The 45874-nt window shown below is 63.2% G+C and carries 62 protein-coding genes; 26 read left to right on the top strand and 36 right to left on the bottom strand.

What is annotated here, in order from left to right; all coding sequences use genetic code 11:
- Nucleotides 1–79: 79 nt before the first annotated feature.
- From QM615_RS14720 to QM615_RS14705, 4 genes are read right to left on the bottom strand one after another with little or no spacing between them, the layout of a single operon-like run.
- The gene (locus tag QM615_RS14720) at nucleotides 80–562 is read right to left on the bottom strand and encodes a Sec-independent protein translocase subunit TatA/TatB (protein ID WP_269596860.1); all 483 of its coding nucleotides are present in this window, start codon (nucleotides 560–562) and stop codon (nucleotides 80–82) included.
- A complete protein-coding gene (tatC, locus tag QM615_RS14715; RefSeq protein WP_269596861.1) occupies nucleotides 550–1326 on the bottom strand; it encodes a twin-arginine translocase subunit TatC in 777 nt (258 codons plus the stop codon). Before tatC ends, QM615_RS14720 begins: the two co-directional genes overlap by 13 nt.
- On the bottom strand, nucleotides 1323–1550 hold the full coding sequence (locus QM615_RS14710) for a twin-arginine translocase TatA/TatE family subunit (protein ID WP_094640695.1): 228 nt from the start codon (nucleotides 1548–1550) through the stop codon (nucleotides 1323–1325). Before QM615_RS14710 ends, tatC begins: the two co-directional genes overlap by 4 nt.
- A 33-nt stretch (nucleotides 1551–1583) precedes the next feature.
- Nucleotides 1584–2582 (bottom strand): intradiol ring-cleavage dioxygenase, encoded by a 999-nt coding sequence (locus QM615_RS14705; RefSeq protein ID WP_269596862.1) that lies wholly within the window; start codon nucleotides 2580–2582, stop codon nucleotides 1584–1586.
- Between the two features lie 181 nt (nucleotides 2583–2763).
- Here QM615_RS14705 and QM615_RS14700 point away from each other — a divergent pair, with 181 nt between their 5' ends.
- Nucleotides 2764–3795, top strand: a complete 1032-nt coding sequence (locus tag QM615_RS14700; protein ID WP_283347494.1) for an ABC transporter substrate-binding protein — start codon at nucleotides 2764–2766, stop codon at nucleotides 3793–3795.
- Here QM615_RS14700 and QM615_RS14695 read toward each other — a convergent pair.
- Nucleotides 3773–4393: a class I SAM-dependent methyltransferase gene (locus tag QM615_RS14695; protein ID WP_269596864.1), complete on the bottom strand. Its 621-nt coding sequence runs from the start codon at nucleotides 4391–4393 to the stop codon at nucleotides 3773–3775. The genes QM615_RS14700 and QM615_RS14695 overlap by 23 nt on opposite strands.
- Nucleotides 4394–4500: 107 nt before the next feature.
- A complete protein-coding gene (locus QM615_RS14690) occupies nucleotides 4501–5601 on the bottom strand; it encodes a GGDEF domain-containing protein (protein WP_269596865.1) in 1101 nt (366 codons plus the stop codon).
- Here QM615_RS14690 and QM615_RS14685 point away from each other — a divergent pair.
- From QM615_RS14685 to QM615_RS14675, 3 genes are all read left to right on the top strand, one after another.
- On the top strand, nucleotides 5570–6004 hold the full coding sequence (locus tag QM615_RS14685; RefSeq protein ID WP_269596866.1) for a hypothetical protein: 435 nt from the start codon (nucleotides 5570–5572) through the stop codon (nucleotides 6002–6004). The genes QM615_RS14690 and QM615_RS14685 overlap by 32 nt on opposite strands.
- A 201-nt stretch (nucleotides 6005–6205) precedes the next feature.
- A complete protein-coding gene (locus QM615_RS14680; RefSeq protein WP_269596486.1) occupies nucleotides 6206–6532 on the top strand; it encodes a hypothetical protein in 327 nt (108 codons plus the stop codon).
- 229 nt (nucleotides 6533–6761) lie between these two features.
- A complete protein-coding gene (locus QM615_RS14675; RefSeq protein WP_269596485.1) occupies nucleotides 6762–7730 on the top strand; it encodes an AurF N-oxygenase family protein in 969 nt (322 codons plus the stop codon).
- Here QM615_RS14675 and QM615_RS14670 read toward each other — a convergent pair.
- The 5 genes from QM615_RS14670 to QM615_RS14650 form a co-directional block, all read right to left on the bottom strand.
- Entirely contained in the window at nucleotides 7703–8923 is a 1221-nt protein-coding gene (locus tag QM615_RS14670; protein WP_269596484.1) for a Fic family protein, read from the bottom strand. The two genes, QM615_RS14675 and QM615_RS14670, sit on opposite strands and share 28 nt — an antisense overlap.
- Nucleotides 8924–9013: 90 nt before the next feature.
- Complete coding sequence (locus tag QM615_RS14665) at nucleotides 9014–9745, bottom strand: TetR/AcrR family transcriptional regulator (RefSeq protein ID WP_283347493.1); 732 nt, start codon at nucleotides 9743–9745, stop codon at nucleotides 9014–9016.
- 35 nt (nucleotides 9746–9780) lie between these two features.
- Nucleotides 9781–10320, bottom strand: coding sequence for a copper resistance CopC family protein (locus QM615_RS14660; protein WP_269596482.1), 540 nt, complete (start codon nucleotides 10318–10320; stop codon nucleotides 9781–9783).
- 20 nt (nucleotides 10321–10340) lie between these two features.
- Nucleotides 10341–10697, bottom strand: coding sequence for an ArsR/SmtB family transcription factor (locus tag QM615_RS14655; protein ID WP_032396178.1), 357 nt, complete (start codon nucleotides 10695–10697; stop codon nucleotides 10341–10343).
- 14 nt (nucleotides 10698–10711) lie between these two features.
- Nucleotides 10712–11917: an MFS transporter gene (locus QM615_RS14650; RefSeq protein ID WP_269596481.1), complete on the bottom strand. Its 1206-nt coding sequence runs from the start codon at nucleotides 11915–11917 to the stop codon at nucleotides 10712–10714.
- 127 nt (nucleotides 11918–12044) lie between these two features.
- Between QM615_RS14650 and QM615_RS14645 the strand changes: the two genes are divergently transcribed.
- Nucleotides 12045–13271 carry a PAS domain S-box protein gene (locus QM615_RS14645; RefSeq protein ID WP_283347492.1) on the top strand — a complete coding sequence of 409 codons (1227 nt, stop codon included), beginning with the start codon at nucleotides 12045–12047 and terminating at the stop codon, nucleotides 13269–13271.
- Between the two features lie 83 nt (nucleotides 13272–13354).
- Here the strand turns inward: QM615_RS14645 and QM615_RS14640 are convergent, their stop codons facing one another.
- A complete protein-coding gene (locus tag QM615_RS14640; protein ID WP_283347491.1) occupies nucleotides 13355–13693 on the bottom strand; it encodes a hypothetical protein in 339 nt (112 codons plus the stop codon).
- A 48-nt stretch (nucleotides 13694–13741) separates the two neighbouring features.
- Here QM615_RS14640 and QM615_RS14635 point away from each other — a divergent pair, with 48 nt between their 5' ends.
- The gene (locus QM615_RS14635) at nucleotides 13742–13954 is read left to right on the top strand and encodes a hypothetical protein (RefSeq protein ID WP_269596478.1); all 213 of its coding nucleotides are present in this window, start codon (nucleotides 13742–13744) and stop codon (nucleotides 13952–13954) included.
- 22 nt (nucleotides 13955–13976) lie between these two features.
- On the opposite strand, the gene QM615_RS14630 is transcribed toward QM615_RS14635, so the two are convergent.
- From QM615_RS14630 to QM615_RS14615, 4 genes are all read right to left on the bottom strand, one after another.
- A complete protein-coding gene (locus QM615_RS14630; protein WP_283347498.1) occupies nucleotides 13977–14840 on the bottom strand; it encodes a type IV toxin-antitoxin system AbiEi family antitoxin domain-containing protein in 864 nt (287 codons plus the stop codon).
- Between the two features lie 132 nt (nucleotides 14841–14972).
- On the bottom strand, nucleotides 14973–15344 hold the full coding sequence (locus QM615_RS14625) for a PLD nuclease N-terminal domain-containing protein (RefSeq protein ID WP_283347490.1): 372 nt from the start codon (nucleotides 15342–15344) through the stop codon (nucleotides 14973–14975).
- 291 nt (nucleotides 15345–15635) lie between these two features.
- Nucleotides 15636–16040 (bottom strand): hypothetical protein, encoded by a 405-nt coding sequence (locus tag QM615_RS14620; RefSeq protein WP_269596474.1) that lies wholly within the window; start codon nucleotides 16038–16040, stop codon nucleotides 15636–15638.
- On the bottom strand, nucleotides 16037–17071 hold the full coding sequence (locus tag QM615_RS14615) for a LacI family DNA-binding transcriptional regulator (protein WP_143536624.1): 1035 nt from the start codon (nucleotides 17069–17071) through the stop codon (nucleotides 16037–16039). The genes QM615_RS14620 and QM615_RS14615 overlap by 4 nt, the downstream gene beginning before the upstream one ends.
- 222 nt (nucleotides 17072–17293) lie before the next feature.
- On the opposite strand from QM615_RS14615, the gene QM615_RS14610 reads away from it, so the two are divergent.
- Nucleotides 17294–18235 carry a dihydrodipicolinate synthase family protein gene (locus tag QM615_RS14610; protein ID WP_269596473.1) on the top strand — a complete coding sequence of 314 codons (942 nt, stop codon included), beginning with the start codon at nucleotides 17294–17296 and terminating at the stop codon, nucleotides 18233–18235.
- A 24-nt stretch (nucleotides 18236–18259) separates the two neighbouring features.
- On the opposite strand, the gene QM615_RS14605 is transcribed toward QM615_RS14610, so the two are convergent.
- Nucleotides 18260–18418, bottom strand: coding sequence for a hypothetical protein (locus QM615_RS14605; protein ID WP_179276454.1), 159 nt, complete (start codon nucleotides 18416–18418; stop codon nucleotides 18260–18262).
- 106 nt (nucleotides 18419–18524) lie between these two features.
- On the opposite strand from QM615_RS14605, the gene QM615_RS14600 reads away from it, so the two are divergent.
- Nucleotides 18525–19703, top strand: a complete 1179-nt coding sequence (locus QM615_RS14600; RefSeq protein WP_394855403.1) for an Nramp family divalent metal transporter — start codon at nucleotides 18525–18527, stop codon at nucleotides 19701–19703.
- Between the two features lie 33 nt (nucleotides 19704–19736).
- Here QM615_RS14600 and QM615_RS14595 read toward each other — a convergent pair whose 3' ends face one another.
- Nucleotides 19737–20693, bottom strand: coding sequence for an EamA family transporter (locus tag QM615_RS14595; RefSeq protein WP_283347488.1), 957 nt, complete (start codon nucleotides 20691–20693; stop codon nucleotides 19737–19739).
- A 143-nt stretch (nucleotides 20694–20836) separates the two neighbouring features.
- On the opposite strand from QM615_RS14595, the gene QM615_RS14590 reads away from it, so the two are divergent.
- The 5 genes from QM615_RS14590 to QM615_RS14570 all read left to right on the top strand — a co-directional run bounded on the left by QM615_RS14590 (nucleotide 20837) and on the right by QM615_RS14570 (nucleotide 23587).
- Nucleotides 20837–21334, top strand: coding sequence for a MarR family winged helix-turn-helix transcriptional regulator (locus tag QM615_RS14590; RefSeq protein WP_283347487.1), 498 nt, complete (start codon nucleotides 20837–20839; stop codon nucleotides 21332–21334).
- Between the two features lie 139 nt (nucleotides 21335–21473).
- Nucleotides 21474–21947, top strand: coding sequence for a DIP1984 family protein (locus QM615_RS14585; RefSeq protein WP_283347486.1), 474 nt, complete (start codon nucleotides 21474–21476; stop codon nucleotides 21945–21947).
- Nucleotides 21948–22204: 257 nt separating this feature from the next.
- A complete protein-coding gene (locus tag QM615_RS14580; RefSeq protein WP_269596470.1) occupies nucleotides 22205–22777 on the top strand; it encodes a cysteine hydrolase family protein in 573 nt (190 codons plus the stop codon).
- A 24-nt stretch (nucleotides 22778–22801) separates the two neighbouring features.
- Entirely contained in the window at nucleotides 22802–23248 is a 447-nt protein-coding gene (locus tag QM615_RS14575; protein WP_269596469.1) for a hypothetical protein, read from the top strand.
- Between the two features lie 3 nt (nucleotides 23249–23251).
- A complete protein-coding gene (locus QM615_RS14570) occupies nucleotides 23252–23587 on the top strand; it encodes a hypothetical protein (protein ID WP_094670326.1) in 336 nt (111 codons plus the stop codon).
- A gap of 202 nt (nucleotides 23588–23789) precedes the next feature.
- On the opposite strand, the gene QM615_RS14565 is transcribed toward QM615_RS14570, so the two are convergent.
- The 4 genes from QM615_RS14565 to QM615_RS14550 form a co-directional block, all read right to left on the bottom strand.
- Complete coding sequence (locus tag QM615_RS14565; protein WP_269596467.1) at nucleotides 23790–24290, bottom strand: universal stress protein; 501 nt, start codon at nucleotides 24288–24290, stop codon at nucleotides 23790–23792.
- 46 nt (nucleotides 24291–24336) lie between these two features.
- Entirely contained in the window at nucleotides 24337–24705 is a 369-nt protein-coding gene (crcB, locus tag QM615_RS14560; protein ID WP_269596466.1) for a fluoride efflux transporter CrcB, read from the bottom strand.
- Nucleotides 24702–25202 carry a fluoride efflux transporter CrcB gene (gene crcB, locus QM615_RS14555; protein ID WP_094686964.1) on the bottom strand — a complete coding sequence of 167 codons (501 nt, stop codon included), beginning with the start codon at nucleotides 25200–25202 and terminating at the stop codon, nucleotides 24702–24704. The genes crcB (QM615_RS14560) and crcB (QM615_RS14555) overlap by 4 nt, the downstream gene beginning before the upstream one ends.
- 157 nt (nucleotides 25203–25359) lie before the next feature.
- The gene (locus tag QM615_RS14550; protein WP_283347485.1) at nucleotides 25360–26505 is read right to left on the bottom strand and encodes a citrate/2-methylcitrate synthase; all 1146 of its coding nucleotides are present in this window, start codon (nucleotides 26503–26505) and stop codon (nucleotides 25360–25362) included.
- Nucleotides 26506–26594: 89 nt separating this feature from the next.
- On the opposite strand from QM615_RS14550, the gene QM615_RS14545 reads away from it, so the two are divergent.
- Nucleotides 26595–27803, top strand: coding sequence for a citrate synthase (locus tag QM615_RS14545; RefSeq protein ID WP_283347484.1), 1209 nt, complete (start codon nucleotides 26595–26597; stop codon nucleotides 27801–27803).
- Here QM615_RS14545 and QM615_RS14540 read toward each other — a convergent pair.
- On the bottom strand, nucleotides 27797–28435 hold the full coding sequence (locus QM615_RS14540; protein ID WP_068055190.1) for a TetR/AcrR family transcriptional regulator: 639 nt from the start codon (nucleotides 28433–28435) through the stop codon (nucleotides 27797–27799). The genes QM615_RS14545 and QM615_RS14540 overlap by 7 nt on opposite strands.
- A 39-nt stretch (nucleotides 28436–28474) precedes the next feature.
- On the opposite strand from QM615_RS14540, the gene QM615_RS14535 reads away from it, so the two are divergent.
- The gene (locus QM615_RS14535; RefSeq protein WP_256989484.1) at nucleotides 28475–28870 is read left to right on the top strand and encodes an SDR family NAD(P)-dependent oxidoreductase; all 396 of its coding nucleotides are present in this window, start codon (nucleotides 28475–28477) and stop codon (nucleotides 28868–28870) included.
- A gap of 16 nt (nucleotides 28871–28886) precedes the next feature.
- On the opposite strand, the gene QM615_RS14530 is transcribed toward QM615_RS14535, so the two are convergent.
- Nucleotides 28887–29819: a TIGR01777 family oxidoreductase gene (locus QM615_RS14530; protein ID WP_094640720.1), complete on the bottom strand. Its 933-nt coding sequence runs from the start codon at nucleotides 29817–29819 to the stop codon at nucleotides 28887–28889.
- Nucleotides 29816–30487 (bottom strand): TetR/AcrR family transcriptional regulator, encoded by a 672-nt coding sequence (locus QM615_RS14525; protein ID WP_094686960.1) that lies wholly within the window; start codon nucleotides 30485–30487, stop codon nucleotides 29816–29818. Before QM615_RS14525 ends, QM615_RS14530 begins: the two co-directional genes overlap by 4 nt.
- A gap of 172 nt (nucleotides 30488–30659) precedes the next feature.
- On the opposite strand from QM615_RS14525, the gene QM615_RS14520 reads away from it, so the two are divergent.
- Together QM615_RS14520 and QM615_RS14515 are read left to right on the top strand one after the other, a co-directional pair.
- On the top strand, nucleotides 30660–31415 hold the full coding sequence (locus QM615_RS14520) for a helix-turn-helix domain-containing protein (protein ID WP_283347483.1): 756 nt from the start codon (nucleotides 30660–30662) through the stop codon (nucleotides 31413–31415).
- Nucleotides 31412–31822 (top strand): SRPBCC family protein, encoded by a 411-nt coding sequence (locus QM615_RS14515; protein WP_255183122.1) that lies wholly within the window; start codon nucleotides 31412–31414, stop codon nucleotides 31820–31822. The genes QM615_RS14520 and QM615_RS14515 overlap by 4 nt, the downstream gene beginning before the upstream one ends.
- A 108-nt stretch (nucleotides 31823–31930) precedes the next feature.
- Here the strand turns inward: QM615_RS14515 and QM615_RS14510 are convergent, their stop codons facing one another.
- Nucleotides 31931–32323 (bottom strand): DUF1761 domain-containing protein, encoded by a 393-nt coding sequence (locus QM615_RS14510; protein ID WP_176460187.1) that lies wholly within the window; start codon nucleotides 32321–32323, stop codon nucleotides 31931–31933.
- A gap of 111 nt (nucleotides 32324–32434) precedes the next feature.
- Here QM615_RS14510 and QM615_RS14505 point away from each other — a divergent pair, with 111 nt between their 5' ends.
- Entirely contained in the window at nucleotides 32435–33283 is an 849-nt protein-coding gene (locus tag QM615_RS14505; RefSeq protein WP_269596461.1) for a helix-turn-helix domain-containing protein, read from the top strand.
- A gap of 27 nt (nucleotides 33284–33310) precedes the next feature.
- Here the strand turns inward: QM615_RS14505 and QM615_RS14500 are convergent, their stop codons facing one another.
- The gene (locus QM615_RS14500) at nucleotides 33311–33706 is read right to left on the bottom strand and encodes a MerR family transcriptional regulator (RefSeq protein WP_269596460.1); all 396 of its coding nucleotides are present in this window, start codon (nucleotides 33704–33706) and stop codon (nucleotides 33311–33313) included.
- A gap of 54 nt (nucleotides 33707–33760) precedes the next feature.
- Between QM615_RS14500 and QM615_RS14495 the strand changes: the two genes are divergently transcribed.
- Together QM615_RS14495 and QM615_RS14490 are read left to right on the top strand one after the other, a co-directional pair.
- Nucleotides 33761–34651 (top strand): alpha/beta fold hydrolase, encoded by an 891-nt coding sequence (locus tag QM615_RS14495; RefSeq protein WP_269596459.1) that lies wholly within the window; start codon nucleotides 33761–33763, stop codon nucleotides 34649–34651.
- Between the two features lie 71 nt (nucleotides 34652–34722).
- The gene (locus QM615_RS14490; RefSeq protein WP_269596458.1) at nucleotides 34723–35391 is read left to right on the top strand and encodes a class I SAM-dependent methyltransferase; all 669 of its coding nucleotides are present in this window, start codon (nucleotides 34723–34725) and stop codon (nucleotides 35389–35391) included.
- Between the two features lie 5 nt (nucleotides 35392–35396).
- Here QM615_RS14490 and QM615_RS14485 read toward each other — a convergent pair whose 3' ends face one another.
- Nucleotides 35397–35669, bottom strand: a complete 273-nt coding sequence (locus QM615_RS14485; RefSeq protein ID WP_283347482.1) for a hypothetical protein — start codon at nucleotides 35667–35669, stop codon at nucleotides 35397–35399.
- A 64-nt stretch (nucleotides 35670–35733) separates the two neighbouring features.
- Between QM615_RS14485 and QM615_RS14480 the strand changes: the two genes are divergently transcribed.
- Complete coding sequence (locus tag QM615_RS14480; protein WP_269596456.1) at nucleotides 35734–36171, top strand: protein-tyrosine phosphatase family protein; 438 nt, start codon at nucleotides 35734–35736, stop codon at nucleotides 36169–36171.
- A gap of 44 nt (nucleotides 36172–36215) precedes the next feature.
- Nucleotides 36216–36518 (top strand): helix-turn-helix domain-containing protein, encoded by a 303-nt coding sequence (locus QM615_RS14475; protein ID WP_269596455.1) that lies wholly within the window; start codon nucleotides 36216–36218, stop codon nucleotides 36516–36518.
- On the opposite strand, the gene QM615_RS14470 is transcribed toward QM615_RS14475, so the two are convergent.
- Nucleotides 36476–37102 carry a ClpP family protease gene (locus QM615_RS14470; protein ID WP_269596454.1) on the bottom strand — a complete coding sequence of 209 codons (627 nt, stop codon included), beginning with the start codon at nucleotides 37100–37102 and terminating at the stop codon, nucleotides 36476–36478. The two genes, QM615_RS14475 and QM615_RS14470, sit on opposite strands and share 43 nt — an antisense overlap.
- Nucleotides 37099–37707 (bottom strand): ClpP family protease, encoded by a 609-nt coding sequence (locus tag QM615_RS14465; RefSeq protein WP_283347481.1) that lies wholly within the window; start codon nucleotides 37705–37707, stop codon nucleotides 37099–37101. Before QM615_RS14465 ends, QM615_RS14470 begins: the two co-directional genes overlap by 4 nt.
- A 99-nt stretch (nucleotides 37708–37806) precedes the next feature.
- Between QM615_RS14465 and QM615_RS14460 the strand changes: the two genes are divergently transcribed.
- Nucleotides 37807–38274 carry an SRPBCC family protein gene (locus tag QM615_RS14460; RefSeq protein ID WP_269596452.1) on the top strand — a complete coding sequence of 156 codons (468 nt, stop codon included), beginning with the start codon at nucleotides 37807–37809 and terminating at the stop codon, nucleotides 38272–38274.
- Between the two features lie 112 nt (nucleotides 38275–38386).
- Nucleotides 38387–38836, top strand: a complete 450-nt coding sequence (locus QM615_RS14455; RefSeq protein ID WP_269596451.1) for a YdeI/OmpD-associated family protein — start codon at nucleotides 38387–38389, stop codon at nucleotides 38834–38836.
- 126 nt (nucleotides 38837–38962) lie between these two features.
- Here the strand turns inward: QM615_RS14455 and QM615_RS14450 are convergent, their stop codons facing one another.
- A complete protein-coding gene (locus QM615_RS14450) occupies nucleotides 38963–40426 on the bottom strand; it encodes an aminotransferase-like domain-containing protein (RefSeq protein ID WP_269596450.1) in 1464 nt (487 codons plus the stop codon).
- Between the two features lie 353 nt (nucleotides 40427–40779).
- Here QM615_RS14450 and QM615_RS14445 point away from each other — a divergent pair, with 353 nt between their 5' ends.
- Together QM615_RS14445 and QM615_RS14440 are read left to right on the top strand one after the other, a co-directional pair.
- Nucleotides 40780–41184 carry a hypothetical protein gene (locus QM615_RS14445; protein ID WP_283347480.1) on the top strand — a complete coding sequence of 135 codons (405 nt, stop codon included), beginning with the start codon at nucleotides 40780–40782 and terminating at the stop codon, nucleotides 41182–41184.
- Nucleotides 41185–41231: 47 nt separating this feature from the next.
- Complete coding sequence (locus QM615_RS14440; protein WP_283347479.1) at nucleotides 41232–42197, top strand: DDE-type integrase/transposase/recombinase; 966 nt, start codon at nucleotides 41232–41234, stop codon at nucleotides 42195–42197.
- Between the two features lie 95 nt (nucleotides 42198–42292).
- On the opposite strand, the gene QM615_RS14435 is transcribed toward QM615_RS14440, so the two are convergent.
- From QM615_RS14435 to QM615_RS14415, 5 genes are read right to left on the bottom strand one after another with little or no spacing between them, the layout of a single operon-like run.
- The gene (locus tag QM615_RS14435) at nucleotides 42293–42913 is read right to left on the bottom strand and encodes a TetR/AcrR family transcriptional regulator (RefSeq protein WP_269595050.1); all 621 of its coding nucleotides are present in this window, start codon (nucleotides 42911–42913) and stop codon (nucleotides 42293–42295) included.
- 10 nt (nucleotides 42914–42923) lie between these two features.
- Nucleotides 42924–44132 (bottom strand): NAD(P)/FAD-dependent oxidoreductase, encoded by a 1209-nt coding sequence (locus QM615_RS14430; protein ID WP_269595049.1) that lies wholly within the window; start codon nucleotides 44130–44132, stop codon nucleotides 42924–42926.
- Entirely contained in the window at nucleotides 44129–44302 is a 174-nt protein-coding gene (locus QM615_RS14425) for a rubredoxin (protein WP_027495558.1), read from the bottom strand. The genes QM615_RS14430 and QM615_RS14425 overlap by 4 nt, the downstream gene beginning before the upstream one ends.
- Nucleotides 44299–44463 (bottom strand): rubredoxin, encoded by a 165-nt coding sequence (locus QM615_RS14420; protein ID WP_269595047.1) that lies wholly within the window; start codon nucleotides 44461–44463, stop codon nucleotides 44299–44301. Before QM615_RS14420 ends, QM615_RS14425 begins: the two co-directional genes overlap by 4 nt.
- The gene (locus QM615_RS14415; protein WP_269595046.1) at nucleotides 44463–45686 is read right to left on the bottom strand and encodes an alkane 1-monooxygenase; all 1224 of its coding nucleotides are present in this window, start codon (nucleotides 45684–45686) and stop codon (nucleotides 44463–44465) included. The genes QM615_RS14420 and QM615_RS14415 overlap by 1 nt, the downstream gene beginning before the upstream one ends.
- Nucleotides 45687–45874 lie beyond the last annotated feature (188 nt).

The raw sequence follows: 45874 nt of genomic DNA, 5'->3' as shown, positions 1-45874 counted from the left end.
GCTGAGCTCGGCGTGTCGAACCAAGGACCGGATCAACCGTTATTCAGACAGTCCCGGGTGCGATTATCGCCTTTCGGATTCAGCCGAGCGCGGTGTGGGTAGCACCGATCTCTGTCGCCATCGCCGAAGTAGCCGCTTTCGGTTGCAGTTGTGCCGCGATGCGACGCGGATCGTTCTGCGGGAGTGAGTCGATGAGAATGCGTCGGGGATGCGAGGAGGGCCCGGTGATGAGGTATTTCTGGCCGGGTCGTACGCGGGCTGCTTCGGCGAGGACCTGCTCCGATGGGGACTCGGTGTCACGCAGTTGGTTGGTGTCACGCAGTGCGTCGCTGACGATCCGGCGGGGGTCGTATTGCCGCAGGTTCATCGATTCCCATTCCGAGCGTCGGAGCGGAACACCTATTTCGTCTTCGGCCGCGGTGCGGGTGGTGTCGACGAAATGGCGCACGCTGCGTACGGCGCGGGTGAGTTGGTGCGCGTATCCGGGGAGGCGTTGGGGGCCCAGGACGAACCCGGCGATGATCGCGACCAGGAACAGTTTCTCGAAGGTCAAGCCGAACATGATGATAGCTCCGGTTTCGGTGGTGTCAGGGCGCGTCTGTCGTGTACCTCGGTGATCACGATTGCTGCGCCGAACAGTGTGGCCATGGGAACCGCGACCAGGAACATCGACAGGACATCGGCGGCGGGCGTGACGAGTGCACTGAACAGCGCGATGCCGACGACGCTGATTCGCCAGCTGCTGCGTAGCCTGCGTGCGGAAAGGATGCCGAGGCAGTTCAGCATCACCAGCAGTGCCGGAAGGACGAAGGCGATGCCGGTGGCCAGGACGATCTTCATGACGAAGTCGACGTAGTACGAGGCGTTGAGGATGGTGCTGTCCTGGTCGGAGGAGAACCCGGCGAGGACGCTGACCATGCGGGGGAAGATGGCGAACCCGAACACGCAGCCGGCGACGAACAGTGGAGCTGCGGCCGCGGAGAAGCCGTAGACGTACTTCTTTTCCCGACGCGTCATGCCGGGGGTGAGGTAGGCGAACAGTTCACGCAGCCACACCGGAGACGACACGATGACGCCGGTGAACAGGGCGATCTTCAGTTCGAGATCGAAAGCGCCGGTGACGGTTTCGAAGTTGAGGCTGGCCTGACGGGTGAGGGCGAGTTCTTCGACGGGTGCGCGCAGGATGTCGAGAATCTGGTCGGAGAGCGCGAATCCGATCGCGATGCCGACGAGCAGCGACACCGCCGCGCGAATCGCGCGGCGACGTGCCTCGCGTGCATGCGCGGCAAGCGGCATCACTCCCCGCGCGGCGGTGGCTGTGCTCACGAGGTGTGTCGGTACGGAACCGGCGTGGACGCAGCGTCGGCGAACACCGGAGCGGTCGTGTCGTCACGCGCTGTGGGCTTCTTCTCCTCGCGCACTTCGTCTTTCAGGATGCGCATCGACTGGCCGACGCCCTTCGCGAGTGACGGGAGCTTGGTGGAGCCGAAGACGAGCAGCAGGATGGCGAGAACGATGAGGGCATGCCAGCCGGTGAGGTTGTGCAACATGGTGATTCCTTCGGTGGTGTGAGGTAGGGGTGATCAGTTGGTGGGTGCGGTGCCTGCGGGTGGGCCACCGGCCGGGGGAGTGCCGCCGCCCATCGGGGACTGGCCGCCTCCGCCGCCGGAAGGGGCTGCGCCGGCGGTGGGTTCGGTGGTGGTGTCGATGGCGACGGCCAGCGATCCGACGTAGCCGGCGGTGGCGTCGCCCGAGAACGATCCCATCTGCAATTCGTAGCCGTCGCCGAACACGTTGTCGTTGTCGATGCTGCCGAGCTGCGCGAGGTTCTGCGCCGATGACGGGTAGGTGTCGAGCTCGTAGATCGCGTCGAGCATGTCCTGAGGGAATGCGATCTGCGAAGTGGCGATGGCGTTGTCCGCTGTGGTCGCCGAGGCGGCGTCGGGATAGACCTCGAAGTGAATGTGGGTCCAGCGGCCGCTGTAGCAACCGGGGACGATCGTGTCGAAGGTGACGGTGCCGTTGGCGTCGGCGGCCTGGATGCCGCGCAGGTACGTCTCGTCCTCGACTCCTTCCGAATACATCGAATACAGCCCTGCCGCATCGCATTGCCACAGGTACACGGCGGCGTTCTCGAAGGGGCGATTGTCGTTCGCCATGTCGGTGAGGGTGAGGTCGAGCGACAGGGGCACTCCGCCGACCGTGGTGCCGCCGTCGAGGCTGGAGGTGATGTCGCGGCGAACGATTCCCGATTCTTCGAGCACATTGACGCCGTTCGAGCCGTCGGCGGGGTAGGGGCCGTTGGTCTCGTCGGGGATCTCGCTGGTTGCGGCAGTGGCTGTGCTCGACGCGGTTGCCGTTGTGGCGGTGGCACTTCCAGAGTTCGACGTGCTCGAGCAGGCAGCCAACGCCACCGCGCCGGCCCCTGCGCCGACGATGCTCAGCACGCGGCGACGGGTGACGAGGGTGGTGATGTCGAACCTCGCGCCCTGGTCGACGACCTCCTCGGCGGGGCGATCGAGTAGCCGGCCCTCGTAGGCGGGTCCGGCAGAAGTGTTGGTGGGCTCGGGGATGCGGGTCATCGTCGTGGGTCTCCTTCGATGTGGCACTGAATGATTCGGTAGTGCCAATACTCTGGGACGTTGCGGTGAAGACCCTGAACCTCCGCTGCAAGGTTCCTGTGAGCGGTGTGGCCCGGATTTCCGATGGGAGATAGCTAAGGCTAGCCTTATCGGTAATGCCCTCTCGAGCTACAGGATTGTCATGACTCATCGCCTCACGTTCCGCTTCGCCGCAGTGTTCACCGCCGTGGCAGCCGCATCCATCGCACTGGTTGGCTGCAGCTCGTCCGATTCGACCGACAGCCCGACCGAGTCGCCGTCCACCGGCTCGTTCCCGCTGACCGTGCACCACATGTACGGCGACACCACGCTGGACGCGGTACCCGAACGGGTCGCGACATGGGGATTCGGCATCACCGACGCGGTGCTCGCACTGGGTGTCGTCCCGGTGGCGATGCCGTCGGCCGAATACGGCGGAGGTGACGATCTGATCTATCCGTGGGTATCCGACGCGATCGAGGCCTCGGGCGGCCCGGCACCGGTTCTGCTCGACAACGTCACGGACGCACTGTCCGTCGAGAAACTGCTCGCCACCGACCCCGACGTCGTGTTGGCCCCGCACTCCGGCCTCACCCGAGCCGAATACGACGCGGTGACCGCGGCCGGAGTTCCCGTCATCGCCCCGCCCGAGGAGCTGTGGTCGACGCCGTGGCGCGACGTCATCACCACCACCGGCGACGTTCTCGGAGTCCCCGAGCGCGCACGCGATCTCGTTGCCGATCTGGATCGCCAGGTGCAGGACGCAGGCGCGCAGCATCCCGAATTCGACGGCCGCACAATCGCATACGTGTCCGAGGCTGCCGACGTGTACTACCTGCTGTTGCCGACGGACCCGCGAGTGGAGCTGCTCGAGAACCTCGGCTTCGCCTCACCGGCATCGGTGACCGATCTCGCGACCGACGATGCCACCTACTCGACGACCGTCTCGGCGGAGAACATCTCGAAGATCGACGCAGACGTCGTGTTCACTCAGGTCGACACCGAGGACGCTCTGCAGCAGTTCCTCGATTCGCCTGTGTCGCGTCAGATTCCGGCCGTCGCTGCCGGTGCGGTCGCCGGATTCGTCGGCCAGGAAGCCGGAGCCGCAGTGGGCCCGACGGCACTGTCGATTCCGTACTTCCTGCCGACACTCGTCGACGGACTTGCCGATGCTATCGCGGTGCCCGTGAACTGACCCGAAACACCGCATCGCGCAACGTTTTCGAGTGCACACCCGTCCCGCCGACGGTCCTGGAACGCTCGAGTGCGGTGTCGATGCGCCACGAGGAGGCGTCGAACAGGGCGGTGATGTCTTTCGCGGTGACGGTGGTCTCGTGCGGCGGTGTGCCATCGGGTGAATGATGGTGTGCGCCATCGTTCAGATGCCCGACGATGAGCAGTGAACCGCCCGGCGCGACCCACTGCGCGATGTGTCGATAGAACTCCAACTGTGGAATCGACGGATGCGCGTAGTGGGTCATCACCAGATCCCAACGCTCGGTGGGGTTCCAGGTCGTCAGGTCGGCTTCGATCCAGGTGACGTCGACCCCCGCTGTCTGCGCCTGCTGCGCGGCGGCCTGGAGGGCGGCTGCGGAGATGTCAGCACCGGTGACCTGCCAGCCCTGCTCGGCGAGCCAGATCGCTTCCGCTCCGGTGCCACATCCTGCGTCGAGCGCGGTACCGGGCGTCGATCCGGCTGTTTCCTCCACGAGATACGGATTGGCGGCGACGGTGTGGGATGTTCTGTCATCCCAATGGTGCTCCCAGTAGTCCTTGTCGAATGCGTGCGTCATCGATCGTCCTCTCCCGGTGGTGTGCCGATATCAGAATGACAGCCCGCGCGCAGGTGCGGCAAGTATTGTTGCCGTATCAGCAAATCGGCGACGGTGCTCGCACTGTGTCAGTGAGGTGCGTCGGTGATCATTCGATTGCGGCCGGCGCGCTTCGCCTGAAACATCAGTGCGTCAGCTCTGTCGAGTGTGTTGCGAAGACCTTCGTTCGGTCGCTGGAGCGTGTATCCGGCCGAGAACGTCACCCCCGAAGGCATGGTGGCGGCTGCAAGAGCCTCGAGTGATCGAAGAGCATCGCGACGATCGCAGTTGCGGAGAATGATCACGAATTCCTCTCCGCCCCATCGTGCCAGGAGGCCATCGACGCCGATGCAGTTGCGGGCAGTCGACGCGAAGTCGCGGAGCAACGCGTCGCCGGCTGCGTGGCCGAAGTGGTCGTTGAACTGCTTGAAATGGTCCAGATCGAGAACCGCGACCACGGTGTCGACCGAATGGTCGTCGACGACGGACACCGCGTAGTCCGACCAGCCGCGACGGTTGAGTGCCCCGGTCAGTTGATCTGTTCGGGACGCAAGCAGGATGCCGTCCTCGACCTCTTTTCGTTCGGTGATATCGAGAGCGGCAGCGAGCGTCCACTCGGCATCGGCCGGACCGGTGAAAGGAACCAGAGTCAGTAGAACCCAGCGAATCTCGTCGTTCGGGCGAACGAACCTCACCTCGACTTTCACGGATTCTTCCGCGGCCGTCCCGGCGGCCATCAGGTCCTCGACGCTGCCGTGGAGCGGGAGGTCGTCCGGGTGAGTGTGCACCGTCGCGGATCGACCTATCAGTTCCGAGGAGGTCAAGCCGACGAGTTCGCAATAGGCGGCATTGACGTCGACGAAGAGCCCATCGGCGTCGGAGACAGCTTGCGCCACGGGGCTGGAGGCGAACATGCGCCTGTACCAGTGTTCCTCCACGACGCGACGACCCGCTTTCTTCCCTTTCCTGCACCGAAAGTCTAGTCGAGGTGGGGTCGAGCCCAACGGCACATGCGTCTGCCGGGAGCTCGGTTCGGCCGACTCTTGCTCAACTGTCGCTGGAAGGCAGCAAACTGGTACGAATGTACGACTTTCGGGAACCGTTCGTGCTCCCGCGCCGTCCAAGGGGTTGGGATGGCCGGCCGACGATGGGGTCTTGATGACGACGAAGTGGCGAGAAGTGACGAGCATCGAGTGCCAACAGGATTTCGACGATCTGCTCGACGTCTGCATCGACATCGCCGCCGAACGGATCACCGAGAACTGGGGCCTCCACCCGGTCGCTGTCGTCAACGATTTGTCCGGCGGGCAGCGAGTGCTCGCGCCGCTGCAGCCGGACGGAGGCGGGGCGTCGAACACTGCGATGCACGAGCAACTCGTCCACGATCTGCGAGCCGTCGCCGGGGATCTGCGGTCGTACGCCATCGTCTCCGACGTGACCGACGAGGAGGCGTCGGGCACATATCTCGAGGTTCTGCTCGAGCACCGTGAGTACGCAATGCGGATACTCGTCCCGTACCTGATGCCCGACGCCTCGACCTTCGATCTGGGTCCGACGAAAGCCTCGGTGGGGCAACGGTTTCTGTGGGGCTGACCTCTCCGCAAACGCGCGCGCCTTTGCCAGGTGCGCGCGAATTATGCCCGGATCGGGGGCAAATCCGAACGCGTCTGACAAACGCGCGCGCCTTTGCGAAACCCGGGGGTGCGCGCGCCGATCACCCTCGTCCAGGGGATTGGCACTCTCAACGGTCGAGTGCCAAAATAGAGGCACATACTCACTCGAAAGGAGTCCGCAGTGACCGTCACCTCTCCCCACTTCGATACACGTGATTCGGACGACGACATGCCACCGAAGTGGTGGAATCGGCGCATTCGTACCCGCGCTCAGGTGACCGAATATGCCGTCATGTTCGGTGCACTGTCGATCGTCTCGTTCTGGGCTGCGGGTCTCGGTATCGCGGCGGGACTGATTGCCGTTGCCTCCGCATTGTGGGCTGATCGCAGCCCCGACCTTTCTGGGCCGCCCGCCGATCGCAGCGACAGGGCGCTTGCCATCGGGACCGGCATCGTCGGAATCGTCGTCGGCATCGGATTCGTCGTGATGGTGTTGCCATACTGGTGATGGAGCGACGTCGTCGCACGTGACTGGAACTTCGTAGCCTGCTACGAGCTTCTGCTCACGACCCGGGGCGCCCGAGTATTCGAGGCCGGTCGACCGTACAGCGGTCGGCCGGTTTCGTCGTTTCGAATCGATTTCTTCAAGTATCTGCGACGGAGCGTTGCACCAACTAGATTTATATGTGACGCTGTGTAGCGTAAAGATTTGAACGGACGCGGGCGGAAGGATCACTATGACTGCAGTCGACGACGCACGAACGCTCTACCGAGACAGGCTGCACGCTCTGTCGACGGCATCGGTGCATCAGCACTTCGACGCCTTCCTCGACATCCCCTGGGATGAGCCCGAATATGCGATCGTTCCCAACGATCCACGCTGGGTGCTCCCGGACGCGGACCCGCTCGGCCACACCGACTGGTACAAGTCGCTTCCCCTGGACCGGCAGATTCACATCGGGATGTACCGCCAGGCCAGCATGGTCAAGGTCGGCCTGCAGTTCGAGCAGATCCTCATCAGCGGACTCATGCAGTACGCCCTCACGCTGCCCAACGATTCACCCGAATTTCGGTACTCGACGCACGAAGCCACCGAAGAGTGCCACCACACCCAAATGTTCCAGGAACTGGTGAACCGCATCGGCATCGACGTGCCGGGTGGGCCCGCGTGGTTCCGCAAGGTCGTACCGATGCTTACGGTGTTCGCCGCTCGATCGACACCGTTCGGATTCTTCGTCGGCGTCCTCGCGGGAGAAGAGCCGATCGACCACATGCAGAAGGGCGTCCTGCGCGCCGGTAGCGTCGGACACCCCTTGGTTCAGCGCGTGATGCAGATTCACATCGCCGAGGAAGCCCGTCACATCGGCTTCGCGCATCAGTACCTCGAGCACAAGGCCCCGCGGCTCGGACGCTTCGAGAAGGCATCGATCTCGATACTCATGCCGGTCATCATGCGACTGCTGTGCGACGTGATCATGAAACCGAGCAAGCAGATGCGACGCGACCTCGACATCCCCGACGAGGTTGTCGACGCCGTCTGGTGGGACAGTGACTCCTCACGAAAGGCATTGCGCGACACCTTCGGTGACGTCCGCATGCTCGCGGGCGAGCTCGGACTGATGAACCGCGTGTCCCGACGCGTATGGCGCGCACTCGGTATCGACGGCCGCCCCTCGCGCTACCGCAGTGAGCCGTCGTTCGGCTGAGCTGTTCGTTGGGGGACCGAGCGTCTTCCAATGGCGACGCTGAGTGCATCGAGTTCGGCCAGAACCGCCGTGGCAGCCCATATCTGGTTGCGCTTGCTGGCTGTCAGTACCTCGAGCACGCCTGCCTCGGTCAGCCGAGCGAGGGCGCGATAGGTGCTCGCATCGGTGGTGCCGGTGATCCGACTGGCCGTGTCCGCGTTCAAGATCGGGGTGTCGAGCAAGGCGTCGATGATCTTCGCGTCCGCCGAATTGGCGCGGGGGCGAGCAGTGACGCGCCAGTGTTCAGGAAGTTCGGCCAATGCCTGGGCCGATTCCTGGGCGGCGTAGCTGGACACGGTTGCCGCCTGCGCGACGTAGTTCACGAATCCATCTGCGTCACCGGCGCGGTAGTCGGTCAGCCTGTCGAAGTAGCGCCCTGTGTCCGCGAGCATCACCGATGCCAGGGGGACTGTCACCCGTCCGGTCAATCCGCGTCGACGCAGGATCGCGCTGATCAGAGCCCGGCCGATGCGGCCGTTGCCGTCGGTGAACGGGTGGATGGACTCGAACTGGGCGTGCGCGATCGCAGCCTGAGCAAGTACGGGCAGATCTGTTCGGTTGGCGAAGGTGAGCAGATCCGCCATCAGTTCGTGGACGAGCTCCGGCGGAGGCGGGACGTACAGAGCGTCGATCGGGGTGTAATCGCTGCCGCCGATCCAATTCTGCACGTCGCGAATGGTGCCCGAATCGCGCGCGGTGTAGAAATCCGGTGCCATCAACAGTCTGTGCGCGGTCGTGAGGTCGTCACCGGTGATCGGACCTCTGCCTGCGGCGTCGACCATCGCCGCCAGAGCATGCACGGCCGCGAGTTGAGATTTCGCCTCGGCGTTGGATTTACCTCCGGCGAAGGCCTTGCCGAAGGCGCGCCAGCCGGCGTCGATGTGCTCTATTTTCGACGATGCGACAGACTCGCTTCGGAGCAGAAAGTCGGACAACGGTGCCAGGTGCTCGCCGAAACCCGCCTCCAGCCGGACGACAGCAATGACCGCCTCTTCATGAGCCCGAGCAACCGAGCCGGAGAGATCGCACTGCGCTTCGCCGATCATGGGTGGGATGGACACTTCGATGTGTTGCAGCGTGCGATCGGCCCGCGAACCCTGACGCCGACTCGGCTTCCAGGCCCGCGACTCGACGCGGTGCGGCGACCAGATCATTGTCGCCCCCGATCGTCAGAAAACGCGACTGTTTCGAACGTAAGTATACTTTGATATCACGAAAGTAGACTATGTGCGCCAATGGACGCGCTACCGCAGTGAGCCGTCTTTCGGCTGAGTCTCGTCGACGACGCTCTCGAGTGGCACCTGCGGGATCGCGATGCCGCGGGATGCTCCGAGTCCCTTGACCTGCAGCCAGATGGTGTCGGCCAAGAATGTCGCGAAATGATCGAGCCCGGTACGTGTTTCGGTCTGCCCGCTCCAACTGCGCACCGCACCCATGCAGCCGGACACCAGGCCCGCCACCCACGGCCGCACCAGCGACCAGTCGTCGGTGGTCAGGTCAGCATGCACGAGGGACAGGAACGCCGCGACGCTCACTTCCAACTGCTCGGCCAGCATGGCGTTGGTTTCTTCGAGGGGAGTAGGCGACTCGGCACTGACGTCCTGCTCGACGAAACGCGTCCACGCGGGATGCTCCGCCACCCACCGCACGTAGGTACTCACCACTCGATGGACCACATCGCGAGGAGTGCCGGTCAACGCGAACGAGGTGACCAACGTGGCCGTCAACTCCGCGCAGATCGCCCGCTGAATAGCCGTGTCCAAGTCGGTGCGATCACGAAAATGCCGGTACAGACCGGTGCGATGTACCCCGGCCTCGGCGGAAATCTGAGCGGTGGTGAGCCGCTCACCAGGAGCGATATCGCGCGCCAGCACCGTCATGGCGGCGTCGATGATATGGCGTCGACGATCGGTGTTGTGCTGTTCCCAACGCCGCTTACGGCCATCGGACTTCGGGCGCGGGCCACCGTCACTCATGCTGCATGTTCTCACGTCCACACTGGGCAAGGCTGTCAGTTGCTGCGTTTACGAAGCGCGAACAGAACGCCGGCTGCGCCGACCGCGATTACGACCACCGCGATGATCCAGATCGGAAAGCCGCTGCTGTCCTGGGTGTCTTCGGCGGCGGTCGGGGTTGTTTCGGTAGTGGCAGGGGCTGCGGATGCTGAGGTTGCTGCCGACGTCGGGGACGCTTGGGTGAGCTGGAACGGAATGCTGCCGGTGATCGGGTGCCCGTCGGCGGAGACCACTCGGTAGCCGATGGTGTACTCACCCGCCGCACCCAGCCCGTCCAGATCCACTGTCACCGTGCTGCCGTCGACGACGGGATCCGATGCCCCCCATTGCGTTCCGTCGGATCCGACGACAGTCACGGTGGCGAAGTTCGACTGCACGGACTGATTGAACGTCAGCGTCACCTCGTCCGGCGCGGCGTCGAGCACGGAGTTCTCGGCAGGGTTGCTGGACTGCAGAGTTGCATGCGCAGCTGCCGGAGCGATCGACAGTGCCGTCGCGGTGAGAATGGCGGCTGCGATCACGGCCAGGCGTTTCATGGACTGCTTTCTTGTTGTGGCTACTCGTGTGGAGGTTCGCCGGTGACCTTGTGGTCTGCGAAGTTGAGGCCTTCACGCACGAGACGGGCGAGGTGACCGTCGGCCAGGCGGTAGATGACGTTGCGGCCGTCGCGTCGGGTCTCGACGAGTCCGGTGAATCGGAGCTTGGCCAGATGCTGGCTGACGGCGGTGCGGGAGGTTCCGGTGGCCGTGGTCAATGCGCTGACGTCGGCGGGCCCTCGGTCGAGTAGCCAGAGGATGTGCAGTCGGGTGGGGTCGGAGAGCATCCGGAAGGTGTCGCTGGCCGTGGCCAGGCGCGCGGAGTCCGGTTCGACGGCATGGTCGAGACTGATGCGCGGTTCCTTCTTCGGTGGCATCGAACGTCGTCTCCCTACGCGGAGGCGACCACCGACATTCGGGTGCGACTCCACAGGCGTGCTGCGGTCAGTGTCGCAAGTGTAGCCAAGCCCGTGAGCACCATCGCCGCGGTGAACAGTCCGAACTGAGCCCCGACCCATCCCGCAACCGGATAGGTGAGCAGAAACGCGGCATGCGAGAGCGAGAACTGCGCCGTGAAGATGGATGTACGGGTGCTCTCGTCGGATTCACGACGCAGAATCCTCGCCGACGGCGTGTTGATCATCGACGTCCCGACGCCCAGCAGCGCCCACGTCGTGGCCAGCGCGATCCAGGCTGCCGACCCACCGTTCAGGGTTGCAACTGCTGTTGCTGCTGCGGTTCCCACGACGGCCGTTGCGGCCCCGGTGAGCATGAGGGTGTGGTCGTTCGTGGATCTCAGCGCCCGCGGGATGAGCAGTGCAGCGAGCATCGAACCGCCGCCGTAGAAGCCGAGAGCGATGGCCAGCTGGCTGCTCGAGCCGCCGAACAGATCGCGAACGTAGACCACGGAATTGACCATCACGAGAGCTGTCGCCGCAGCAACCACCGTGTTCAGGGCGAGCAGCCCCTGCAGTTCGGGATTTCTGACGAACGTCGTGATGCCTGTTGTCGGCCTGTTGTGTTTGGGCGCAGTGCGTTTCGGCAGCACCGTGCCCACCACCATCATCGCGGAGACGACGAACCCCAGCGCCGTGCCGACGAACAGCGTGTGAAAGCCGATGACCGTCAACAGTGCTGCGGCGATGAGTGGACTGACCAGTGACTCGAGGTCGTAGGCGAGGCGTGAGAGCGTCAACGCGCGGGTGTACTGCTGCGAGTCGGGCACCACGGACGGAATGACCGCCTGAAAGGTGGGAGTGAACGTGGCCGACGCCGCCTGCAGAACGAAGATCAGCACGTATACCTGCCACACCTGATCGACGAAGGGCAGCGCCAGCGCGGTGAGCGCCCTGACGGCGTCGGCGGTGACGAGCACGAGCTTGCTCGGGAGCGCGTTGGTCAGTGACGAAACAATCGGAGCGACAAACACATACGCGATCATCTTGATCGCGAGAGCGGTGCCGAGGACCGCACCGGCGGCACTGCCGGCGATGTCGTAGGCGAGCAGCCCCAGTGCCACCGTCAACAGACCGGTGCCCAGCAACGCGACGACCTGCGCGGTGAACAGGCGTCGGAAGGCGATGTTTCGGCGCAGCATGGGATTCAAGGTACACATGCGTGCGCACTTGCGCACTCGTATGGTTTTGCTGATTCCGAGTTCCCGCAGGCACGACAGGGAATCTTTGGGTAGCGTTGCGCGGTCGGCGTCACAAACGAGGTGGTCCATGACCGGTACGCGAAACGCATCGAGCGAGATCATGCGTCGCGCCGTCGATCAGTTGCCCTCGATGATCGGGTACTGGGACAGCTCGCTGCGGAATGTGTACGCCAACCAGGTGTACGCGGATTACTTCGGTATCGAACCTCGGGATCTGGTCGGTAAGCACCTCAGCGAACTGCTCGGCGAGGCGCTCTTTCAGTTGAACGAGCCGTACATCACCGGCGTCCTCGCCGGCGAGCAACAGCAGTTCGACCGGACCCTCATCGACGTCAACGGTGCCGTGCGCGTCACTCAGGCAACCTATGTGCCCGATATCGTCGACGGTGCCGTCGTCGGGTTCACCGCGTTGGTCGTCGATGTCAGCGCACGCGCCGAGGTCGAACGCGAGCGCGATCGCGCGATCCGGCTGTTTCAGAACGTCATGGAGAACGCCCCGATCGGCAAAGCAGTGATGACCCGTGACGGACGATGGCTCCAGGTGAACAAGGCCCTGTGCGAACTACTCGGCTACACCGCAGAAGAATTGCGGCAGAAAACCTTTCGTGACATCACCCATCCCGACGACATTCCCCTCGCCGACGAACACCTCAAGGGACTGGCCGACGGGACTCTGACGAACGTGGCGTCGGAGAAGCGATACATCCGCAAGGACGGAGCCACCATCTGGGTGCAGCGAAACGCGACCGTGGTGCGCGACGACGAATCCGGCGACGTCATCATCGCGCAGATCCAGGACATCACCGCTCGCAAAGCTGCCGAGGCGTCGCTCGAACGCCAGGTGCTGATCGACGACCTGACGGCGTTGGGTAATCGACGACGATTGATGGCCGAGCTGGATGCGCTGAAGGAATCGGTCAGCGAACGCCCGGTCGGAATGCTCTTCGTGGACATCGATTCCTTCAAATCCATCAACGATAGGTTCGGCCACGCAGTGGGGGACCGGGTACTCCAGGCAATCGGCCGTCGCATCCTGGACAACACCCGCACTCGAGACATCGCCTGCCGCATCGGCGGTGACGAATTCGTAGCCCTGCTGCACTCCGCCAGATCTGCCGAGGGAGTCGAGCGCCTTGCCAACCGGGTTCGTGGCCTCCTCGCCGGCCCCTACGACATCGACGGCATCGTCGTCCCGGTCTCGGTGAGCGTCGGATGGAGTTGGGAACCAACCACCGACCCGGACGAATTACTACGCATCGCAGACGAGCGAATGTACTCGTCCAAGCGCGCCTGAGATCTGGATCAATGTGGGTTTCAGTCGGTTGGAGTGCAAGAGAGTCTCATTGATCCGGCGTGTCGGGCTGGGGCTGGGGAATCTCACAGCCGTGTCGGCCGTGCACCCAGCGGCGGCGCGGGGGTGGGCCCGCGGTGCTTACGTGACTCGACTCGATACGCGATGTAGAGATACAGCAAGCCCGTGATGGCCCCGCCCAGACACCCTGCCGCAGTATCGAGAGCAGTCGAACCCGAGCCGACTATCAACTGCATCAGGAGAAAGCCGATTCCGACTGCAGGGGCGAGAGCCAGAGCATTGATGTAATCGGCCCGGGTGGCGCCGCATTTCTTGCTCAGTGCCCCGGTCATGACCCACTCGCGAAATGGCTTCTGCATCTCGGCCTCCGACCTCGTGCGGTCCAGTTTGTCCGTTTCCTTCACGGTACCGGATAGTTCGCGGCGCTGACGGTGTCGTGGGAGGGTGCAGGTATGCGTGCTCTGGTGTTCCTCGCGGTTCTCGCGATCGTGTACAAATGGCCGCTGTTCGGAGGCAGCCCCGGCCAGTGGTCTGCCCTGTTCCAGGGCGTCATGATCGGCGCGATAGTCAGCACCGCGGTGACTCCCGCGGGATGGAAGGCGATCCGACGCATCAGAAGTCGACTCGATGGGTCGTACAGTCCGCCCAGGTCCTCGCGGCGATGAAATCGGGTGCAACTGACCGCGCTCAGCGCGGCTGGCTGCACCGGATTCGATCGAGAGTGGCGACTATTTCGGCGATCACGTGATCCATGCGTTCGGTCAGGTCGACCCAGGTGTAGCGAAGGATCGTCCAGCTCTGAATGATGTCGTTCTGCCTGATCCGATCCTGATGGAAGGCGTCGTGATCGGAGTGAAATGCCCAGCCGTCGATTTCGATCACCACCATCTCGGCGAGGAACGCGAAGTCGAGTTCGTATCCGCCCCATCGATAGTTGACCACCCAGCCGCCGATCTTGCGGGCCCGGAACTCTCGAATCAAGAGACGCTCGCCCTCGGAGCGTGCACCGTTCGCTGCGACCTTCAGCAGCCGCTTCGCTTCGGGAGCGCCGGTGCGACCTGGGTTTCGTGCATCTGCCCGCTGCAATCGCTCGAGGTCGGTGTGTCGCTGAAGTGCCCGATCCATGATGTGCGCCTTACCTATCGACGCTTCCAGAACGGTGAGTTCGAGAGACGTGACGCGAAGCCCGCGCCGCTCGACGATGTCCTTGTTGTGAATGTCGCGGCGGCGTAGTCGGCAGCCCTCGGCGCGGCTTCGCCCCCTGCGTGGGGTGGTGACCTCGATGATGCTCGGCGCTACGGAGATCACCCCGTGCCAGAAGGCCGCGGCTTCCCCGCTGAGCGCAGCGTTCGATCCCGCACCCCACACGGCGCATCGAATGCGTGCATCCGCAGTGAATGGGCGGTCGACGACGAAGTACACCCCGCGATGAATTGTTCGCCACGCACCCGCGCGAACCGAGCGATCCACAGCGTCGCCACTCAGACCGCAGAGTGCCGCCTGCGCGCGAGTGATCACGCCGTCGTGCTGTGCCAGCCATTCATCAAGCATGTCCACTTGGACGTTCACGGTGCCGAAGCGGTTCCCTAGCGAATCGAGTGCATGGAACCGCGCTCAGCGCGGCTGGATGCACCGAATTCAATCGAGGTGGAGCTGTGTGTTTGAGAGTTTTGCCCGCCCAGATCAGAACCCGAGATCTCTCTTGCGACGCTCGCGCTCGAGTCGGCGTTGTTCCTCTGCACGTTCTCGACAACGCCGGAGAAATTCTGCATCGGCATCGGGGTTCTGGGCAGCCTGACGGCCGGGGCGTGTTTCGTATTCAGGAAACGCAGAGTTGCTCGCGCGCCGGTTGCCGCCACCGGGACCTCCCCAGATTCCGCCTCCTACAGGACGTCCCGCGAACAACCATGCCAGTGAGCCGGCGAGCGGGAGAAACACCACCAACAGCAACCACACGATCTTCGGGAGAAATCGCACTCCACCATCGTCGGCCGTGATCACGTCGATCAGACAGAACACCCACAGCAACATCACCAGCAGACCGAGATACGGCATGTGATCCTCCATTTTCAAGACCGTTCGGTCTGATGTATCGAGCATCGTAGCGGGGCTGTCGCGATTTCGACAGATATGTCCCCAGGTCTATCGATCGGCAGCATGTGGTCAGCGAGGTGCCGGACTCCGCTGCTGGGCAAAATCGGGTGCAGCTAGCCGCGCTCAGCGCGGTCAGTTGAACCCGATTCGGCCTCCAATTGCTTCAGCCCGCATAGCGTCGCTGCAACAGTCAGTGGCCCTGGGAGTAGATGAACAGCGACGACTGTCGTGTGTTCCTGGTGAGCAGGACGGTCAGGGGTCTGCCGTCCCCTGCGCAGGACGCGAGGTGGACAGCATCTCGGGTTCGCAGGTCAAGCCCAGTGCAGACCAGTTGCTCGTCGATGCAGCGGCGCACGTCACCGGTTGCAGGGGCGGATAGGAAGGGTTTGCCGCCGATAGCGCTTTATCGTCGCCGGCCTCGCTCGGCGCGTCGAATCGGGCCCGCCACGCGGGCTGGCCGACGAACTCCGTGTGGGTGAAGGCCTGAACGAACTCGAAGCCACTCGGCACGTCGAAAGCTATGTCCTGCAGACCACGCGACACTTCTTCTTCGTCCATGGACCTGCGTTCGCCGGGCTCGAACGAACTGCACGACGCGGTGAGGGCGACGACAAAACCGATGAGCCAGAACCGACACAGTCCCGCTGATGAACTCATCTCACCGCACGGCTCGATGATTGTCGCGGGATCAGTGTCGGGAGTGCCTTTTTCAGCGGAGTCGAGCCGTCGTCGCCGTTGAGTAGTATTTCCATTGCGGTTCGGGCGATTTGGTCGAATGCGGTGCGAACCGAGGTCAGGGGAACCGGCAACAGTTGCGCGAGCGGGATGTCGTTGTAGCCGACCAGTGAAAGGTCTTCTCCGACAGCCAGATTGTGTCGATGTGCTGCCGACAACACTCCGAGGGCAAGGTTGTCGTTGGCTGCGAACACGGCGGTGGGACGGCCTGAGCCGTCGAGCAGATCGTGTCCTGCGCTTGCCCCGGCTTCGATTCCGTAGCCGGTTTCGATCGTCCACTCCGGGCGTGGTTGGAGGCCGGCTTCGGCAAATGCCCTGTGCGCGCCCGCCAGACGACCGACAGCACTGGACGTGAACAGAGGGCCTGTCAGCACTGCGATGTCGGTGTGGCCGAGATCGATGAGGTGACGAACAGCCAGATATCCACCGGTCTCGTCGTCGCCGATCGAGGACGGGCTCTTTCCATCGGTTCTCAGCACCAGTACGTGCGGAATTCCGTTCTCGCGCAGGTGACTGGGGAGGGGGTCGTCGGTGCGACTCGTGGCGAGAACGACCCCATCGACATTGCGCTCCAGAAGCGACTGCGCAGCGTTCCATTCGTCGGTGGGATCGTCGCCGCTCGTCGCGACGACGGCGTGGTAACCCTCCCTGCCCGCTGCCCGGTCGATGGCCTCGAACATCAGCGCCATCACGGTGTCCGAGAGGCGTGGCACCAGGACTCCGATGGTGGCGGTGGCACCGCGTCGTAGATTCGACGCGAACGTGTTGCGCCGGTATCCGAGATGCTCGGCAATCTCGCGCACCCGTACGGCCGTCGCGGATCGGGACGGTGCGACGCGGTCGTCGAGAACACGGCTGACGGTCGAGATGCTGACCCCGGCAGCCTTGGCGACGTCACGCAGTGTGACCGCGTCCGTGCGCTCCGTCGAGAGCCCACTTCGGGTGGAACGCATGTGCAGTTCCTGACTGTTCGTTGAATCTCCTGGTACGGCCGAACTTACAGATCGCCAGCCTGCGGCGCATGCAAACGTCCCAGGAACGTTTGCAAGTGCGCTGTGCGATGCCTGTCACCCCTGATCTCCAAAGTGATGGTCGACACATCCACGGGGAGCGGTTTAGCGTAATGCAAACGTTCCCGACAACGTTCCCATCAGATTCTCGAGAAGGACGACAACATGAATTCACTCGATCTCCGCGGACTCAGCCCAGCACCGATCACGCCGTTCACTCGCGATGGTGAGGTCGACTACGACGCGATCCAGCGCCTCGGGTCCTGGCTCGGCAGCGTCGACGGCGTCAAGAGTCTCGTCGTCCTCGGTCACGCGGGTGAAGGCACATTCCTCACCCAGGCCGAGCAAGCCAAGGTGATCGGTGCCTTCCGCGATTCGGTCGAGGGAAAGCTTCCGATCATCGCCGGCATCACCGGGGAAGGAACGGCCGTATCCGTCGAAGAAGCCAAGCGCGCGGTCGACGCCGGTGCGTCCGCCGGACTGGTGTACCCGTCGCACGGTTGGCTGCGTTTCGGCTACCAGGACGGCGCACCGCAGGATCGGTACCGCGCACTGTACGAGGGATCGGGCTTGCCGCTGATCCTGTTCCAGTACCCGGATGTCACCAAGGCGACGTACAACCTCGACACCCAGCTCGAAATTGCCGCTCAGGAGGGCGTTTTCGCAACCAAGAACGGCGTTCGGAACATGCGCCGCTGGGACCGTGAGATCCCGGTTCTGCGTAAGGAGAACCCGGACCTGCAGATCCTCAGCTGCCACGACGAATACCTGTTGCACACCATGTTCGACGTCGACGGCCTCCTCGTCGGCTACGGCGGCCTGGCTCCAGAACCCCTCGTCGAGCTCATCGCCGCAGGCAAGGCCAAGGACTACCCGGCCGCACGCGCCATCCACGACCGTCTGCTGCCCGTCACCGCCAACGTCTATCACCGCGGATCTCACATGGAGGGGACTGTCGCGCTCAAGGAAGGCCTGGTCCACCGCGGCATCCTCGAGCACGCCACCGTCCGCTCGCCGCTGCTGCCACTGGCCGCAGGCGCTCACGAAGAGATCGCGGCGGCACTCGATTCCGCGAACCTCGGTTCGGTAGTACCCGCGCTGGTCTGAGTTCCCTCGCAGGGACAGACCGCGTCAGATCACTCGGTCGGCATCGGTGGCCATCTTCGTCCGGCCGTCGATGCCGCACACCGACCTTCGCTCGTACTTTTCGTATCCGCTCCCCACCGCGTCGAGCCGAGGGCACACTGCCTCTAGTAGCGAGTACGGAGCGTCACCAGAAAGGCTCGTCATGAGTCAACCCCGCACGACCCCGGTGGCACCAGCCGCGTCCACCATCACCGCAGATGGACCGCCTGCCATGTCGAGTCGATGGAAGACAGTCCTGAGCACGCTGGCCATGGCGGGTCCCGCCTTCATCGCCGGCGCCTGGCAATTCGGCCCCGGCAACCTGGCGAGTGCGGTCGAGGCCGGTAGCAAGTACGGCTACGCGTTGATCTGGGTCGTCGTGCTCTCGACGGTATTCATGCTCGTGTACGCCGATATGAGCGTGCGTCTGGGAATACGGACGACGACGTCGTTGATCAGTTCGGTCAAAGACATCCTCGGGCACCGCGTCGGCGTCGCTGCCGGCTTCGGGGTCTTCATCATCACCCTGTGCTTCTCGGTCGGCAATGCCGTCGGATCCGGACTCGGGCTGTCGATGGTATTCGGCGGCTCCCCACTGATCTGGACGATTGCCTGCACGGCATTCGTGGCGCTGATCCTGTTGTTTCGCAACGTCTATCGCATAGTCGAGCGAGTGCTGCTCGTCATCGTCGGACTCCTCGGTGCGGCCTTCATCATCAGCGCGGTCATCGCGAAGCCGGACTGGTACATGGCTCTCGACGGCGTGATGCCCAGCGCCCCTTCGGGAAGCTTGCTGCTCATCGTCGCGCTCGTCGGCACCAACTTCTCACTCAACGCAGCGTTCTTCACCTCGTACGGCATCCACGAACGGGGCCGGACCAGAGGCGAATACCGTCAAACCTCCATTGCCGACACGATTCCCGGCATCGTCGCCCCCGGCATCATGACAGCGCTCGTCATCGTCGTGGCCGCTGCGGTACTCGAGAGCCAGAATGCCGAAGCCACCAGCTTGGTCGGACTGGCGAAAATATTCGAACCCATTGCAGGACCGATCGGTTCGACCATCTTCGCCCTCGGACTGTCGGGAGCGGCCTTCTCCTCGATGGTGGCCAATGCCACCGCCGGAGGAACCATGCTCTCCGACGCGTTGGGCCGGGGAGCATCGCCCGGCACCCCTACGGCGAAGGTGACCTGCGCTGCGATCCTGGCGTTCGGTTTGGCGATCACGATCATGTTCACCTCGTCGCCGATCCAACTGATCATCGTCGCGCAGGCTCTGACCGTGCTGGTGGCCCCATTCCTCGGCTTCTTGCTCTACGTCATGAGCAACAACCGCCAACTGATGGGAGACCTCCGAAACACGTGGTGGAAGAACGCACTCGGTGTCCTCGGATTCCTCTCCATCCTGTCGCTCTCCGGTGTGCTGGTCTACGAACTTCTGTCTCGCTAAAGCACGCGTCGCAATCGTCCCGGGCGGGAGTTCTCACGAACTCCTGCCCGGGACTTTTCTGTACCTCAACGCCACCGATCGCGGTGGGTGTGTCGTGACGAACTGTCCGGCTATCGAACCCACGAGCGCGATGCCGAAGCCGACGCACTGAACTCCGGTCATGCTCTGTCCCAGCACTATCCATCCGATGACTGCTGCAGTGAGCGGACTCAGCACGCCGAGGAGTGTGACATTGGCACTGGGGAGAGCGCGGGCACCGCGAAACCACAGTGAGTAGGCCAACGCGCCGCCCACCACTGCGAGCCATGCATAGCCGATTGCAGCCTCGGCATCCAGTGCCCATGGCCCGTTGTCGACGATCGGAATCAGTGGCGAGATGACCACTCCGCCGACAATCAGTTGCCACGCAGTGGAATTGAGTGGGCTGGTATCGGGTGGCACACCCCAGCGCTTGGTGAGGGCGACGCCGATTGCCATGCTGACGGCTCCGACCACTGCGGCGGCGAGGCCGATGGCGTCGAGTCGGATCGTTCCGGACACCGCTGTCAGTGCAACCCCGACGACGGCCATTGCAGCCCATCCAACTTGGATGGGCCGCGTTCGCCCCCAACCGAAGATCGCCGATACAGCCACGATCACAAGCGGCTGCGCGGACCCCACGACGGCGGCAATTCCACCGGGTAGCCGGTAGGCCGCCACGAACAGCATCGGAAAGAACAATCCGATGTTGAGTACACCGAGGGTCGCGATCTTCAGTCGCCATCCCTTTGCGGGGACGCCCGGAGCGATGAGCAGCAGAAGGAGCCCGGCGGGAACCGCGCGCAGCACGCTGGCGGTCATCGGGCGATCGGGGGGAAGGAGTTCGGTGGTCACCACGTACGTCGTGCCCCAGAGGATGGGAGCGAGTGCGGCAGCGGCCGTCAATCCGAGAGTCGAGGGGGCGACGTCGGGTGCGCGGTGGCGTCGAGCATCGGTTGGGTGTGTCTGCATGCGAGGTGGTCGCATCGGGAGCTCATCTCTGGGGCGCTGTCAGTCAACGTCTTAACGTTGAACTATCTAGCATTGAACGGTATGACGGGCGTGGCACAATGTCAAACAATTGAGCGCTGAAGTATTGAGGGGTGGTTGGCTCGATGTCGAACGAGGCACTCGACGCAGTGGACCGGATTGTCCAGCAGTGGCGGGCCGAGCGGCCCGATGTGGATGTCGGACCCATGGAGGTCATCGGCCGTATCAGCCGTGCGGCGTCCGTCCTGGACAGGCGCACGCAGGCTGTACTGGCCGAATTCGGTTTGCAACCAGGCGAATTCGATCTCATCGCAACGCTCCGGCGCGCCGGGTCTCCGCATCGCCTCACCGTCGGGCAGTTGCTGGACAGCGCGATGGTGACGTCAGGTGCCGTTACGCACCGTTTGAATCGGTTGACCGACAAGGGATTGGTCGAACGCGAGATCGATCCCACCAATCGTCGGGTGGTCATAGTGCAATTGACGCAGGCCGGGATCGCTGCAGTGGATGCCGCGCTACCCGCTCACGTAGCCAATGAGGAAGCTCTGCTCAAATCGTTGAATCCGGATGAGCGACGCCAACTTGCAGGCCTTTTGAAGCGACTTCTTCTCGATCTCGGATAGCTGCGCCATCGGCACCGGCTCTTCCGTATCCAGGCGGACTGTGGTACTTGTTGTTCCATGAACTCATTCGACACGTCGAAAGGCGCATGAGCGCCCGTAGTCACATCACCGTCGGTATCGAAACGCCGAGGTGCAGAACATGAAGCTTGCCGAGGCCCTCGCTGAACGAGGGGAACTGATCAAGCGCACCGAACATCTGAAGGTTCGGATTCTGGCGAACGCCCGCCATCAGGACGGTGAATCACCGGCCGAAGATGCGGCAATTCTGTTGTCGGAGTACACAACTGTGCTCGATCGTCTTGAGATCCTCATTCGCAGGATCAACCGGACGAACAGCGCCGCGACGATGCGGGACGGAACCCTCACCGACGCACTCGCGTCCCGTGACGTGCTGCGTATGCGTCACAAGGCGATCTCCGCAGCAGCGGACGCCGCGTCGGGACGTGAACAGGAGCGTCGGTACGGTCCGCGACAGCTGCGGTCGGAGTTGGTGTATGTCGCAGCCCTTCCGGTTGCCGAATTGCGCTCTACGGCGGACGATATCGCCAGACAGATCCGGCTGGTGGATCTGGAGATCCAACGCATCAACTGGGAATTCGACCTGATCGAGTAGTGAATCGGTTGCCGGGTAGTAGGTAGTTTTCGTTCGAGGCGAGCACGTGCCGCGGCCGGCGGTTTTCCGGTCCTTCTCCCGCGTGGTGAGCAGCGTCCCGGGTATCCACCCGTTCACAGTGCAGCTCAGTACAATTCACGGAGTACGGCGCACACCGCACAGTGCACTACCGTGTGCTGATCGAACGAGAACGAGGGTGGGTAAGGGGCCACCCGGCATTGTGGTCTCGACGGCTTTCGGAGGTTAGCCTGAACAGCATGAACGTACCGCCGATACGTCTCGAACGGCCTGCTCTGATCGTCGTCGACGTGCAGGCTGGATTCGACGATTCCGAATTCTGGGGCCCGCGGGACAATCCGTCGTGCGAAACCAATATTGCTGCCCTCGTTCGTTCGTGGCGATCCAAGGCATGGCCGATCGTGTTCGTTCGACACGACTCCGACAACCCTGTGTCGCCATTGTCTCCGACCGGTGCGGGGCATGCGTTCAAAGACGTCATCGAAGGAACTCCGGATTTGCTGATCAGCAAACGGGTCAATTCGAGCTTCTACGGCACGCCGGATCTCGACGCCTGGCTACGTGCACAGGGCATCGACCAGGTCGTGATCTGCGGGATCACCACCAACCACTGTTGCGAAACGACAGCACGCATGGCCGGAAACCTGGGCTACGACGCCTACTTCGTCATCGACGCCACACACACCTTCGATCGCCTCGCACTCGACGGAACCACGGTGCCCGCGGCGACCTTGTCGGCAATGACGGCAACAAACCTGCACGGGGAATTTGCGACTGTCGTCATCACGGAGGATTTGCTTTCGAGCTTCTAGCCGAGCCGTTTGATACCGTTCGGTATGGCGAATCGGCGGACGACTGCAGGTCTGGCAGGACCCATCGTGTTGCTGTATCTGGGTTACTTCGCGTCGGTCCCGATACTCGAGGCTTTCTTTCGCGGGTTGTTCGAGCCGCGGTTGAACTGGGCCGAGATCGGTTGGGGTGGAACGATTGTGTTCGCGTTCATGGTCGTTGCAGGACTGGTTGCATGCGTCGCGGCGATACGGATTCTTGTCGACTCGCCGCGGTTTCCGGGCATCGTGGCGACCTCGGGTTCGTCTATCGGTCGAAAGATCGATTCGGTGGCTGTCACGCTGATCGGGTTCGCAGTCGTTGTGTTTTCGCTGATGGGCGAGGGCCTGGCACTCGGCTTCTTCGCACCCATCGTGACCGGATGGTTGTGCGTCAACACAATTCGCAACTACAGATCGCTGGCCAAGTCGCGTCGAGCTGCAACGGCGCAGTGATACGTGAACACCGTACTTGCGCTGCTACTGATGGTCGGAGTTTGCGCGTTCGCGTACGGCGCCGCAGTTGGCTTTCGAGGAAAGGCGCTCCACGTCGACTACTACGGCCGCGACGTGCCGGACCGAGTGAAGACGACGCCGCACCTGCGTGCACGGGCGAACAGGATATTCGTGGTCTGCGGCGTCGCTGCCGCTACTTTGCTGCTGGCTCCACTGTTTTGGATCTTCACCGACTTCCAACGCGACAGAACGACGTGGGAGTTACTCGGTCTGGCGGGCTATGTCTTCATCGTCGTACTCGTGGGCAGCTACCCGTTCGCAAAAATCAAGAGTCTGTGATCATTCGGCCTTCGCTCAGGTTGGTTCAGGACCTATCAGTGACTCGACTGTCTCGCTCTCGGAAATCGATCAAGACTACGTGAAGGCCGGTGCCGAGTCCGGATAGAGCACTGTGAATCGAGGCCACCGTTCGGGTCCAGCACGGGTCGAACAACGATCTGGACGCGCTCGTCGAGTCAGGGGCCGAAACGGTTCAGCTGAGTCAAGCGGGCACTGTCAGAACCGGCCGACCGCAGTGTCGAACAAGGTTGTCGGCTGCGGACTCGCCGCCCAATCTGCGTAGTACCGAACCGAAACCGCCGCCGGACGCACCCAGGACAATCATCGACGCGTCGTACTTCCGTCCGAATGATTCCAGTGCGCCGCCGGGAGTTCCGTAGACCGCATCGTAGGTCCATGGAACGTCGGCTCGGTCGAGTGCCTCGGTTGCACGTTCACGTTCGCGCCCTGCCTGGGCCTCGGTGTCCTCTTCGTACGTCTCCGAGTCGGGGTCGACGGGTGTGTCGGCTAGGTCGATCACGTGTACGACATGCACCGATCCTCCGATCCCCGATGCGAACTGCAGCGACCACGTCAGTGCGTGATGCGAGATGTCGCCGCCGTCGTAAACGACCACCAGCGGGCACTTGTGGGTATGGGGACCACCGTCCGGTCCGTCGATGTGCTCTACCGCGCTGCGTCGGTGGTGGTCTGAACCGGACATCATTGCCTCCTCGAATCGTGCACTGCAGAACGAACATGCGCCCTCATCAGATGTACGCCGTCGCGATCATCGCGACACCGACGACCGCAGTGGTGGCGAGCGCCGTGCCGATGGCGTTGGACGCGGCGAGCCCGTAGCGGCGGCGTTCGAGCAGGCGGATGGTCTCCACACTTGCGGTGCTGAAAGTGGTGAAACCACCGCAGAACCCGACACCGATAATTGCCTGCACCTGCTCAGGTGCAGACCGAAACATCACCAACCCCGCCACGATGCCGAGTACGGCCGATCCGGTGACGTTGATCAGCACTGTGGCGTAGGGGAATTCGGTCTTCAGTCGCGTTCGGATGACGCCGTCGAGCACGAATCTGCTCACTGCCCCGGCACTTCCGGCGAGAACGACCCACAGTGCGATCATCGCTTGTCCTCCGTGTGGGCACCGAACCGTTGCGCGAGAACTATGCCTGCCCCGGCTGCGAACGTACCGACGACCACACTGACGGTCATGTACAACGCGGCCGCCAACACCCGGTGATCTTGCAGCAGTTCCACGGTCTCGAGAGCAAAGGAGCTGTAGGTGGTGTACGAGCCGAGTACCCCGGTGCCGATACACAATCGGATTCGGCGTCGCCAGCCCTCGTCAGGGCCGGAGAGCGCAAGACGCTCCAACAGCATCCCGAGGACGAAAGCTCCGGTGAGGTTGATGACGAGAGTGGTGAAAGGGAACGGACCCGAATTGGGCGGATACGCGGTCTCGGCCGCGTATCGAACACCGGTGCCTACCAGGCCGCCGAGGGCTACGGCCGCAATAGCGGCTGGTTGGGCATGCACTGGGCGGGAAGGGGCCGGGCTGTCGGGGTCGACCGGCAGGGACCCATCGGCGGTAGCGCCGTGCGTCTCGTGGAAATTGTTCATCAACCTGCTCCCTATCTGCGGACATACGAGTGCCGAGACAGGGACTGTTGTCGGTCCGAGGACCGAGGTTCGGTTACGGCGAGCCCCACCGCCGCTGCGCGCACCGGCGCATGATCATGATGGCACACCGTGATGCGGCTCCGCCGCAGTGGCGTGATCAGGTGCCCTGGGTGGCACTCGACCGCACCACTGCCGAAGGCACTGGGCCGTCGTAGCGAGCGATCGGGCGAATGATCTTGCTGTCATGTGACTGCTCGACGATGTTGGCACACCACCCGACCATCCGACTGCAGGCGAAGGTGGGCGTGAACATCGACCGAGGAATTCCGCAGAGCTCCATCACGACACCGGCGTAGTACTCCACGTTGGCGTACAGCTTTCGATCCGGTTTCAGATCGGCGAGCGCAGCGGTGATGACCTTCTCGACCTGAACAGCCTTGTCGATGAGCTCCCCGCCCAACTCCTGCGCAGTTTCGCGCAGCATCACCGATCGGGGATCGTCGGTTCGGTACACCGGGTGCCCGAAGCCCATGATGCGTTCGCCTGCAGAGATTTTCGCTCGCGCCCAGGCGTCCGCGGAATCGACGTCGGCGATCTCGTCCAGCCCGTCGAGAGCGCGATCCGGGGCACCTCCGTGCAACGGACCAGCGAAGGCACCGATGGCAGCACACACTGCGGATGCGATGTCCGAACCTGTCGACGCCACAACTCGCGCAGTGAACGTCGACGCGTTGAACCCGTGATCGATCGTGGCGGTGAGATATCGATCGATCGCTCGGGCACGATCGGCGTCGGGCACCTGTCCGGTGATCATGAACAACCAGTTCTGCGCGGTGGTCAGATCCTCGCGCGGTTCCACGGGTTCTTTGCCGGTCCGAATCCTGTGTACGGCAGCCAGAATGGTCGGCGTCATCGCGCACAGACGTAGCGCGGTCACACGCTTGTCCGATTCCGACGACTCGTAGAGGGGAACTGCGCCTGCCAATCCCGACAACACCGTCCGCAACGCAAAGAGGGGTTGCTCGGGACCCGATTGCGCCACCTTTCTCACCGCAGCTGCGACGGCCTCCGGCAATATTCGCAGCGGTGCCACCTTGCGCAGGAATTCGGCGCGCTCGGAATCGTCCGGCAATCGTTCTTCGACCATGAGGAACCATGCGTCCTCGAAGGTCAGGTGCAGCGCGATGTCGATCGCCGAGTACTGGCGGTAGTGATAGAAACCTTCGTCGCCGCGAACATCTCCGATCGATGTGGTGGTGACAACGACGTTGTGGAGCCCCCGTGGGGCATCGAGAACGGTCATGGCTGCACTCCTTTGCGCTGGTCAACCCCTACGATCCGCGCTAACGTTGATTATTGTCAATGTTGATCGAATCAATGTGAAAGGCGGACATGACGCACGCCGACGGTCGGAACATGCTCACCACCGCGCAGGCTGCCGCACGGCTGGGGGTCAAGCCGGAAACGGTGTACGCGTACGTCAGCCGCGGTCTGCTGACCAGCACTCGACTGACCGGCGTGCGGGGGAGTGTGTTCGACGTAGACGAGGTGGAATCTCTCGCCGGACGCGACACCGCTCGGCGTACCGATATCGGTGCCGTGGAACGAATTCGAACTCGGATCACGCTGATCGACGACGGGCATCTGTACTACCGGGGGCGTGATGCGGTGGCGCTCAGCTCGCGTGCGTTCGAGTCGGTTGCACACTTCGTCTGGACGGGTGAATTGCTGGACGAAGTCCACTTCCACGCGGACTCCGTTGTGGTGCAACGATGCAGAGAAGCGACAAGGCTGGTGTCGCCGGATTGCCGGTCCATCGATCGGATCCGCATCGCCGTCGACATCGCGTCCACCTACCGACCGATGCGATTCGACACCGGGTCCACATCCGTCGTCCGCGAGGCAGGGCAGCTGCTGGCGACGGTCGCAGCAGCACTCGGTGGTGGTTCCTCGGAGCTTTCGGTTGTCGAATCGGTCTGGGCGGCAATCAAGTCCGACTCCTCGAATCCGAACGGTCTGGCGGTGCTGCAGGCCGCGCTCGTCCTGATGGCAGACCACGGTCTTGCTGCGTCGACGCTCGGAGTTCGGGTGGCAGCGAGCACCCGAGCCAATCTGTATTCGGCAGTCTCGGCGGGTCTGGGATGCATCGACGGCCCGCTGCACGGCTCCGCTGCCGATCCCGTGTATCGGTTCCTGACGATGGCGATCGACGATCCGATAGGCGCTCTCGCAACACAATTGAGGTCCGGGGAGCGGGTGCCCGGCTTCGGGCACGTCATCTACACCGACCGAGACCCGCGTGCCGAGGAACTACTGCGACTGCTTCGGGACCCGGCTCACGGTGCGGACCCCGTAGTGATCGCTGCAGCGGACACGATAATCGAGGAGGTGAGTAGCAGATTCGATACCTTTCCGAACTCGGATTTCGCTCTCGCCACGTTCACCCTCGCCTACGGGCTCGAGTCCGACACACCGGAGATGCTGTTCGCACTCGCCCGCATTGTCGGGTGGACGGCACGCGCCATCGAAGAATACGACGAAGCGCCCCTTCGCTTTCGGGTTCCAGGCATCTACACGGGGACTCGACCGGGAACCTACTGAGGCGTCGGGCAGTCCAGTAATGCGAACGCAGCAAGCAGTTGGCGACGCGCGGCAGCGATCTCGGCTGTGTTGTCGGCCAGGTGATGCAGCAGAGCGCGCTGAAAGATGCCATCGAGGAGGATGTAGGCCGAGGCGTTGTCGAGTGCGGGAGTGGAGCCGCGAAGTTCGCAGTAACGAGCGACCACGCGCCAGATCATGTCCTCGCGACGCGCCTCGATCTCGAGCACGTCGTTGCGGAACGAGCCGTCGAACAGGGCTTGATTGCGCAGGTCGTACCAGAGTCGATGGATGCCGGCGTCCTCGGCCAGAGTGGCGAAGTACTTCTCCTCGAAGTCCGCGTACAAGCCGGTGGCGTCGACGGCGTTGGCCACCACCTCGTCGTAGCGAGTGACACACATGGCCTCGTACTGGCGAACGGCGTGCGTGATGAGGTCGAGTTTGTCGGTGAAGTAGTAGTGCAGCACGCCGTGTGAGTACTCGGAATTCTGCGCGATCTCCCGCAGTGACGTGCGCGCGTAACCCAATTCGGCCAGCGTGTGCAGCGTCGCCTCGGCCAGTTCGGTGCGCTTGGCCTCGAACTTGTTGCGGGCTCGCTCTTCGATACGCGCGCGAGGATCAACGGTCTGGGTCATGTGCCGGGTCCTTTCCGCGCGTGGTCGTCACCTCAGTGTATGCCCGACGGCCGATCGGGGGATATCGGCGGCGGCCAGATATTGGTCGCTGAAAAAGGTGTGGGCGGCACCGCGCTGCTCGGATCCTATTGCGCTACAAAGGCTGCAGTCATCCAGGTCACCCGCGTCGCCACATTCGAAATGCGAGCATCGGGAGTGCGGGTGAATGCGGTGTGCCCCGGATTTGCCGACACTGCGATGGTCGACCGACTGGTCCCGGACTTCGAAGCCGCGACCCAGATTCCGTTCGGTGACCTGGTCGCCGCGAAGCAGGGACGACTGGGAACGCCAGAGGACATCGCGGAAGTGACGTTGTTCCTCGCCTCCGACCGGGCGTCGTGGATCACCGGAAGCCACTACATCCTGGACGGAGGACTGTCGGCGTCGCTCGTCTAGGTTCGGGACCTCCCCGTCACCCGAGGGCGACGGGGAGCAACCCTCGGGGCGTCTCGGATGCGATGTCGGTCAGCGCTTCCTGCAGGTCGGGGTATCGGAACTCGAAACCGCTGCCTGTCAACACCTGTGGATCCACCCAACGGCTTTTCAAGACCAATTCCGCCTCCGTGCGAATCACTCGTGCCCCGAACTGAAGCAGCCATGCCGGTGTCGGCAACCCGCGGCTTCGGCCCAGAGTGCTCCTCACCTTCTGCATCAGCTCCTCGTTGGTCACCGGGAACGGCGTGGCTAAGTTCACCGGGCCGGAGATGCCTGTGTTGTCGTAGAGGTGATCGAGGATGCGTCCGACATCGGCGACGTGCACCCAACTGAACATCTGGCCGCCGTCGCCCATCGTGCCGCCGAGTCCGACTCGGGCCAGGTCGATGATCGGGTTGATCGCACCGCCGCCTGCACCCAGCACTATCGACATACGCAGCGCCACTTTGCGAATGGCCACATCGGCGTCGAACAGCTCACGCTCCCAGGCGCGGGCGACCTCGACGGAGAATCCCGACCCGATGTCGCCGGATTGTTCGTCCATCGGCCTGTCGCGAGAATCGCGATAAATGGTGCCCGTACTGGCGTTGACCCACAACTCGGGTGGGTTCTGGACCTGAGCCAAGGCACGCCCGAGTTGGGCCGTCGTCTGGATGCGCGATGACATGATCTCGTCCGCGTTCGCCTTGTTGTAGCGACAGCTCACCGAGCGGCCTGCGAGGTTGACGACCAGATCGGAACCGTCGAGCACGTCGACGAGGCCGCGATGGTCGGACCATGTGGCATCACTGGATGTTCCGCGCCCGACGGTTCTGACGCGAATGCCGCGATCTTCGTAGGAGCGATGCAGGTACCGGCCGATGTAGCCGGAGGCACCGCACACGACGACAGTCGATGGTGAATCAGTCACTGGTCCAACCCTTCTGGAGAGGTCATTCGTTTCAACAGGCCGGCCACGTCGGTGACCAACCCCCGCGCCACCGGGAGACGAGCGAGGCGTACGGCTTTGGCCACCACCGGTACGAGCCCGTCGACCAGGATGCGGGTGCGTGCCTGGTTGTCCGAGGAGTCGGTGACCCAATGGAGGGTGACACCCATGTAGATCATCCAGAGCAGCTGCGGAAGAACGTCTTTCAGAGAACCGGGAACCTTCTGTTTCGACGTCTCCAAGGTGGTTCGCATGAGGTCGATGGCCATGGACCTGGCGTCGGACGATTCTTCCGAGAACGGACTGGAACTGGACCGGGTGGGCAACGCCAACTGTAGGAACGATCCACCGAAGGCGTGATACGGCTCCATCACGTCCAGGCCGGAATGCAAGACGGCAGCAAGGTTTTCGGACAGTGATCCGCCGTCGACGAGGACGCGGAGTGCACGCTCGCGGTGATCGCGCTGGATCACCGTGTACAACTCGTTGACGAGTTCGTCCTTGCCGGCGAAGTAGTAGTAGGCATTCCCGAGCGAGACGCCCGCTTCGTCGGCGATGCGACGCATCGTGGTCGCCTGGAACCCTTCCTCACGAAAGAGGCGTAGAGCTACCTCGACCACCTTGTCGCGAGTCTCGGACGTGCGAGCCATCGATTCACCTCAATTCTGAACGTGTTCAAATTCGAACATAGACCTGTTTTTGAACACGTTCAAGATCGGATGGTGGATGCCAGGGAGGGCTCTGCCCGATTTTCAGCGGTGACCACGGTGTTCGATCCCGGTTCGACGGAGGATCTGGCCCCGATCGAGGAGAATTCCTTCCATGCTGCCGCCGGAAAGGACCTACGCCGAATTTCCCTCGCCCGTCGACGGGATTCGGTGCACCTGGGAGCGTCGATCCCATCCGGGGGACCGGCCGTTGACCGTTCCCGACGGATGTGTGGATCTGATCTGGTTCTCCGATGGACGACTCGAGGCGGCGGGCCCGGATACCGCAGCTCGACGAGCCGTCACCCTCGGTCCGCTGGAGATGGTCGGTGTGCGTCTCGCTCCGTCCGCAGCTCGAAGGGTCAGTGCGATTCCAGTCGGTGAATTGTGTGATCAGCAACCGTATGTCGCAGCGCTGGGAGCGTCCTGGTTGGAGGCTGCCCATGTCCTTACGGGCCACGATCCGAACGGTGCGATGCCAGCGCGGCGAAAGATGCTCGCCGACCTCACCGTTCGGGCCATGAGGCCTGCGGAGGACGGGCTGGTCCTGGCCGCTGTGCAGGTGCTCGAGGCGTCGCCGGGTATCAAAGTCGGTGATCTCGCCGTCGGCTTGGGAGTCGGTGTTCGGCAGCTGCATCGGAGGTTTGTCGACGAGGTCGGCTACGGCCCGAAAACCCTCGCCCGGGTCATTCGCGTCGGGCGGCTCGTCGACGTTGCTGCCACCGTTCCCGACCTGGCGTCGCTCTCGTATGCCGCAGGCTTTGCGAGTCAGGCGCACATGTGTGACGAGGTACGTGCACTCACCACGTTGACACCGGTCCGATTTCTGGAAGAACGTCGCGGCCCGTCTTACGTAGGGTCGCTGCTATGAACCGAGAACCCTTTGTGGCAAGTAGACATGTGGCTCGAGTTATCAGGCGTACACCCGACGAGGTGTACGAGTTCGCCGCGAATCCTGCGAACTTGCCCAAATGGGCGGCAGGACTGGCGCACAGCCCGGTGACCATCGACGGTGATCGGCTTCTCGTAGATTCGCCGATGGGACAGGTGACAGTACGCTTCGTGCCGCACAACGACCTCGGCGTCCTCGATCATGACGTGACACTGCCGTCGGGGACCGTCGTGAACAACCCCGTAAGAGTGCTGAGTCATCCAAATGGGGCGGAAATTCTGTTCACGGTCCGACAAATCGAACTGAGCGACGACGAATTCGAGCGCGATCTCGGCATGGTCGCCGACGACTTGAAAAGACTCGCAGAGCTACTGGAAGGTCAGTGACCTCGTGCGTCCATCAACAGGGATGTACGCGTCCAATTGGGCCTCGACGAAGTCCGACGTCAGGTCGATCCGCCCGGCTTCGCGCCACGGACGGCCGCGCGCGTCGTCCTAGACGACTCCGAGGACCGCACCCGCTACTGTCGCTCCCGTGAGGTGGTAGCTCGCGGTGACAGCTCCGAACACGAATGGTTGTGGAGTGTGGGGCGTCAGCGCGTTGGTCAATGATGCTGCAGCGGAGGCCAACCCGACACCCAGTCCAACGAGCACCCCGGATACCACGGCATCCGCGTTGATGGCGTCGAGAACGAGAGCGATCACGATGGTTGTCGCCGCCGAGCAGCAGAGCGGAACCACGTAGTAGGACAACGGGAATCGGCCTCCTGTCTGCGCCCGATCACGCCCGATCGAGCGATCCCATGTGCGCCCGAACAAGGGGCCGAACCACAGCGCGCCGAGTGCGTAGTACACAACCGCTGCCCCGGCTACTCCCAACCAGTTCACGACACTCCCCTTCGGCCCGGTTGAGTCACTCGGTCGACATCGGTCCAAGAAGTGGTGGTCATAGCGTGATCGTCTCGAGACCCGAGGCTCGGTGTATTGCAGAATTGCGACATGGAAGAAAGGCAGGTCGCGTCCAAGCCCATCGACGTTCACGAACGCTCCGGCGTGATGGCTCCTGCGCTTCTCCGTCGCTTCGACGCAACCTGGCACGAACCGGCTGCAGAGGTTCGAGATGTTGTCGACGCGTACTGGAGCGTGCGATGGGAATTGTCTGCGGACGAAACCGTCGAACAGCGAGTCCTCGAATTTCCGGCAGTCACGGTCAGTATCGAGACCGGTACAGTGCCTGCGCCGTTCATGATCACCAATGTTCAACGCAGGGCGTGGTCCCGGACGATCGGAGGTCGAGGCTTCGTGTTCGCCGTCCGACTGCGTCCAGCTGGACTGGCGGTCGTGTCCGACCTCGATCCCACGAGACTTTCGGCGGCGCAACCGATCAACGAAGAGACCGACCAACTACTCTTCGACATGCTCAATAGCGTCTCCGGGCCAGATTCGGCTGCCGACCATGCTCTACGCGCAGATTCGGTCATCACTGAGATGCTGGAGAAACGACCACCGACTGCCGAACACCTTCTCGCAAACGCCGCAGTCGATGCTCTATCTCGGGGCATCGGCAGAAAACCCGGGCAATCGGTGGCAGGAATGCTTGGGGTCAGTGAACGTGCCGTGCAGAGGGCGCTGCGATCGTCACTCGGGATGGGCCCAAAAGCAGTCGCCCGACGGGTTCGACTACAAGCAGTGTTGCAACGTTTGTCGCTCCCCGCAGCCGATGCTGCCCGTATTGCTGCCGACCTGGGCTACGTCGATCAAGCTCACATGATCAACGACTTTCGGGGCGTCGCCGGAATTACGCCGGGAACGTACCTTCGTGAACTCGCTGCACTCGTCCGCGCCTGAATGAGGGTGGCGAGAGCCTCTGCAAACTCAGCGTACTTCTTGGGAAGTCGGCCCAGCCTGCGTAGCGGAGTACTCGCTGCACTGCGCGCATCGGGTGAGCAGATCGTGTGTGCACGCGACGACGTGCGCGAGAAAGCGCTCGGCACTGGCGAGTCGAGCTTGCTGCCGTCGGACTCGGGCCAGATGGTCTGCGATGACTTCGGTTCGTTCGGGCTCGTCTCGATGAAGTATCAGGCGGATGTCGGACAAGCTGATTCCCACGTCCTGACAGGCCCTCAGCACCCGCAGTCGACGCAGGTGTTCCTCGCTGTAATCGCGGTGACCCGACGAGAGGCGTTCGGGCACAACCACACCGACGTCCTCCCAATGTCTGAGGACGTGCGTCGGAACTTCGAGTTCGCGCGCAGCCTCTCCGATCTTCACTTGCCGATGGTCTCACATTGACTTCAGGTCGACCTGAACTATTACGTTCACCCCATGACGATCGACAGATTCGATCTACCAGAGCCCATCTTCGTGTCCGTGGGCGGCGATAGGGTGGCGACCTACGAGATGACACCCGACAGAGCGGAACCGTCCGCTGATGTGGTGTTCTGCCATGGAACCCCGTGGTCGGCTCAGGTCTGGGCGCAGGCCGCGCGCCACCTCAGCACTGGGCATCGCGTCTATCTCTGGGACATGCCCGGATACGGCCAGTCTGCACAGGGATCCGATGTCCGGACCGACCTGCCCACCCAGATGCTGCGCTTCGCGCTGTTGCTCGACCACTGGCAGCTGACTCGGCCCTTCGTCGTCGCTCACGACATCGGCGGTGCAGCCGCCCTGGGAGCCCATCTATTTCACGGCTGCGATTTCGGCGGCCTTTACCTGTGGGACGTGGTGACCCTCGAGCCCTGGGGATCCGAGTTCTTCCGACTCGTCGCCGACAACGCCGAGGTCTTCGCTGCGTTGCCTGCACGCCTGCACTCGGCACTGGTTACCGAATACATTGCGGGAGCGGCACATCAGCGGCTGGACGCAGACATCGTGGCGATGTTGACCGAACCCTGGATATCCGACGAGGGCCAGCCTGCGTTCTACCGACAGATCGCCGAACTGCGCCCCGACCACACGCGGCCCATCGTCGATGCCCTTCCCCGAGTCCGCTGCAACACCTCGATCGGATGGGGCGAACAGGACCCCTGGATTCCCGTCGAACAGGCGTTTCGACTGCGGCAATTGCTGCCGGTGGAATCGTCTGTGATCACTGTTCCTGGTGTGGGTCATCTGACTCCGCTCGAAGCACCGTCGGTCACCGCTGAAGCGTTGGATGCGTGGCTAGGAATGCTCGTCCGAGAACTTCCGAAAAGCCCAGGATCGTGCAGCTGACTCGCTGACATCGTTCGTCGAGCCGTCCGAGGTGCGTCTCGTGGATACTGAGTTCCGTGGTGCTGAGACGAATGGGAACGTCCCTCATCGGAGGCCGAGGGGCCCAGTGGCTTCGTGAGCTGAACGAGCGACACCCATGGAGTCACAACGACTACTTCCACAGTTGGATTCTGGCGAATCTGCCGGACCGGCGTGGCCGTGCGCTCGACATGGGCTGTGGACGGGGTGGCCTGGTGCGCACCTTGGCTCCTCATTTCGAACACGTCGTCGGGGTCGATGCCGATGCGGACATGCGCCGAATCGCAGAGGCCACGTCTAACGACGTCGACAACGTATCGATCACGGATCGTCAACTGGATTCGTGGGCAGACGATTCGATCGATCTCGTGACCATGGTCGCCGTCCTGCATCACCTTGACATCGACGACGCCTTGCGTCATGTCGGGCGGATTCTTACGCCGGGCGGGCGAGTGCTCATCGTCGGGCTTGCGCCACCGCGAAGCGTACGAGATCTGATGTGGGATTCAGTCTCCATCGTGACCAACCCCCTGATCGGATTTCTGCGCCACCCGTGGCCGAGTCCGGTGACAGCACCGCCGCCACCGTTCCCGGTCAAGGATCCGGTGCTGAGCTTCGACGAGATCGGAGACATGGCCGAAAAGTGGCTACCGGGTGCGAAGATGCGACACCGCGTAGGGTTTCGACACACAATCGAGTGGACCAAGCCTGGTGTCGAGTAGAGCCGTCATGTCTCTCCGACGCGCAAAAGGCGAAAGCCTCTGCAGTGGAGCGTGAATCCGACGGCGGCACCGACAACGGCACCGATTATGGGTTGCACTTTTGTCCACCACTCGAGGAAGAGGCCGACTCGAACCTGCAGGGCAACATCGGCGGTGGTTGCGTAGGCTCGGCTCCTCTGGCCGGGTTCCACGTACAGGGTGTCGGCCCATCCCGACACGGACGCAAGCAGACCCACCGTGAACCCCAGTGCGGCGAAGGCAAGAACAACTGAGCGCATGGGGGCACAATATCGGTGCTGGGCAGAAACAGGTGTCGCGAACGACAAGGAAAGGACGCCTCGAATGTGGGACTTACACAGTCCGGGCGTGCTTCGGTTGCCGTCGGGCAGTCTCGTTCGTGGACGTGCCTTGCGTGATTCGATGCCTGACGGTCCGTTGCCGGACTTCGGTGTCTACCTGCAGGGCACGGATCCGGGCGAGTTCGCGTGGGACAGTCGATGGGTTCGCTGGACCGATTTCTGGCTGCCGTCCGACTCGAATGAGCTCGAGGTCGGACTACGAGATGTATTGCGCCGCTGCGCAACCGAGAGAGTCGAGATTGCGTGTACCGGCGGTGCGGGGCGAACGGGCACCGCACTGGCCTGCCTGGTTGCACTCGACGGTATGCCGGGAAATGTTGCAATCGACTATGTCCGTAGCAATTACTCGCACCGCGCTGTCGAGACGCCCTGGCAGAAACGCTATGCGAGGACATTCGTGAAACCGAGCTCTCTGCTCTGAGCAGAATCTGTGACCCATCACGGACAGGGGCCTAGGCTCCGATCATGGGCCAGGTCATACGAATCGATGAGCGTCGAGCAGCGCGCGCGGTGGAACCCCTGTGGCGCGAGGTGGTCGGCAGACGACTACGCGAACGCAGACACGCCCGCGGAGATACCCTCGCCGACACCGCCGCACGCGCAGGTATTGCGCCGCAATACTTGTCGGAGCTCGAACGCGGCCGCAAGGATCCGTCGAGCGAAATCCTCGCGGCCGTCGTCGGCGCATTGGGTACGTCGATGGCCGAAATCTCACGCCTCGCGTATCACGACCTCTCGCGCGGCGACGCGACGTTGATGGCTGCCTGACGCCCCTCGAGAACCTGATCGACGACGCCGTATTCGAGAGCAGCCGGTGCCGTCAACACCAGATCTCGGTCGGTGTCGTGTCGAAGCGTGTCCACGTCGCGTCCGGTGTGTGCCGCCAGAATTGCCTCCATCTCGGCTCGCACTCGGACGACTTCGTCAGCGGCCAAAATGAGGTCCGGGATGGTGCCGCGTCCCTGCGCCGCAGGCTGATGCAACACCACCCGGCTGTGGGTCAGCGCAGAGCGTCGTCCCGGTGCGCCGGCAGCGAGTAGTACTGCGCCGGCTGCTACCGCTCGGCCCACACATGTTGTGGCAATGGGTGATCCGATGAATTGCATCGTGTCGTAGATCGCGAGCATGGCAGCGGTGTCACCGCCCTCGCAGTTGATGTACATCGAGATTTCCTGGTCGGGGGAATCGGCCTCCAGATGCAGAAGCTGCGCAATCATCGCATTCGCGACCCCTGCGTCGATACCGGTACCGAGATAGACGATGCGCTCACTGAGCAGATGCGAATAGACGTCGACGACGCGTTCTCCGCGCGAATCTCGGGTGATGACATTGGGAATGGTGTACGTGCTCATCGGGCCAACTCCATTCCGAACGACGCCCGTCGCGCGGGCATGACCTGATCGAACGAGTCGACAATCGCGTCGACGAACCCGTATTGGCGGGCTGCTTCCGCGGTGAACCAACGGTCGTGCAGAGAGTCGTCGAAGATCTGCTCGCGTGTCTGCCCGGTGTCGTCGGCAATGAGCCCGAGCACCGTATCTCGGGTATGACGCAGATCGTTGGCCTGTACTTCCACTTCGACGGCCGACCCACCGATGCCGGCCGATCCCTGATGCATCAGTATTCGCGAATGCGGCAGGGCATACCGCTTGCCGCGCGTACCGGAGGACAACAGGAATTGACCGGCGCTGCAGGCCAACCCGAGTGCAAGCGTCGACACGTGACACGGCACCAGCCGCATCACATCGCGGATCGCGAGCATCGCGGGAACCGATCCGCCGGGGGAGTGAATCCACAGAGCGATGTCGGCCGAGGAGTTGTCGGCGGCCAATGTCAACAAATGGGTGGTGAGGACCGTGCCGTTGTCGTCGTCGAGGGGGCCGTCGAGCACCAGGACACGATGACGCAGGAGTTGGTTGCGGAGTTCGGGTGGGAACATTCGTGGCGTTTCGCTCATGGTTCGAGTGTGATTCCCAATTCGATTGCATGCCAATAGTTCTGCTGTGGGCAGCGGGTCTGCTCACAGCTTCGCGGGTGCCAGATGGACAATGGAGAGATGACTGCACTCGAGTTCTCCGAATCCGTCGTCGTCGCTGCGTCGGTCGACGACGTGTACGCCGTTGTCTCCGACATCACCCGAACAGGCGAATGGAGCCCGATCTGCCAGGAGTGCTGGTGGAACGAGGCCGACGGCGGTGGCGTCGGATCGACCTTCACCGGCCGCAACGTGGTGCCGGGTCGCACGTGGGAGACCGTGTCGACCGTCGCCGCAGCCGAACCAGGTCGCGAGTTCGCCTGGGTGGTGGGCGACAACTTCGTTCGCTGGGGCTATACCCTCGAAACCGTGGATGGCGGAACACGACTGACCGAGAACTGGAACTTCCTGCCCGACGGCATCGCCTTCTTCCACAGCAAGTTCGGCGAGGACGCGCAGAAGGAGATCGACACCCGTAGCCAGGCGGCACTCGACGGCATCCCTCGCACCCTGGCCGCAATCAAGCGAATCGTGGAAGCCGAAGCCTGATTACTGTCGGCCAGGTGCGCTGACTGTCCACTATTCGGAGCCGATGACGGAATCCCGCGTCTCGACGCGAATTGTGGACACTGAGCGCACCTGTGACCGATAGCCTGTCCGCATGGCAGCAACGGCTCTGCGGATGTCCACGGTCCTCGAATCGCGGGGCCCGGCGGCGGCCATTGTGCTCACTGACGAGCAGGTCGCGTCCCTCGGTTCCACCAAAACGCCACCAGTTCGGTTCACGATCGGTGGTCAGACGGTGCGCGGACGCATCGGCCGAATGGGTGGCGAGAATTTGCTCGGACTCAACAAGAGCGTTCGCGCCACACTCGGCGTCGAGGCCGGCGACACCGTCGACGTGACGATCGAGCTGGACGACCAACCGCAGGTGATCGAGGTTCCGCCGGCGCTGGCGACAGCCTTGGACGCGGATCCGACTCTCCGAGCAGCGTTCGATGCGCTGGCACCGTCGACGCGAAAGGAACACGCAAGGTCCGTCGCCGACGCGAAACGCGACGACACTCGCGAGCGGCGCGTCACGGCAATCGTCCAGTCCCTCCGGCTCTGAGTGCTGCCGGCCCTGGGACATCGCAAACGCGTGCGCATTCGTCAGGTGCGCGCGATTCCGCCATTGACCAGGTGACCAATTCGCGAGCGTCTCGCGAACGCGCGCGTTTGCGATGGCCGTCGGGGCTCACACCACCGCAGCGGGCGTGCTCGACGCGGCGGCCGGCGTCGGGGTGTTCTCCGACGACAGGCGAGTGAGGATCTTGACCGCCGAGGTGATGTCGGACAGTGACCGGGTGAACGGAATGCGCTGACGATCGTCGAAGGCGTACCCCGTACCGAATCTCAGTCCGGGGGCCAGCAGTAGTCCCTGCGACTGGGCGTCGGCAACGAGATGGCTGGATCGCATGCCGTCGGGTAGGGAACACCACAGTGCCAGACCGCCGTCGGGAACTCGAAAGTGCCAGCCCGGCAGATGATCACGCAGCAATGCGACGGTGTGATCGCGGGCCGTTCTCGACGCCTCCGCGCGGACTCGCCGTACCTCGTCGTATTTACCCAACAACTCGATGGCCGCCAGTTGATCGATGATCGAGACCGAAAGCTGGCGTCGCGCATAGGTTGCGGAGACCCGCGCCAACAGACCGGCTTCGGCGCGAACCCACCCGACTCGCAACCCGCCCCACACCGTCTTGCTCGTCGACCCGACGGTCACCGTCGCCACGTCCGGAGTGGCGGCTCCGAAGGGTTCGATATCCGGTGAACCGTCGAGACACAGATCGGCTGCCACCTCGTCGACGATGGTCAGTACGCCGTGGCGGTGCATTGTGGCGGACAGCTGTCGGCGGGTGTTCAGGGGGAGTCGCGCACCCGACGGATTGGAGAAGTCGGGCATGAAATACGCCAACGTCGGTGCACTCTGCCGCGCGGACCTGTCTGCCGCAGCCACGAACTCGTCGGTGTTGTCCGGATCGATGGGCACCGGGATGCAACGACCGCCGAGGGAGTGGACGAGTTCGACGACGCCCGGATACGTCGGGTGCTCCACCAATACGCGGGCCCCGGGCTCGGTGAACGTCGCCAACACAGCGTGGATGGCGTCGGTGGCACCGGAGGTGACGAGGATGTTGTCGGCGGTGGTCGGCACTCCGCGCCCTCGGTAGTACGCGGCGATGGACTCTCGGAGCTCGAACAGACCGGACGGAGCGTACCCGCCCAAGGTGAAACGGTCTCGAATCTTCTCTGCCGCAACACCGTACGCGTCGGACAACAGCGGCGATGCCGACGGGGAGGCGTTGACGAATTCCAGATTCGCAGTCTCTCGGTCGCCGGCCAGTGAACCCCAGGACGGCAAAGACCCCGTCGGCGAGACGTAGGTACCCGAACCTCGCTGGGCGCTGATCCACCCACCCTCGCGCAGATGCCGGTACGCCGATGCGACCGTCACCCGACTGACGTCCAAGCTGATCGACAACGCCCGCTCGGCAGGCAGACGCGTCTGCGCCGACACCTCACCGTTCTCGATCAGTCGCCGCAACTCGTCGGCGATCTCGAGGTAGAGCGGACCACCGGATCGGTTCCGCAACGTCGATGGGTCGATCCGGGCGGCCAGATCCGGGGCCGTGATGGCGGAGGCGTCGAACGAGTCCATGCATGCCACTCTCGCACACTGGACTGCACTATTTGGAGTAAAAGCAGTCCATTCTGGTCACATGATCGCAATTGGAGCTGTATTGGTCCTGTCCATGGTGGGCGCAGGGTGGTCTGTGGTCGCTCTGCACGAGGGCGGAAGAAGCGGGCCTGCCGGGCCGCCGCGGAGTCGTGTTCAGTCCGACTGACGCGGCCGTGTCTCAGCAAACGCGCGCGCATTCGTCACACGCGTTCGATTTCGCATCCGATTCGGGCCTAGATCGCGCGCACCTGGCAAACGCGCGCGCATTTGCCAGGTCACCCTCTTTGCCAAGCTTCTGGTGAGTCATTCGAGAAGCTATGGAGGGTTACTGCATGTTGAGTGCTGAGTTCACAGGGGAGCAGATTCGGGAGATGGTGTTCGAGTACTGCCGGTTGCCGTATGGCCAGCATGGGCCATGGATGGCGGCGCATCCGTCCGTCTCGAGGGGCATGATGACGCGCTGGCGGACGGCGGTGTTCGACGGCGACGTGGACCGCGGGCTGGTTCCGCGTCAGACTGAACCGATGAACTCGCAACCGAAGGGCCGGCAGGGAATGGTCGAACGGCGAGCCATCGAGACGGCGCGCCACGCCGAGGAACTCGCCCAACGTGACGCTCAGATCCGTGAGCTCAAGGAGACCAACGAGCTGCTGGGAAAAGCTATCGGGCTCTTGCACACACTGAACGTGCCCGAGCCCGACGACACCCGACCGACACCCGATCCCACCGATTCCTGAGCGCCGAGAACACCCTCGTCGACGAACTGGCCCCACTGACCGGATCGGTGCGTCGAGCATTGACGTTGGTCGGGTTGTCCCGCTCGACGTGGCACTACCGCCGCAACCCCAGGGTCAAGACCGAACACCCTGTGCACCAACGAGATCGGAAGTATCCGAGCAGAATCGACACCACCGATCGCACCCGGGTCGAAGCGTTGATCGACACTGGATGGCAAGCCGGCAACTCGGTCGATCACTCCTTCGCCACCGCCTGGGACAACGGGTCGATGATCGCATCCCGTCGCTCGTGGTGGCGTATCGCAGCAGCGGTCCTCGACCAACGCAACCGCCCGAAGACACCGACCAAGAAGAGCACCCGAACCCCGCGCCCGATGCCCGTGCACACCGCTACCGCACCTGGTCAGGTGTGGAGTTGGGACATCACCGATCTGCACTCCCCGTGGCGCGGTGCCTCGTTCAAGGCGTACTCGATCATCGACATCCACTCCCGCCTGATCGCGGGGTGGCGTGTGGAGGAACGAGAGAGCGACCACCTCGCCGCGGAGATGTTCGAGACAGCCATACAGCGTTACGGCGCACCATCATTCGTTCACGCAGACTCCGGTGCAGCGATGCGCTCGAACACCCTCAGGAACTGTTTGACCGCGCACGGTGTCGAGCTCACCCACAACCGGCCTTATGTCAGTAACGACAATCCGTTCTCCGAGTCCGAGTTCCGGACCATGAAATACCGGCCGAACTACCCGGGGATCTTCTCCGACATCGATGCCGCCCGCGGGCACCTCACCGACTACGTCCACTGGTACAACACCGACCACAAACATTCCGGCATCGCCCTGTTCTCACCAGCGGACGTCCATTCCGGGAACTGGCGAAACCTGTGGACCGACCGAGACCGAGCTCACCAGGCCTATTACGACCGACACCCCGAACGGTTCCGCCGCCGCCCCTGCACACCACAACCGCCCGCAACAGTCGGAATCAACAACAACCGACTCCAGACAGCTTGACATTGAGCGTCAGGGGGCCGAAGCAGGTCAGGGGGCGGGAGCGGGGCGGGGGCGAGATCGGCGTACTGGGCGAGGTCGAACTCTGGACGTCGAGGTCAGTTGTCGGCGGTGATCGAATCGACGAACGGGGTCAGCAGCAGCGCCAGATCGTCGGCCGCTGCAGCGATGTCCTCGGGCGGTTCGGGGATGTAGCTCAGGGCCAATCGGACGATGGCTTTGCTGACCACGTCGGCGTGTCGTGGGCTCGCGCCCACCCATCCGCGCTGGAAGGTCTCGGACAGACGCTCACCCGCCCGCTCGATGAGCACTTCGCTGTCGGTGGTGATCAGGCGCAGAAGATCTTCCGGTGCGTCGCCGCTGTGCAGCGACCGGACGAGCGGATCCAGGCCGCTCAGCTCGAAGAACGACGAGAAGCCCTGCCGCAGAGCGGCCGACGCGTCGTTCTCGTGCTGATACAGAGCCGTTTCGCACATGGCCACGAAGAGGTCCGTCAATCTGATGGCGTACCCCTGCGCGACGCCGCGTCGTGAGCCGAACTCGTTGTACAGGCTCTGCCTGCTCAGCCCTGCCGCCTTGGCGATGTGGCTCATCGTGACGTTGCGCCAGTTGCGCTCGTTCAGCAGCTCTCGCAACGCGTCGAGCGCGGTATCGCGCGCGAGAGTGGACGCGGCTTCACGGTATCGACCGGGGGTCGACGTCTGTTCGGCTGCGGGCATGAACACGACTCTATCGAACGACCGCATGGGGCCGATCCAGCCAATCTTCTCCGAGGAGTTCCCGATCGATGGGGTCTGCGCTCGCGATGAGGGATCTGATCTGTCGGATGTCCTTGGGGTAGCCGACGCCTATGGCCCCGACGAGCGTGTCCCCGCGCAGCGCACAGGCGGTGAAGCGGCGATCTTCGATGGAGCCGCGAACCACGACGTACTCGTCCTCGGCACCGGTCCACCCCGCGAACTGCAGGTTGAGCCCGTGCTGAGTCGACCAGCCCCACGGCACGTCGAGGCTGCCGACGTCGAGACCGAGTATGGACCGTGCCGCCCGGGTCGCCTGATCGACGGCACCGTTCCAGTGCTCACTCCGATAGGTGCCGCCGAGAATGGTGTTGGGAACCTCGGCGACGTCGCCCGCCGCGTAGACGTTCGGCCTGGATGTCCGCATAGCCGCGTCGACCAGGATTCCCGACGCGGTCTCGAGGCCCATGTCCACCCCGAGCTCGACGTTGGGGACAGAACCGGCCGACACCAGGACGGTGCCGGCCGACCATGAGCGTCCGTCCTGAGCTGTGGCACGGAGGGTGCCGTCGTCCTGCTCGTCGAGACTCGTCACCGTGACGTCAGTGTGCATCGCTATACCGTTGTCCGCGTGAAGGTCTCGGTACATCTGCGATATCTCCGGCGGCGCGATGCGGCTCAGCGGAGCCGATGCCGCTTCGAGCACCGTCACGTCGGCACCGAGTGACCGGGCTGCTGCGGCCGCCTCACACCCGATCAATCCGCCGCCGATCACCAACAGCGACCCGGTGCGGAGGATGTCGGCATGCAGCGGTGCGACATCGGCGGCGCTGCGGAGCGTGAACACGTGACCCGGGAAATCGAGTTGCCGAGCCCGAGAACCCGTTGCCAACAGCACGGCGTCGTACGGGATCGGATCGCCCTGATCGAGCTCGACGGCCGAGTCGGTGACGGCGACAGCGGTGACGCCCGTGCGGACGTCCACGTCCTCGATGGCTGCACCCAACCGGACCTGATCGACCGACTTGGTGCCCATCAGCAGCTCCTTGGACACCGCCGGACGACGGTAGGTGGGCTCCTGCTCGCTCCCGATCAGCGTGATGGAACCCGTGAAGCCCTCGGCCCGTAGCACTTTGGCGGCGGTGTACCCGGTGGCACCGGTGCCGACGATCACGACCTCGGCGGGTTGCCCAGTAGTCACCCGCGCTCTACCTCGACCATCTCGAAATCGGCCTTGGCCGCGCCGCAGTCGGGGCACGACCAGTCGTCGGGAATGTCGTCCCAGCGCGTGCCCGGCTCGATGCCGTCCTCGGGCCAGCCCAGTTCCTCGTCGTACTCGAATCCACACTGAACGCAGCGGTAGAGCTTCATGCCTTACTCCTGAAGTCGATTTTCTCGCGCACTCCGCAATCGGGGCACGGCCATTCGTCGGGTACGTCCGCCCACGGTGTTCCCGCCGGAAAACCCTCTCGCGGAGCACCGTTGGTCTCGTCGTAGACGAACTCGCACACCGGGCACTCGAACGCGGCCATCACTTCGCTCCGTGCGCGGCGAGGATCTTCTCCCGCTTGGACGGCGCAATGTTGACCTTCGTGATGTCACCGTCGTAGTGGTCGAGAACGCGGTGGTCCATCACCTTTCGCCACACCGGTGGGAAGTAGGCCAGTGAGATCATGCTCGCGTAGCCGCTCGGCAGATTGGGTGCCCCGTCCATGCTGCGCAGAGTCTGGTATCGGCGGGTGGGATTGGCGTGGTGGTCGCTGTGGCGCTGAAGGTGGTACAGAAAGATGTTGGTCACGATGTGATCGGAGTTCCAGCTGTGCTCGGGAGTGCAGCGCTCGTAGCGGCCGTTCTCCTTCTTCTGACGCTGGAGGCCGTAGTGCTCGAGGTAGTTGACCGTCTCCAGCAGTGAGAATCCGTAGATGGCCTGAATGATCAAGAACGGCAATACGATCGGACCGAACACCGCGATCAGGACCCCGTACAGAACCACCGACATCAGCCATGCGTTGAGCACGTCGTTCTGAATGCTCCACGTGCTCTTGCCCAGTCGCTCCATGCGCGTCTTCTCCAGCTCCCAGGACGACTTCAGGCTGCCCCACACGCTTCGAGGAAGGAAGGCCCAGAAGCTCTCGCCGAACTTCGAGCTCGCCGGATCCTCGGGAGTGGCGACGCGAACGTGGTGGCCGCGATTGTGCTCGATGTAGAAGTGGCCGTAGAACGTCTGTGCCAGAGTGATTTTCGATAACCAACGCTCGAGGCTGTCCTTCTTGTGGCCGAGCTCGTGCGCGGTGTTGATACCGACTCCGCCCATTACGCCGATGCTGATGGCCAGGCCGATCTTCGAGATCAGGCCGAGTCCACCGTCGATGCCGAGCCACGACAGGTTGTTCGCTGACCACAGGTAGCAGGCGAACACCAGACTGGCGAGCTGGAAAGGAATGTAGGCGTAGGTGCAGTAGCGGTAGTACTTGTCCTCCTCCAGCGCCTTCATCACCTCGTCGGGTGGGTTGTCACCGTCGGGACCGAAGAAGCGATCGAGGATCGGAAGCAGTCCGTAGACCAGCAGCGCGCCGATCCACCACCAGACCGGCGACACGGCGGTCCAGCCGAGCTGGTTGAAGGCCCACACCAGGCCGGTGGCCAGGAAGACCGCCGTGGGTGGGATCAAACCCATCAGCCAGAGGTATCGCTTTCGGTCGTGCCACTCGGCGACCGGCGCCTGCGCCTGATCGTCGACATTCGATGCGGTCATCGTTACTCCTCGTGTAAGGCCGATCACTGTAGATTGGACAATACACGGAATTTGTCAGGATGTGTACAAAATCAGAAATTTGTACAAACAATGCTTGGGACTGTGGCGGCGCCCACAGCGCCACCGTTTGGACAGATCCAGCTGCTACCTTTCGATTCGTTGTGGCCGGTCACAAACGGTCGCAACGC

The organism is Rhodococcus sp. IEGM 1341 (assembly GCF_030056895.1).
Taxonomy (GTDB): domain Bacteria; phylum Actinomycetota; class Actinomycetes; order Mycobacteriales; family Mycobacteriaceae; genus Rhodococcoides.
This window is presented reverse-complemented; position numbering and strand designations above follow the sequence as displayed.

Excerpts from the sequence above, each read along its gene's own strand:
- QM615_RS14630 (WP_283347498.1), bottom strand. The coding sequence starts at position 14,840 with ATGCTTGATGAATGGCTGGCACAGCACGACGGCGTGATCACTCGCGCG.
- QM615_RS14625 (WP_283347490.1), bottom strand. The coding sequence starts at position 15,344 with ATGCCGTATCTCGGTCTGCTGGTGATGTTGCTGTGGGTGTTCTGTCTG.
- crcB (WP_094686964.1), bottom strand. The coding sequence starts at position 25,202 with ATGAACAATTTCCACGAGACGCACGGCGCTACCGCCGATGGGTCCCTG.
- QM615_RS14720 (WP_269596860.1), bottom strand. The coding sequence starts at position 562 with ATGTTCGGCTTGACCTTCGAGAAACTGTTCCTGGTCGCGATCATCGCC.
- QM615_RS14420 (WP_269595047.1), bottom strand. The coding sequence starts at position 44,463 with ATGGCCGCGTTCGAGTGCCCGGTGTGCGAGTTCGTCTACGACGAGACC.
- crcB (WP_269596466.1), bottom strand. The coding sequence starts at position 24,705 with ATGATCGCACTGTGGGTCGTTCTCGCCGGAAGTGCCGGGGCAGTGAGC.
- QM615_RS14525 (WP_094686960.1), bottom strand. The coding sequence starts at position 30,487 with ATGGCTCGCACGTCCGAGACTCGCGACAAGGTGGTCGAGGTAGCTCTA.
- QM615_RS14470 (WP_269596454.1), bottom strand. The coding sequence starts at position 37,102 with ATGAGCACGTACACCATTCCCAATGTCATCACCCGAGATTCGCGCGGA.
- QM615_RS14545 (WP_283347484.1), top strand. The coding sequence starts at position 26,595 with ATGACGCACGCCGACGGTCGGAACATGCTCACCACCGCGCAGGCTGCC.
- QM615_RS14505 (WP_269596461.1), top strand. The coding sequence starts at position 32,435 with ATGGAAGAAAGGCAGGTCGCGTCCAAGCCCATCGACGTTCACGAACGC.
- QM615_RS14620 (WP_269596474.1), bottom strand. The coding sequence starts at position 16,040 with ATGAGTTCATCAGCGGGACTGTGTCGGTTCTGGCTCATCGGTTTTGTC.
- QM615_RS14585 (WP_283347486.1), top strand. The coding sequence starts at position 21,474 with ATGAAGCTTGCCGAGGCCCTCGCTGAACGAGGGGAACTGATCAAGCGC.
- QM615_RS14650 (WP_269596481.1), bottom strand. The coding sequence starts at position 11,917 with ATGCTGCGCCGAAACATCGCCTTCCGACGCCTGTTCACCGCGCAGGTC.
- QM615_RS14565 (WP_269596467.1), bottom strand. The coding sequence starts at position 24,290 with ATGTCCGGTTCAGACCACCACCGACGCAGCGCGGTAGAGCACATCGAC.
- QM615_RS14415 (WP_269595046.1), bottom strand. The coding sequence starts at position 45,686 with ATGACCGCATCGAATGTCGACGATCAGGCGCAGGCGCCGGTCGCCGAG.
- QM615_RS14695 (WP_269596864.1), bottom strand. The coding sequence starts at position 4,393 with ATGACGCACGCATTCGACAAGGACTACTGGGAGCACCATTGGGATGAC.
- QM615_RS14425 (WP_027495558.1), bottom strand. The coding sequence starts at position 44,302 with ATGAAGCTCTACCGCTGCGTTCAGTGTGGATTCGAGTACGACGAGGAA.
- QM615_RS14450 (WP_269596450.1), bottom strand. The coding sequence starts at position 40,426 with ATGGACTCGTTCGACGCCTCCGCCATCACGGCCCCGGATCTGGCCGCC.
- QM615_RS14600 (WP_394855403.1), top strand. The coding sequence starts at position 18,525 with ATGGCGGGTCCCGCCTTCATCGCCGGCGCCTGGCAATTCGGCCCCGGC.
- QM615_RS14495 (WP_269596459.1), top strand. The coding sequence starts at position 33,761 with ATGACGATCGACAGATTCGATCTACCAGAGCCCATCTTCGTGTCCGTG.
- QM615_RS14615 (WP_143536624.1), bottom strand. The coding sequence starts at position 17,071 with ATGCGTTCCACCCGAAGTGGGCTCTCGACGGAGCGCACGGACGCGGTC.
- QM615_RS14490 (WP_269596458.1), top strand. The coding sequence starts at position 34,723 with ATGGGAACGTCCCTCATCGGAGGCCGAGGGGCCCAGTGGCTTCGTGAG.
- QM615_RS14520 (WP_283347483.1), top strand. The coding sequence starts at position 30,660 with ATGCTGCCGCCGGAAAGGACCTACGCCGAATTTCCCTCGCCCGTCGAC.
- QM615_RS14705 (WP_269596862.1), bottom strand. The coding sequence starts at position 2,582 with ATGACCCGCATCCCCGAGCCCACCAACACTTCTGCCGGACCCGCCTAC.
- QM615_RS14645 (WP_283347492.1), top strand. The coding sequence starts at position 12,045 with ATGACCGGTACGCGAAACGCATCGAGCGAGATCATGCGTCGCGCCGTC.
- QM615_RS14675 (WP_269596485.1), top strand. The coding sequence starts at position 6,762 with ATGACTGCAGTCGACGACGCACGAACGCTCTACCGAGACAGGCTGCAC.
- QM615_RS14655 (WP_032396178.1), bottom strand. The coding sequence starts at position 10,697 with ATGCCACCGAAGAAGGAACCGCGCATCAGTCTCGACCATGCCGTCGAA.
- QM615_RS14535 (WP_256989484.1), top strand. The coding sequence starts at position 28,475 with ATGCCCGACGGCCGATCGGGGGATATCGGCGGCGGCCAGATATTGGTC.
- QM615_RS14690 (WP_269596865.1), bottom strand. The coding sequence starts at position 5,601 with ATGCTCGTCACTTCTCGCCACTTCGTCGTCATCAAGACCCCATCGTCG.
- QM615_RS14635 (WP_269596478.1), top strand. The coding sequence starts at position 13,742 with ATGCGTGCTCTGGTGTTCCTCGCGGTTCTCGCGATCGTGTACAAATGG.
- QM615_RS14475 (WP_269596455.1), top strand. The coding sequence starts at position 36,216 with ATGGGCCAGGTCATACGAATCGATGAGCGTCGAGCAGCGCGCGCGGTG.
- QM615_RS14660 (WP_269596482.1), bottom strand. The coding sequence starts at position 10,320 with ATGAAACGCCTGGCCGTGATCGCAGCCGCCATTCTCACCGCGACGGCA.
- QM615_RS14605 (WP_179276454.1), bottom strand. The coding sequence starts at position 18,418 with ATGACGAGCCTTTCTGGTGACGCTCCGTACTCGCTACTAGAGGCAGTG.
- QM615_RS14480 (WP_269596456.1), top strand. The coding sequence starts at position 35,734 with ATGTGGGACTTACACAGTCCGGGCGTGCTTCGGTTGCCGTCGGGCAGT.
- QM615_RS14485 (WP_283347482.1), bottom strand. The coding sequence starts at position 35,669 with ATGCGCTCAGTTGTTCTTGCCTTCGCCGCACTGGGGTTCACGGTGGGT.
- QM615_RS14700 (WP_283347494.1), top strand. The coding sequence starts at position 2,764 with ATGACTCATCGCCTCACGTTCCGCTTCGCCGCAGTGTTCACCGCCGTG.
- QM615_RS14465 (WP_283347481.1), bottom strand. The coding sequence starts at position 37,707 with ATGAGCGAAACGCCACGAATGTTCCCACCCGAACTCCGCAACCAACTC.
- QM615_RS14515 (WP_255183122.1), top strand. The coding sequence starts at position 31,412 with ATGAACCGAGAACCCTTTGTGGCAAGTAGACATGTGGCTCGAGTTATC.
- QM615_RS14670 (WP_269596484.1), bottom strand. The coding sequence starts at position 8,923 with ATGATCTGGTCGCCGCACCGCGTCGAGTCGCGGGCCTGGAAGCCGAGT.
- QM615_RS14445 (WP_283347480.1), top strand. The coding sequence starts at position 40,780 with ATGTTGAGTGCTGAGTTCACAGGGGAGCAGATTCGGGAGATGGTGTTC.
- QM615_RS14455 (WP_269596451.1), top strand. The coding sequence starts at position 38,387 with ATGGCAGCAACGGCTCTGCGGATGTCCACGGTCCTCGAATCGCGGGGC.
- QM615_RS14580 (WP_269596470.1), top strand. The coding sequence starts at position 22,205 with ATGAACGTACCGCCGATACGTCTCGAACGGCCTGCTCTGATCGTCGTC.
- QM615_RS14540 (WP_068055190.1), bottom strand. The coding sequence starts at position 28,435 with ATGACCCAGACCGTTGATCCTCGCGCGCGTATCGAAGAGCGAGCCCGC.
- QM615_RS14595 (WP_283347488.1), bottom strand. The coding sequence starts at position 20,693 with ATGCAGACACACCCAACCGATGCTCGACGCCACCGCGCACCCGACGTC.
- QM615_RS14710 (WP_094640695.1), bottom strand. The coding sequence starts at position 1,550 with ATGTTGCACAACCTCACCGGCTGGCATGCCCTCATCGTTCTCGCCATC.
- QM615_RS14665 (WP_283347493.1), bottom strand. The coding sequence starts at position 9,745 with ATGAGTGACGGTGGCCCGCGCCCGAAGTCCGATGGCCGTAAGCGGCGT.
- QM615_RS14435 (WP_269595050.1), bottom strand. The coding sequence starts at position 42,913 with ATGCCCGCAGCCGAACAGACGTCGACCCCCGGTCGATACCGTGAAGCC.
- QM615_RS14575 (WP_269596469.1), top strand. The coding sequence starts at position 22,802 with ATGGCGAATCGGCGGACGACTGCAGGTCTGGCAGGACCCATCGTGTTG.
- QM615_RS14550 (WP_283347485.1), bottom strand. The coding sequence starts at position 26,505 with ATGACCGTTCTCGATGCCCCACGGGGGCTCCACAACGTCGTTGTCACC.
- QM615_RS14610 (WP_269596473.1), top strand. The coding sequence starts at position 17,294 with ATGAATTCACTCGATCTCCGCGGACTCAGCCCAGCACCGATCACGCCG.
- QM615_RS14685 (WP_269596866.1), top strand. The coding sequence starts at position 5,570 with ATGACGACGAAGTGGCGAGAAGTGACGAGCATCGAGTGCCAACAGGAT.
- QM615_RS14590 (WP_283347487.1), top strand. The coding sequence starts at position 20,837 with ATGTCGAACGAGGCACTCGACGCAGTGGACCGGATTGTCCAGCAGTGG.
- QM615_RS14460 (WP_269596452.1), top strand. The coding sequence starts at position 37,807 with ATGACTGCACTCGAGTTCTCCGAATCCGTCGTCGTCGCTGCGTCGGTC.